This is a genomic window from Providencia sp. PROV003, assembly GCF_045040775.1.
Taxonomy (GTDB): Bacteria; Pseudomonadota; Gammaproteobacteria; order Enterobacterales; family Enterobacteriaceae; genus Providencia; species Providencia huashanensis.
Genome location: NZ_CP096369.1, coordinates 1,211,101 through 1,268,771, shown reverse-complemented (window position 1 = coordinate 1,268,771; position 57,671 = coordinate 1,211,101). Strand labels below are relative to the sequence as shown.

Annotated in this window: 56 protein-coding genes and 6 pseudogenes (2 of these 62 only partly in view); 38 read left to right on the top strand and 24 right to left on the bottom strand. The window is 38.6% G+C overall.

Annotation, left to right across the window (positions count from 1 at the left end):
• The 8 genes from M1F14_RS05830 to M1F14_RS05795 form a co-directional block, all read left to right on the top strand.
• On the top strand, positions 1-983 hold the 3' portion of the coding sequence (locus M1F14_RS05830; protein WP_042845625.1) for an MFS transporter. 298 nt of this gene lie to the left of the window's left edge; only the last 983 of its 1,281 coding nucleotides appear in the window; its start codon lies beyond the left edge, outside the window; the stop codon is at positions 981-983.
• A gap of 24 nt (positions 984-1,007) precedes the next feature.
• The gene (locus M1F14_RS05825) at positions 1,008-1,520 is read left to right on the top strand and encodes a cupin domain-containing protein (protein WP_042845626.1); all 513 of its coding nucleotides are present in this window, start codon (positions 1,008-1,010) and stop codon (positions 1,518-1,520) included.
• Between the two features lie 15 nt (positions 1,521-1,535).
• Positions 1,536-2,375: an alpha/beta fold hydrolase gene (locus M1F14_RS05820; protein WP_042845627.1), complete on the top strand. Its 840-nt coding sequence runs from the start codon at positions 1,536-1,538 to the stop codon at positions 2,373-2,375.
• A gap of 10 nt (positions 2,376-2,385) precedes the next feature.
• A complete protein-coding gene (locus tag M1F14_RS05815) occupies positions 2,386-3,180 on the top strand; it encodes an SDR family oxidoreductase (protein WP_042845628.1) in 795 nt (264 codons plus the stop codon).
• Between the two features lie 10 nt (positions 3,181-3,190).
• Positions 3,191-3,982 carry an aspartate dehydrogenase gene (locus M1F14_RS05810; protein ID WP_181468787.1) on the top strand — a complete coding sequence of 264 codons (792 nt, stop codon included), beginning with the start codon at positions 3,191-3,193 and terminating at the stop codon, positions 3,980-3,982.
• Between the two features lie 13 nt (positions 3,983-3,995).
• Positions 3,996-5,465, top strand: a complete 1,470-nt coding sequence (locus M1F14_RS05805) for an aldehyde dehydrogenase (protein WP_181468788.1) — start codon at positions 3,996-3,998, stop codon at positions 5,463-5,465.
• A 41-nt stretch (positions 5,466-5,506) separates the two neighbouring features.
• Positions 5,507-7,150 (top strand): thiamine pyrophosphate-binding protein, encoded by a 1,644-nt coding sequence (locus tag M1F14_RS05800; RefSeq protein ID WP_042845633.1) that lies wholly within the window; start codon positions 5,507-5,509, stop codon positions 7,148-7,150.
• Positions 7,151-7,548: 398 nt separating this feature from the next.
• On the top strand, positions 7,549-8,553 hold the full coding sequence (locus M1F14_RS05795; RefSeq protein WP_042845634.1) for a sugar-binding transcriptional regulator: 1,005 nt from the start codon (positions 7,549-7,551) through the stop codon (positions 8,551-8,553).
• Positions 8,554-8,634: 81 nt separating this feature from the next.
• Here M1F14_RS05795 and M1F14_RS05790 read toward each other — a convergent pair whose 3' ends face one another.
• The 15 genes from M1F14_RS05790 to M1F14_RS05720 form a co-directional block, all read right to left on the bottom strand.
• Entirely contained in the window at positions 8,635-9,639 is a 1,005-nt protein-coding gene (locus tag M1F14_RS05790; protein ID WP_042845635.1) for a multidrug DMT transporter permease, read from the bottom strand.
• 94 nt (positions 9,640-9,733) lie between these two features.
• Positions 9,734-10,381: an L-fuculose-phosphate aldolase gene (locus M1F14_RS05785; RefSeq protein ID WP_042845637.1), complete on the bottom strand. Its 648-nt coding sequence runs from the start codon at positions 10,379-10,381 to the stop codon at positions 9,734-9,736.
• A 43-nt stretch (positions 10,382-10,424) separates the two neighbouring features.
• A complete protein-coding gene (gene mtnA, locus M1F14_RS05780; RefSeq protein ID WP_048605932.1) occupies positions 10,425-11,525 on the bottom strand; it encodes an S-methyl-5-thioribose-1-phosphate isomerase in 1,101 nt (366 codons plus the stop codon).
• A gap of 9 nt (positions 11,526-11,534) precedes the next feature.
• Positions 11,535-12,800 (bottom strand): S-methyl-5-thioribose kinase, encoded by a 1,266-nt coding sequence (mtnK, locus tag M1F14_RS05775; RefSeq protein WP_071548658.1) that lies wholly within the window; start codon positions 12,798-12,800, stop codon positions 11,535-11,537.
• A gap of 636 nt (positions 12,801-13,436) precedes the next feature.
• A complete protein-coding gene (locus M1F14_RS05770) occupies positions 13,437-14,195 on the bottom strand; it encodes a hypothetical protein (protein WP_042845642.1) in 759 nt (252 codons plus the stop codon).
• Between the two features lie 39 nt (positions 14,196-14,234).
• On the bottom strand, positions 14,235-14,747 hold the full coding sequence (locus M1F14_RS05765; protein WP_081363975.1) for a fimbrial protein: 513 nt from the start codon (positions 14,745-14,747) through the stop codon (positions 14,235-14,237).
• Positions 14,748-14,810: 63 nt separating this feature from the next.
• A complete protein-coding gene (locus M1F14_RS05760) occupies positions 14,811-15,338 on the bottom strand; it encodes a fimbrial protein (RefSeq protein ID WP_181468789.1) in 528 nt (175 codons plus the stop codon).
• A gap of 10 nt (positions 15,339-15,348) precedes the next feature.
• The gene (locus tag M1F14_RS05755; protein ID WP_048605923.1) at positions 15,349-15,897 is read right to left on the bottom strand and encodes a fimbrial protein; all 549 of its coding nucleotides are present in this window, start codon (positions 15,895-15,897) and stop codon (positions 15,349-15,351) included.
• A gap of 41 nt (positions 15,898-15,938) precedes the next feature.
• Positions 15,939-16,457 carry a fimbrial protein gene (locus M1F14_RS05750; RefSeq protein ID WP_042845646.1) on the bottom strand — a complete coding sequence of 173 codons (519 nt, stop codon included), beginning with the start codon at positions 16,455-16,457 and terminating at the stop codon, positions 15,939-15,941.
• A 17-nt stretch (positions 16,458-16,474) separates the two neighbouring features.
• Entirely contained in the window at positions 16,475-17,074 is a 600-nt protein-coding gene (locus M1F14_RS05745) for a fimbrial protein (protein ID WP_181468790.1), read from the bottom strand.
• Positions 17,075-17,099: 25 nt separating this feature from the next.
• Positions 17,100-17,840, bottom strand: a complete 741-nt coding sequence (locus M1F14_RS05740; protein WP_042845648.1) for a fimbria/pilus periplasmic chaperone — start codon at positions 17,838-17,840, stop codon at positions 17,100-17,102.
• A gap of 40 nt (positions 17,841-17,880) precedes the next feature.
• A complete protein-coding gene (locus tag M1F14_RS05735; protein WP_071548660.1) occupies positions 17,881-20,388 on the bottom strand; it encodes a fimbria/pilus outer membrane usher protein in 2,508 nt (835 codons plus the stop codon).
• 40 nt (positions 20,389-20,428) lie between these two features.
• Positions 20,429-20,896, bottom strand: coding sequence for a fimbrial protein (locus tag M1F14_RS05730; RefSeq protein ID WP_181468791.1), 468 nt, complete (start codon positions 20,894-20,896; stop codon positions 20,429-20,431).
• Between the two features lie 132 nt (positions 20,897-21,028).
• A complete protein-coding gene (locus M1F14_RS05725; protein ID WP_048605920.1) occupies positions 21,029-21,598 on the bottom strand; it encodes a fimbrial protein in 570 nt (189 codons plus the stop codon).
• 136 nt (positions 21,599-21,734) lie between these two features.
• The gene (locus M1F14_RS05720; RefSeq protein WP_048605919.1) at positions 21,735-22,025 is read right to left on the bottom strand and encodes a helix-turn-helix domain-containing protein; all 291 of its coding nucleotides are present in this window, start codon (positions 22,023-22,025) and stop codon (positions 21,735-21,737) included.
• Positions 22,026-23,195: 1,170 nt separating this feature from the next.
• Between M1F14_RS05720 and M1F14_RS05715 the strand changes: the two genes are divergently transcribed.
• The 4 genes and pseudogenes from M1F14_RS05715 (at position 23,196) to M1F14_RS05700 (ending at position 26,210) form a co-directional block, all read left to right on the top strand.
• On the top strand, positions 23,196-24,005 hold the full coding sequence (locus tag M1F14_RS05715; protein ID WP_187549564.1) for a winged helix-turn-helix domain-containing protein: 810 nt from the start codon (positions 23,196-23,198) through the stop codon (positions 24,003-24,005).
• Positions 24,006-24,012: 7 nt separating this feature from the next.
• Entirely contained in the window at positions 24,013-24,507 is a 495-nt protein-coding gene (locus M1F14_RS05710) for a FidL-like protein (RefSeq protein ID WP_042845652.1), read from the top strand.
• Between the two features lie 232 nt (positions 24,508-24,739).
• Positions 24,740-24,894: pseudogene (locus tag M1F14_RS05705) on the top strand (IS3 family transposase); the annotation flags it as partial.
• A gap of 428 nt (positions 24,895-25,322) precedes the next feature.
• On the top strand, positions 25,323-26,210 hold the full coding sequence (locus M1F14_RS05700; protein WP_181468792.1) for a PAAR domain-containing protein: 888 nt from the start codon (positions 25,323-25,325) through the stop codon (positions 26,208-26,210).
• 60 nt (positions 26,211-26,270) lie between these two features.
• Here the strand turns inward: M1F14_RS05700 and M1F14_RS05695 are convergent.
• A pseudogene (locus M1F14_RS05695) lies at positions 26,271-26,678 on the bottom strand (DUF932 domain-containing protein); the annotation flags it as partial.
• Positions 26,679-26,846: 168 nt separating this feature from the next.
• Here M1F14_RS05695 and M1F14_RS05690 point away from each other — a divergent pair.
• From M1F14_RS05690 to M1F14_RS05680, 3 genes are read left to right on the top strand one after another with little or no spacing between them, the layout of a single operon-like run.
• Positions 26,847-28,124, top strand: a complete 1,278-nt coding sequence (locus M1F14_RS05690; protein ID WP_181468794.1) for a site-specific integrase — start codon at positions 26,847-26,849, stop codon at positions 28,122-28,124.
• Positions 28,121-29,089, top strand: a complete 969-nt coding sequence (locus M1F14_RS05685) for a tyrosine-type recombinase/integrase (RefSeq protein WP_166687546.1) — start codon at positions 28,121-28,123, stop codon at positions 29,087-29,089. The genes M1F14_RS05690 and M1F14_RS05685 overlap by 4 nt, the downstream gene beginning before the upstream one ends.
• Positions 29,079-30,092, top strand: coding sequence for a tyrosine-type recombinase/integrase (locus tag M1F14_RS05680; protein WP_181468795.1), 1,014 nt, complete (start codon positions 29,079-29,081; stop codon positions 30,090-30,092). Before M1F14_RS05685 ends, M1F14_RS05680 begins: the two co-directional genes overlap by 11 nt.
• A gap of 94 nt (positions 30,093-30,186) precedes the next feature.
• Here the strand turns inward: M1F14_RS05680 and M1F14_RS05675 are convergent.
• The 3 genes and pseudogenes from M1F14_RS05675 to M1F14_RS05665 all read right to left on the bottom strand — a co-directional run.
• Positions 30,187-30,609 (bottom strand): annotated as a pseudogene (locus M1F14_RS05675) (DUF932 domain-containing protein); the annotation flags it as partial.
• A 95-nt stretch (positions 30,610-30,704) separates the two neighbouring features.
• Entirely contained in the window at positions 30,705-31,139 is a 435-nt protein-coding gene (locus tag M1F14_RS05670; protein WP_181468796.1) for an antirestriction protein, read from the bottom strand.
• A gap of 138 nt (positions 31,140-31,277) precedes the next feature.
• Positions 31,278-32,333: a hypothetical protein gene (locus M1F14_RS05665; RefSeq protein ID WP_181468797.1), complete on the bottom strand. Its 1,056-nt coding sequence runs from the start codon at positions 32,331-32,333 to the stop codon at positions 31,278-31,280.
• Positions 32,334-33,260: 927 nt separating this feature from the next.
• Between M1F14_RS05665 and M1F14_RS05660 the strand changes: the two genes are divergently transcribed.
• Positions 33,261-33,650 (top strand): hypothetical protein, encoded by a 390-nt coding sequence (locus tag M1F14_RS05660; RefSeq protein WP_325984405.1) that lies wholly within the window; start codon positions 33,261-33,263, stop codon positions 33,648-33,650.
• 274 nt (positions 33,651-33,924) lie between these two features.
• Entirely contained in the window at positions 33,925-34,137 is a 213-nt protein-coding gene (locus M1F14_RS05655; protein WP_181468799.1) for an AlpA family transcriptional regulator, read from the top strand.
• A 132-nt stretch (positions 34,138-34,269) separates the two neighbouring features.
• Here M1F14_RS05655 and M1F14_RS05650 read toward each other — a convergent pair.
• Positions 34,270-34,413: pseudogene (locus tag M1F14_RS05650) on the bottom strand (transcriptional regulator); the annotation flags it as partial.
• An 81-nt stretch (positions 34,414-34,494) separates the two neighbouring features.
• Here M1F14_RS05650 and M1F14_RS05645 point away from each other — a divergent pair.
• Positions 34,495-34,632 (top strand): hypothetical protein, encoded by a 138-nt coding sequence (locus tag M1F14_RS05645; protein WP_181468800.1) that lies wholly within the window; start codon positions 34,495-34,497, stop codon positions 34,630-34,632.
• A gap of 147 nt (positions 34,633-34,779) precedes the next feature.
• Here M1F14_RS05645 and M1F14_RS05640 read toward each other — a convergent pair whose 3' ends face one another.
• Entirely contained in the window at positions 34,780-34,995 is a 216-nt protein-coding gene (locus tag M1F14_RS05640; protein ID WP_080025647.1) for a hypothetical protein, read from the bottom strand.
• Positions 34,996-35,016: 21 nt separating this feature from the next.
• On the opposite strand from M1F14_RS05640, the gene M1F14_RS05635 reads away from it, so the two are divergent.
• From M1F14_RS05635 to M1F14_RS05625, 3 genes are all read left to right on the top strand, one after another.
• Complete coding sequence (locus M1F14_RS05635) at positions 35,017-35,550, top strand: putative zinc ribbon protein (RefSeq protein ID WP_163885768.1); 534 nt, start codon at positions 35,017-35,019, stop codon at positions 35,548-35,550.
• A gap of 96 nt (positions 35,551-35,646) precedes the next feature.
• Positions 35,647-35,886, top strand: coding sequence for an AlpA family transcriptional regulator (locus tag M1F14_RS05630; RefSeq protein WP_181468801.1), 240 nt, complete (start codon positions 35,647-35,649; stop codon positions 35,884-35,886).
• Between the two features lie 251 nt (positions 35,887-36,137).
• On the top strand, positions 36,138-36,563 hold the full coding sequence (locus M1F14_RS05625) for a putative zinc ribbon protein (protein ID WP_181468802.1): 426 nt from the start codon (positions 36,138-36,140) through the stop codon (positions 36,561-36,563).
• A 264-nt stretch (positions 36,564-36,827) separates the two neighbouring features.
• Here M1F14_RS05625 and M1F14_RS05620 read toward each other — a convergent pair.
• Positions 36,828-37,129 (bottom strand): annotated as a pseudogene (locus tag M1F14_RS05620) (transposase); the annotation flags it as partial.
• 230 nt (positions 37,130-37,359) lie between these two features.
• Positions 37,360-38,121 carry an IS5 family transposase gene (locus M1F14_RS05615; protein ID WP_181468803.1) on the bottom strand — a complete coding sequence of 254 codons (762 nt, stop codon included), beginning with the start codon at positions 38,119-38,121 and terminating at the stop codon, positions 37,360-37,362.
• A gap of 411 nt (positions 38,122-38,532) precedes the next feature.
• On the opposite strand from M1F14_RS05615, the gene M1F14_RS05610 reads away from it, so the two are divergent.
• The 8 genes from M1F14_RS05610 (at position 38,533) to M1F14_RS05575 (ending at position 47,701) form a co-directional block, all read left to right on the top strand.
• Complete coding sequence (locus M1F14_RS05610) at positions 38,533-40,062, top strand: lipopolysaccharide biosynthesis protein (RefSeq protein WP_181468804.1); 1,530 nt, start codon at positions 38,533-38,535, stop codon at positions 40,060-40,062.
• A complete protein-coding gene (locus tag M1F14_RS05605; protein ID WP_104873141.1) occupies positions 40,059-41,141 on the top strand; it encodes an NAD-dependent epimerase/dehydratase family protein in 1,083 nt (360 codons plus the stop codon). The genes M1F14_RS05610 and M1F14_RS05605 overlap by 4 nt, the downstream gene beginning before the upstream one ends.
• Positions 41,138-42,886, top strand: a complete 1,749-nt coding sequence (locus M1F14_RS05600) for a thiamine pyrophosphate-binding protein (RefSeq protein WP_181468805.1) — start codon at positions 41,138-41,140, stop codon at positions 42,884-42,886. The genes M1F14_RS05605 and M1F14_RS05600 overlap by 4 nt, the downstream gene beginning before the upstream one ends.
• Before the next feature lie 3 nt (positions 42,887-42,889).
• Positions 42,890-44,002, top strand: coding sequence for a polysaccharide pyruvyl transferase family protein (locus M1F14_RS05595; protein ID WP_181468806.1), 1,113 nt, complete (start codon positions 42,890-42,892; stop codon positions 44,000-44,002).
• 2 nt (positions 44,003-44,004) lie between these two features.
• Positions 44,005-45,030, top strand: a complete 1,026-nt coding sequence (locus tag M1F14_RS05590) for a glycosyltransferase family 2 protein (RefSeq protein ID WP_181468807.1) — start codon at positions 44,005-44,007, stop codon at positions 45,028-45,030.
• Between the two features lie 174 nt (positions 45,031-45,204).
• On the top strand, positions 45,205-46,200 hold the full coding sequence (locus tag M1F14_RS05585) for a glycosyltransferase family 2 protein (protein ID WP_181468808.1): 996 nt from the start codon (positions 45,205-45,207) through the stop codon (positions 46,198-46,200).
• Between the two features lie 9 nt (positions 46,201-46,209).
• Entirely contained in the window at positions 46,210-47,313 is a 1,104-nt protein-coding gene (locus M1F14_RS05580; RefSeq protein WP_181468809.1) for a hypothetical protein, read from the top strand.
• Between the two features lie 13 nt (positions 47,314-47,326).
• Entirely contained in the window at positions 47,327-47,701 is a 375-nt protein-coding gene (locus tag M1F14_RS05575) for a hypothetical protein (protein WP_181468810.1), read from the top strand.
• A 122-nt stretch (positions 47,702-47,823) separates the two neighbouring features.
• On the opposite strand, the gene M1F14_RS05570 is transcribed toward M1F14_RS05575, so the two are convergent.
• Entirely contained in the window at positions 47,824-48,009 is a 186-nt protein-coding gene (locus tag M1F14_RS05570) for a hypothetical protein (protein WP_181468811.1), read from the bottom strand.
• A gap of 49 nt (positions 48,010-48,058) precedes the next feature.
• On the opposite strand from M1F14_RS05570, the gene M1F14_RS05565 reads away from it, so the two are divergent.
• From M1F14_RS05565 to galE, 9 genes and pseudogenes are all read left to right on the top strand, one after another.
• Positions 48,059-49,108 carry a glycosyltransferase family 4 protein gene (locus M1F14_RS05565; protein WP_181468812.1) on the top strand — a complete coding sequence of 350 codons (1,050 nt, stop codon included), beginning with the start codon at positions 48,059-48,061 and terminating at the stop codon, positions 49,106-49,108.
• A gap of 225 nt (positions 49,109-49,333) precedes the next feature.
• On the top strand, positions 49,334-50,152 hold the full coding sequence (locus M1F14_RS05560; protein WP_181468813.1) for a glycosyltransferase: 819 nt from the start codon (positions 49,334-49,336) through the stop codon (positions 50,150-50,152).
• 69 nt (positions 50,153-50,221) lie between these two features.
• Positions 50,222-51,027, top strand: a pseudogene (locus tag M1F14_RS05555) (IS5 family transposase).
• A gap of 33 nt (positions 51,028-51,060) precedes the next feature.
• Complete coding sequence (locus M1F14_RS05550) at positions 51,061-52,062, top strand: NAD-dependent epimerase (RefSeq protein ID WP_071547794.1); 1,002 nt, start codon at positions 51,061-51,063, stop codon at positions 52,060-52,062.
• Positions 52,063-52,113: 51 nt separating this feature from the next.
• Positions 52,114-53,280, top strand: a complete 1,167-nt coding sequence (locus M1F14_RS05545) for a nucleotide sugar dehydrogenase (protein ID WP_071547795.1) — start codon at positions 52,114-52,116, stop codon at positions 53,278-53,280.
• Positions 53,281-53,432: 152 nt separating this feature from the next.
• Positions 53,433-54,587: a polysaccharide export protein gene (locus M1F14_RS05540; RefSeq protein ID WP_181468814.1), complete on the top strand. Its 1,155-nt coding sequence runs from the start codon at positions 53,433-53,435 to the stop codon at positions 54,585-54,587.
• A gap of 5 nt (positions 54,588-54,592) precedes the next feature.
• Positions 54,593-55,021: a protein-tyrosine-phosphatase gene (locus M1F14_RS05535; RefSeq protein WP_014657219.1), complete on the top strand. Its 429-nt coding sequence runs from the start codon at positions 54,593-54,595 to the stop codon at positions 55,019-55,021.
• A gap of 33 nt (positions 55,022-55,054) precedes the next feature.
• Complete coding sequence (locus tag M1F14_RS05530) at positions 55,055-57,133, top strand: polysaccharide biosynthesis tyrosine autokinase (RefSeq protein ID WP_181468815.1); 2,079 nt, start codon at positions 55,055-55,057, stop codon at positions 57,131-57,133.
• Positions 57,134-57,150: 17 nt separating this feature from the next.
• Positions 57,151-57,671, top strand: the 5' portion of a protein-coding gene (galE, locus tag M1F14_RS05525; protein WP_181468816.1) for a UDP-glucose 4-epimerase GalE. It continues 502 nt past the right edge of the window; the window shows 521 of its 1,023 coding nt (coding positions 1-521); its start codon is at positions 57,151-57,153; its stop codon lies off the right edge, out of view.

Sequence of the window (57,671 nt, the reverse complement as noted above, 5' to 3'; positions counted from 1 at the left end):
TGTTTATGATTAGCAGTTGGTGCTTCTTAATGATTTTCATGGGGTTTACCCATCATTACGGCACGATGGTTTTTCTGAGGATCTTGCTCGGTATTGCTGAAGGCCCCCTACTAGCCATTGCTTACGCCATTGTACGCCGCACATTTCCACCTAAGATGCAGGCTCGCGCCACTATGATGTGGTTACTTGGAACTCCAATTGGAGCGGCTCTAGGCTTCCCTATCGCCCTATATCTTCTGAATAATTTTGGCTGGCAAAGTACCTTCTTTGTGATGGCGGCCTTTACCGTACCCGTTTGGTGGCTAGTCGTGATTGGTATCCGTCACCCTAACTTAGTAAATCGTCAGGCTCAAACCAAAAACTCAGCGGGTGAAAAACGATCAGTCGAACAGCTCGCGACCATACAAGCCCATAAAAAACGCTTATTCAAAAACAGCCATTTTTGGATTATCTGCCTGTTTAACATCGCTTTTCTTGTTTATCTTTGGGGGATGAATGGCTGGTTACCAAGCTATTTAATTAAAGGGAAATCAATCCACTTAGAGCATGCAGGGGTCTTATCCTCTCTCCCCTTTATCGCCATGTTGTTTGGCGAAGGAATAGGCGCATGGTTGTCTGACCGCTATGACCGTAGAGCTTTAGTGTGTTTTGTATCTCTCTTAGGTGCGGTATTGGGCTTAGCTGGAGTGCTATTCCTCACTGATACCTACAGCATCATCCTCATGATGGCATTTAGCATGTTTATGTGGGGAGCAGGAGCTCCCAATATCTTCGCTCTACTCGCTAAAGTCACACAAAAACAAGTCAGTGCATTGGCCGGTGGCATATTCAATGGCCTAGGAAACCTCGCTGGCGCGGCTGCACCTCTGCTGATGGGGGTGCTGATCACCGCCACTCACACTATGGATAGCGGGCTGTTATTTATCGTAATTATTGGTTTAGTCGGCAGCCTACTACTTCTGCCTCTACTGAAAAAATACTAATCACTCTGTGTAGGAGATAACGCTATGTCACAACCTCAAATCAAACCCCAAGATATCCCAATGGCACAATGGATAGAATCACGAATTGCTCGCCTTGAAGGCCGTAAATATGACTGGAACGCCTTGAAATTCCAAGCTGATTACGACCCTAAATATCGTCGTGCCCAAATGCGCTACATCGGTACTGGTGCAACAGGTGTTGCTAATGACGTGAATACCGTCCCCGCAGAGAACTTCACTTTCTCCACCATGGTATTACCCGCCAAATGTGAAGGCCCCTTACATTTACATCCTGATGTTGAAGAAGTGTTTTTCATGCTGAAGGGCACTATTACGCTATTTGTTCGTGATGGTGACGAAGAGTATGAAACGGTTCTCAAAGAACGTGACCTAATTTCTGTTCCAGCGGGGATTTACCGTGGTCTATTTAATCATGGAGAGGAAGAGGCATTAATGTGCGTGATGATTGGCACACAAAAGCCAGCAATCCCGACTTACCCAGAAGACCACCCGTTATCTAAAGTGAAACGTAACTAACCGGAGTTATCAGTGATGAATTTGCCAATCGAAAAACTTCCTGCACAACAACTGGCTGATTTTGGCCAATACCGCCTTAATTGGCGCTGTTCAGGTCATGGGCATGCCGTCGTTTTATTGCACGGGATCAGCTCTGGCTCGGCCTCATGGGTAAGCCAACTGGCTTCTTCATCACTGACCGACCACTATCGACTGTATAGCTGGGATGCTCCCGGCTATTCGGGCAGCTCAATGCTCAACACAGCGAAACCAACTGCTGTTGACTATGCTACAGCATTAAAAGCTTTTTTAGATAGCCTAAAAATACAACAGGTCGTTTTAGTCGGGCATTCACTCGGAGCCTTGATAGCTAGCGCTTTTGCCGCACAATATTCTCAGCAAGTAAAAGGGTTATTTTTAGCTAATCCAGCTCAAGGCTATGCCTCTAAAAGCCCTGAACAGCAAGCTTCCGTGTATCAACAACGGCAGATGATTGTAACTAATTCAGGGTTACAAGCCTATGCTGAAAACCGAGCCGCCGCCCTACTATCACCCAATGCAACCCCAGAAAAAATCGATTGGGTGAAACAAAATATGGAAAAACTTAATCCCCAAGGCTTTCTTGCGGCAGCATGGATGTTAGCCCATGACGATATTAGTTTGTATTTAAAGGGTTATAACGGGCCAATCGAAATACTGGCAGGCGCTGATGACACCATTACGCCACCACAACAAGTACAGCAGCTCGCGATACAACAAGAGTGCCCTTTTTGGTTGATTAAACAAGCGGGACATGCCAGTTACCTTGATACCCCCACACAGTTTAATCACCATTTGAAACAATTTTTAGAGACGGTATACAACCCAGTCGAATAAAGGAATCCTTATGAATTTACAGTTAAATAACCGTATTGCTGTCGTGACTGGAGGGAGCTCTGGTATTGGTTTTGCAACAGTCAAACTGTTACTCGACGAAGGTTGTAAAGTTGCTTTTTGTGGTCGAGATACTGAAAAACTACAACACGCTCTCAATACATTACGGTCTCTCTACCCTCAAGGGGAATTTATCGCACAGCGCTGTGATGTCCTCGATAAGGCACAAACAGAAAACTTCGCTCAACATGTTTATCAACACTATGGGCAAGTTGATCTTCTGATTAACAATGCGGGTCAAGGCTATGTTGCAAGCTATGCTGACACTCCTGAAGCCGCTTGGTTACATGAAGCACAATTAAAATTATTTGGTGTCATTAACCCAGTAAATGCTTTTTTACCTTTCTTAGAACAATCCAATATTGCGTCAATTACCTGTGTTAATTCGTTATTAGCGTTACAACCCGAGCCCCATATGGTCGCCACATCTGCTGCACGCGCTGCTCTGTTGAACATGACATTAAATTTATCGAAAACATTGCTACCCAAAGGGATACGCGTTAACTCAATTTTGCTCGGTATGGTCGAATCAGACCAATGGCGGCGTCGTTTCGAAAACCGGAGTGATAAAAGCTTGGATTGGCAGCAATGGATTGGCGATATCGCTAACAAGCGAGGGATCCCGATGCAACGTTTGGGGAAACCAGAAGAACCAGCCCGTGCCTTAGTTTTTTTAGCTTCACCGATGGCTTCGTTTACCTCCGGTGCCGCTTTAGATATTTCGGGTGGCTTTAGCCATCACATTTAAAGGGTTAATTATGAAAACATTAATGTTGATTGGTTATGGTGCAATGGCACAAGAAGTGATTGCTCGTTTACCTAGTGGAATAACCCTTCGCTGGGTTGTGGCTCGCCCTCATCACCATAACGCAATACAAGAACGCTTCAATGGCGCGGTGCTCCCTATTGATAGCCTTGATGACTTTAACGAACACCCCGATTTAGTGTTGGAGTGTGCTGGTCATCAAGCGGTACAGCAGTATGCGCCAACCATTTTACAAAGGGGCTGGACTCTTGCCATTATTTCCACTGGTGTACTGGCTGATGCCACTTTCGAAAACACACTAACCACATTAGCAAAGCGTCATCAAAGCCAACTAATTCCTCTCTCAGGCGCGGTTGCTGGGCTTGATGGTTTACGAGCAGCCAAAGAGGCGAACATTACCCACGTCATTTATCAGTCACGTAAAAGCCCTGCCAGTTGGCGCAATGGTGCTGCTGAGCGTTATATCGACTTATCGAGTGTCTCTGAAGCTACCGCCTTTTTTAGTGGTAGTGCGCGAGAAGCTGCCTTGAACTTCCCAGCCAATGCTAATGTTGCCGCTACCGTTGCACTGTATGGCATAGGTATGGATGCAACTCAGGTACAACTCATCGTTGATCCGGACACCACCAAAAATTCGCATCAAATTGATGTAAGAGGGGATTTCGGGCATTTTTCTATTGAGTTAAATGGCAACCCCCTACCTTCAAACCCAAAGACATCTATGCTTGCAGCCCTAAGTGCCGTTGAAATTTGCCGCCGTATTGCTGAGCAACAGGTAAGCTAATAGGAGCCTAATCATGAATAAAATGGATATTTTTGTGGGGGGAAAATGGCAACAAGGTCGTGGACCTGAAATGCAATCACGTTTTCCGGGTGATAACCATGTCGTTGCTACTCTCAACAGTGCCAGCCTTGAAGATGTCCAAGACGCCGTAAACGCGGCGGACAAAGCTTGGCGAGAACCTACCTGGCGCAATATGCCTGCGCATCAACGCGCGGCTATCTTATATAACGTCAGCGCATTGATTGATGAGCAGCGTGAAACCTTAACGCAATTACAAACTTTGGACAACGGGAAGCCGTGGGCTGAAGCGCGTGGTTTAGTCATGAGCGCAGCCGCCACCGCACGTTATTTTGCCGCCGTTTGTGAGGTTTCTGGAGGGGAGCTTCCACCTCGACGCCAACCAGACTTGATGACAATAAGCACTTACCAACCCATCGGAGTGATCGCCGCCATCACACCGTGGAACTCCCCCATTGCCAGCGATATGCAAAAAATTGCTCCGGCGCTTGCCGCAGGTAATGCGGTTATTTTAAAACCTGCGGAAGCCACGCCACTAATTTCATTAAAATTGGCAGAACTCTTTGAACAAGCAGGGTTACCAAGTGGCTTACTCAGCGTATTACCGGGAAAAGGCTCTATTGTGGGTGATGCATTGGTTCGCCACCCGTTAGTGCGAAAAATCTCTTTCACCGGGGGGACAAACACGGGTCGCCAACTGGCTCATATTGCGGCTGATAAACTGATCACGACCTCCCTCGAACTGGGTGGGAAATCCCCAACAATTGTGCTAGCAGATGCTGACCTAGACATTGCCGCTCATGGAGTCTGTTACGGTATTTTTAGTTCAATGGGACAAGCTTGTATCGCAGGTTCTCGCTTATTTGTTACCCGCGATATCTACCAACCTTTTATGGAAAAATTAACCCAATTAACCCAGAACTTGATTATTGGCGACCCAAGGCAAGAACGCATCCATGTGGGGCCTTTAATTTCAGCGGCTCACCGTGATAGCGTCAAAACCTACGTTGAACAAGCCGTCCAACAAGGCGGTCATATTCGCCTTGGCGGTACCGTTCCCACAGACCCCGCACTACAAAATGGCAATTATTTCTTACCGACCATTATTGAAGGCCTCAGTAATCAATCTAGTGTTTGCCAAGAAGAAATCTTCGGCCCCGTCTTAGTGGTGATCCCCTTTGATGATGAAGCCACATTGATCCAAGAAGCTAATGATTCCGTTTATGGGCTGGCTGCGGGGATTTGGACTCGCGACTATACTCGCGCCTTTAAACTGGCGGATGCCCTTGATGTAGGAACAGTTTGGGTCAATACCTACAAAGTTTTTTCCATCTCAACCCCATTTGGGGGCTTTAAAGAAAGTGGCATTGGCAGAGAAAAAGGCTTAGAAAGCCTAAAAGCCTATATGCAACAAAAAAGCCTTTTTTTGGCACTTAACCCACAACCAAACCGTTGGTGTGAATAGCTTATCCGTTAAAGGATTACGGCTGCATTTAGGAGAATACAATGTCTGAAATGATTACAGTTGGCGAAGCTATCGCCAGAACACTTGAACAATACCAAGTCACAACGGTTTACGGGGTTATTTCTATTCACAATTTACCTATTGCCGATGCGATTGGCCGTCGTGCTAAAATTGACTTTACCCCAAGCCGTGGAGAAGCCGGAGCAGTAACTATGGCCGATGCACACAGCCGTTTTAGTGGCTTAGGTGTCGCGCTAACGAGTACGGGGGCTGGAGCAGGAAATGCAGTGGGGTCAATGATTGAAGCTATGAATGCTTGTTCACCAATGCTCCACATTACTGGGCAGGTTGAAAAAGCCTATTTAGATATGGATGCAGGGTTTATTCATGAAACAGCGGATCAACTGGGTTTCTTGCGTTCAAGCTCTAAACAAGCATTCCGTGTACATACACCAGAACAAGCGGTGGCGACACTGCATAAAGCAATCCAAGTTGCGCAAACCGCCCCATGTGGCCCTGTTTCGATTGAAATCCCCATTGATATTCAAAGTGCTCAAGTGCCATTGTCCTTATTAAGTGCCCCGCTTTCTGTGCCAACTTTGCCCGCAATTTGCTCATCACAGATAGAAGCCATTTGGGACAAACTTCAGCATGCACAGCGCCCATTATTGTGGGTCGGTGGCGGTGCATTGCAGGCGGTAGAAGCCGTTAAACGCTTGGCTAATCAAGGTGTCGCCGTAATCAGCAGCACCCATGGAAGAGGTATTTTATCGGATGATCACCCGTTCAGCCTGCGTGCTTTTCATAATGCGGACTCAATTGATACATTAATGCGTGAATGTGATTTGACGCTGGTCGCGGGCTCCCGGTTACGCAGTAATGAGACTAAAACTTGGTCATTACCATTACCTCACCCCATCATCCAAATTGATATTAACCCGTTAGCGGCAAACCGCAATTACTTAGCCGACCTCAATATCACAGGGGATTGTAAAGGCCTGCTTAATGCGCTTGCCGATAAAATTGAGCAAGCTAACCGCCCAGTTTCTTCTGCATGGAAACAGCAAATACAACAAGCCGTTCAGTTGGCAGAACAGCAATTAAGGGCACAATGCGGGCCATACAGTGAACTCAGTGATGCTGTCGAGCAAGCCTTACCCGAACATGGTATTTTTGTGCGGGACATTACTGTATCAGGCAGCTTATGGGGCAGCCGTTTATTAAAAGCTACACAGCCGATGCACAATATTCATTCCTTAGCGGGTGCCATTGGCTTAGGCCTTGCGATGGCCATTGGTAGTGCGAAAGCCAACCCAAATACCGCAGTGATTGGCTTAGTTGGGGATGGCGGCTTGATGTTAGGGGTCGGTGAGCTTGCGACTATGGCTCAAGAACAACTACCGATTGTGTTGATAATCATGAATGACCAAGGTTATGGTGTCATGCGTGGTATTCAGGAAAAATATTTCTCAGGTCGCCAATATTATAATGAGTTATTAACACCATCATTTAGCCAACTAGCACAATCGATGGGGATCACCGCCCTAACGGTAGATAAACCCAGCGAATTCCAACCTATACTTCATCAAGCTGTTGCTTTAAAGCGGCCAGTTGTCGTTGAAGTATTAATGAATCATATCGGTAAAATGAATTTCTCGGGCCCCCCGCAGAAAAAACTATTTTAACCTCTAACTTCTTATCGAGCGCGGCACTCCGTCGCGCTTTACAAATCCATTAAACAAAAAACTCTCCTATGTCTGATACAAATTACTTTCCTAGCTGATTCACCACATTTTGCTCAATATGGCAAAAAATCCGCTCCTGACAACAGGTTAGTATTTGTTAGGTTATTATGTATTTTACATTGAGAGTGGATAGTGGAAATTATATTTAAATAGAAGTTAGGGCATCACCATTTTTTTCCTTATAATACAAAGCATCGTTTCTAAATTTTATTGTTCTATTCACGAATTAACCCAATAATGATTTGCCCGCTCAAAAAAGCAAACAACCTTGAGAAAGACTGGCTGTAATATTCTTATAGTTTAAACTAGGCTTTTCCAAATGATGCCAGGAGACAATAATGAGTAAAGAGCAAGTAAACAGCAGCTTGTTCAATGATGATCCTGTATTACACGCAACATGGCTATATTATCAGGAAGGCAAAAGCCAGACTGAAGTCGCTGCCCTAATGGGCCTTTCGCGTGTCACCGTCGTCAAATATCTACAAACTGCTAGAGAAAATGGTTTAGTTCAGATCAATTTAGATACCAATGTCTTTGGCTCAATTGATGCCGCTTTACGTATTCGTGATAAATTTGGTTTGTATCGAGTTATCATTGTGCCTGATGGCGAGCATGCCGGAAAACGAACAGACTCAAAATTGATGCGTTCCAGACTTTCCCGTGCTGGAGGGATGTATTTAAACCAAGTTATCGAGAACAATGACGTTCTTGGGGTTGCTTGGGGAAGAACCATCCATGAGATGAGCAAAACGATGACACCAAATTCATGTAAAAATGTCACCGTGATCCAGATGCTAGGTTCCATGCCTTCTCAGCCAGACCTGACAATCCTCGAATCGTCGTCACAAATAGCGTTTAAACTGTCAGGGAAAGTGGCTTCTCTTCATGTCCCAGCGGTTGTCTCCAGTGCAAGGTTAGCCATGGAATTACAAGCTGAACCCATCATTCGTGCTAATTTTGAAGTATTAACTCACTGCACAAAAGCCTTCTTTGTTGTAGGAAGCGCACTGGATGAAAACCCGTTAATTCAAGTCGGTGTCCTAAGCAAAAAAGAAATGCAAAACTACCGAGATGCAGGGGCCGTCGGCGTCATTTGTGGCCGGTTCTACGACAAAAATGGAGTACCTGTTATTGCTGAAGTTGACCAACGGATACTAGGAATAAGCCTTGCCCAATTAAGGCAAATTGAGCGTAAAATATTTCTGGCTGGGGGCGAGAACGGCTATGCTGCAACCTTAGGGGCATTACTCGGCGGCTATGTCACAGACCTTATTGTTGATGAAGGAACAGCTGAGTTTTTATTATCCTGCGAGCTGCCCAACGTTGATTCATCCCCATCCTAAAGAGCAAGGTGCCGCACTTTTTACGGCCCACCTAATAAAAAAGAATATTTACCCCACTATAGACATAATGGGGCAAAATATTTACTGATTTGCCGCTATGATAAGGACAATACCGGCGATATACAGCAAAAACATAGCTAAGAGTAACTTATTCGTGCCAGCTGGTGCGCTGGCGAATTCACGCCAAACAAATACCCCCCAAATCACGGCAATCATAGTAGCTCCTTGCCCTAATCCATAGGATATTGCATACCCTGCTTGCCCTGATGCGATTAGGCTCAGTCCTAAACCAATACACCAGATGATTCCGCCCAACCAACCACAGAGATGGTCCCTTAAGCTACCAGAGAAATACATTTTCCCTTTAACTGGTTCCCCTACGATTGGTTTTTTCATTACCAGTGTATTAAGGACAAAGTTAGATAAAAACAAACCTAAAGCAAATAATACAAGTGCAGAATAAGGTGTCATCAACCCCGCTTCTGGTTCACTTAAATTACCTGATATCGATTGAGCGAGGAAACGGAAAAATGACCCCATAATGATACCGGCAAAAATAGCAGTTATCAGGCCTTTATTACGGCGACTTTTATCCGATGATTGAGTAACACGGCTGTAAGTAATCGCAGTTAGGATGATTGCGGCGACTACACAAGCAACCCCTAAGAACAAAATAGTTGGGTCCCCCTGAGGGCTACCAATATAAGTTGTGATAACACCGAGAACTAATGCAAGCCCAACACCGACAGGGAATGCAACAGCCATACCAGCTAAACTAATTGAAGCAACAAGAAGAATATTTGAAACATTAAAAATCATACCTGCCAATATAGGAAGAAAGATAATATTGATATCCGCCTGCTGAATATCAGAAATAAAACTACGGCCTTCTTCACCAATTGACCCGAGAGTAAAAGCAAATAATAGAGAACAGAATAAAACACCGAGAGAATAGTCCCAATAAAAGAGAGGGAACTCCCATTTCTTATTACTGACTAGTTTTGTTGTGTTAGCCCATGACCCCCAACAAATCATCGTGATAAAACACATAATTATTGCTATAGGATATGATTCCACGATAAACATGAATAACTCCTTGGGATAATTATAATTAATCGTTATAGGTAGAGGTTGGCAGCCATTTTATAAAATGGCTGCTATCGATGAGAACAAGTTGAATTTAAGCGTCAGTTTTTAAACCGTACGTTTTAAATTTACCGATGACTATTGTCATTTCTTCTTTAGATAAAGTGGGAACTTTGCTGTGTAGTCCGCCTATTTTGATGTAGAGATCTGCTAGAGTTTCTGTTTCTCCAGCAAGCCACAACGCTTTTTCCAGTGTTGTTTCCATCGCTATCATGCCGTGGTGTTGCATCAAAAGTGATTTGCTAGATTTAATTCCCTCAAACACACTGTTTGCAAGCTCAGCACTACCAAATGTATGGTATGGAATACAAGGAATATGGTCCGTCCCTGTCACCGCTATCATATAATGAATTGCGGGGATCGCATGGTTCATTATGGATACCGCGGTACAGTTCACCGCATGTGTATGAATAACCGCATTTAATTCAGGTCTGGCTTGGTAGCAAGCCAGATGAAAGAGCCATTCACTTGATGGTGTTTTTCCAGACTCTGATACCCCCTGACCATCAACAAAAACAATCATATCGGGTGTCATTTTCGAATAAGGTATACCACTTGGTGTAATGAGCATTCCATCAAGATACCTCACGCTGACATTACCCGACGTCCCTTGATTCAACCCAGAAGCATTCATTTCCTGGCAAGTGACGATAATATCTGCCGCTAATTTGAGTCTTTCCATCTTAGTTCCTTAGAAAGCGTGCATATACCCCATGCACACTCAATTAAATAACCGAATTTTTTAGGTCGGCGAACATGTTGGTTAATGCAGGTTCATTCGCTGCACAAACACCACGCTCCGTGATCAATCCAGTAATATATTTAGCAGGCGTGACATCAAAGGCGTAATTACCACATGTGGTGCCTGCCGGCGCAGTATTAACCCAACTTAGTTCACCCTCGGGGTTGATCCCATATACATGTGACTGTTCAGCACCATTGCGTTGCTCTATGGGGATTGTTTTCCCATCCTTAAGCGTCCAGTCGATAGTTGGAGATGGGAGCGCAACATAAAATGGAATTTGATTATCATAAGCCGCCAGCGCTTTTAGATATGTTCCAATTTTATTACAGACATCCCCCTGCGTTGTGGTTCGGTCAGTACCAACAATGCATAGGTCCACTTCGCCATGCTGCATCAGGTGACCACCGGCATTATCAGCAATTAATGTGTGAGGAACTCCGTGTGAACCCAATTCAAATGCAGTAAGGCCACCTTGATTACGCGGGCGAGTTTCATCTACCCAAACGTGAATACGAATCCCTTCTTCATGAGCCTTATAAATTGGCGAAAGTGCGGTCCCCCAATCGACCGTGGCAAGCCAGCCTGCATTACAGTGAGTCAATATATTTACGACACTGCCTGCCGGTTTTTTACTCGCGATTTCCCGAATAATTTCTACGCCATGGAGCCCAATTTGCTCACACAACTCGACATCTTCATCGGCCAGTTTTCCGGCAAGCTCCCAAGCAATGTCCCTACGCGTCTGTTCAGGAGCATCCTTCAAGCTTTCCATCATTCTATCGAGTGCCCACTTTAAATTGATAGCAGTAGGTCGGGTCTTGATTAACAAGTCATAACTTGATTGTAGATTTTTATCACTCGGGTCCTGTTGCATACCTAGTGCCATTCCGTAAGCAGCAACAACCCCAATCAAAGGCGCCCCACGCACCCACATTTCTTGAATAGCAGTTGCTACTTTTTGTGCGGAATCGAGCGTGAGTACTTCAAATTTAAAAGGCAGTTTAGTTTGGTCGATAATTTCTACTGATTTTCCATCTTTAGAAACCCAAACTGTACGATAGTGTTTCCCTTCAATATTCATGAATTCCTCTTACTGTTTTTTAGCTAATTGAATAACTGAAGCCATCTCTTTATAAAGACTGGCATTGACAATAAGCTCGCGAGCCATGGTAAGTGCGCGTTTTTCGCATTCAGCACGAAGAGCAATGTCTTTAATTTGTTTAAACTCTGCCACCCCTGCGAACCCAATTATGCGGCGGTTCATTTCCATTCCCGCATTGACTAAGGAATCTTCAAGTAGTGTGGCAAAGAATTGGTTTTGGGCTTCCTGTAAAGCTTGGCGGCCGAGTTCATGTTGATAGAGTTCTGAAGGCCACGCGTCCCCTTGTGTTTTTGTATTCCATAATTGGCGGAATTCTCGAACAAAAACAGACCAAGTTGAATCGACTTGGTCAAGTAACCAGTTTTGATATTCAACACGACTTGATGGATTTTCATCCCATGCTGGTCTAGAAAAGAAAGCCATCAGTAAATTGCCAATATAGTTACCAATATCAAACGCCATTGGTCCCATAAATCCAAATTCAGGGTCGATAACTTTTGTATCACTCTCGGTGACCATTACTGAGCCTAAATGCAAGTCACCATGTAACAATGATTGTGCTTCAGTCATAAATTTATATTTATAACGCATGGCAACTTGGATCATTTCTTTATCTTGCCACATCTTTTCTACTGCTTGGTCTAGCTCAGGGGATAGCCAATTATTACGTTCGGCATTGAAATATGGCTCAGTGAAGATCAGATCTTCAGTAATTTTACAAAGCTCATGATTCAGAGAGAATTGAGCGGTCAGCGCTTTTTTCTGATCGGCTTTCATACCGATATCTGAGGTATAAAAAAGAGTTTTGGCAATAAATGTCCCAATATCTTCAGCAAGTTTTGGGAATTTTTTACCTGCCATCACTTCTTTACGCAGGATGATATGAGGTGAAAGGTACTCCATCGCAAACAGTGCCATTTCTTGGTCATAAAAATAGACTTCAGGAACTAATTCATGGCCTGCACAGCGAGCTTCTTGAGATAAAATATTGTATTCAAAACCTGCTCGAGTCAGGGACAATGGCCAGCTTTCCCCTCCAGCCCTGACCCATGGTAGTGCCTGTTTTACCACAATTGTTTTTTGTGTCCCTTCAACAAGAAACACCATATTCAAATTACCATCACCAACTTCATTTACTTTCCATTGATTAGGCTCTCCACCTAACTCGCATGACGAAGTCAGTTTGGAAGCTAAATAAATTGGTAGTGTTTCACACGTCAGCGGCTTGTAGCCTGCTGGAATTGAGTCCAACATAACAAATCCCCTTACTGTTGTTTAATCGCCTTATACTTTACATATGCAAAGTATACATTATCAATTGTAAAAGTTAATGTGATCTATGTTCACTTTCTGAAAGCCAATAAATTGAGAAACAGGTAAGATTTAGCCTAAAGACGATAAAAACCACCCTGAGCATGATTATCTTATGTTTTATATACAGTTCATTTGTATAGTTATATAGAGGATAATCCTCACTGCTACAGTGGTTAAATTTTCTCAGTATTGAGCGCTAAATATTTCTTATCTAATTTACGAACGCTTCATTTTTAAGGATAAAACTGAATGTGATTTTAAGGCGGGGTGGTCATGGCTAGGTATATATAGGTTATTAGAGTAAAAAGAGGGGCTTTTAGCTATATTCATTCAGAGTATTTGCTATTTAAATACTCTATTTTTAGTCATTATTTTTATACCCACAAATCTCCCCATATTGAAAATTCATTAGCTACATAAATACACACCAAAATAAATGATTAAGTACTGATATACATCATCCTCCCTAATGAGGGATTTCACATTCCCCCCTCATCAGGAGGGGATCGTAGGTATATTTAGGTAGGGCTGGTTTTGAATTGCATTCAATTTTCTAAATAGTGTTTTTTCTCTAAACTAAACAATATTGAATACAATTACTGTGCTACCTGAATGCTGTCCTGCTGTTGGAGCTGTGCCGCTTAATACCGATTTAATTTTTAAGGCCACTGAATTGGCAACCGAAATACGACTACCGTTTGTGACACTAACACGAGATTTTACACCGCCACCTAAATCAATATCTGGAGATGGGACTTCAATTGAAACTGTTGCGGCTCGATTACAGCTTAGTTGAATAGTTGCTTCTGCTGTATGCCCATTAACTTGCCCAGCATTTAAAGTACCGTGTGTAATATTAGCATCACCATTTACATTACATTGAACATTAACAGGCGGTACTGGTGTACAAGGGGAACTATAAATTGAAAAAGGCCTCCCTAGTCCTAATCCACCAGGCCTTGCAGGGATTGCGCCTATACAAACATCCCATTGGCTTGGTTGCCAATTCCATTGCCATGCTGCTATTCCTGTTGCACCAAATCGACGAATAAACGCATCATTCGCCATCTTCCAGGTCATTCCTGCTGTAACAGGTATACTTCGACCATTAAAATCCGTAACACTTCCATTTTCATAGTATAAAACCACACCATAGCTACATAGAGAACCTGCACAAGGTATTACTGTATTTTCAGCAGGATTATTGCTTCCAGTTGTAAACCACGAAGCGGTAACTAATAAAGCGGCTGATTGACTGACGTTTGAAAGCATCGTACGCTCAGCGTGAGCGATGCCCGAAAATAAAAAAATAAGAATAAAAATAACTTTTGGCATAATAAATATTACCTTCAATTTTCAATAACCATTTAATTATTATTGGTATTCAACCACCAAAGTGGCGCTTGCAGTAAACGAGCCGCCAGTCAATGTGCTATGGCTCATTGTAAAAGGCGCGGCTGTCAACTTGGGTCTTAAGCTGTAATTAAAATTAGCCCAGCCATTTAAATTTAATATATTATTTCCAAATCGGAATATAATTGATAAATTATCTCTACTTGTCCCTAACATTGTGGAATATATGCCATCACTCCCAACTATTCGTAGCTTTAATGCAGGGTTATTTGCACCATCAGAACAATTTAAATTAAAAGGAATTTCCCTTTGATATTCTAAACCATTAATTTTAGGTACAGAAATATCACCAAAATCAATAGTAATAGGTTGATTTGGATTTATCGATGATGTGATATCACAAGTCTGCTGTAAAACAATCACACTAACATTCGTATTAAATATTGCAGCATTAACGTTAAAATTAACAAGAAATATAAGTATGGATGTTATACCATTTACAAATCCCCTTTTACATTTTCTAGATTTATTCATTTAAATCACCTATTGGTCTTTCATTAGAATTAAAATACGACATTTTTAAAATTTACTTGTATATTAATTGAAATCCAAGGTGTAATAGAGCATAGCCGTAAACTCACCAGGTATTATTTTTGTTTCATTTTGACTTTCAATTTTAACAAAGGCATTTAATTGAATCGCCATTTTTCCATTTGAAATGGCAATAGGAGATAACACTGAATTCATAGGTATCTTTTTCCCAGAGCTATCCATTAAACCTATGACAACACCTTTCGCTGTACTACTAGGATTTAGCATTAAATAGCCATCCGAAGTTACATTACCAGCAGTACCCTGAACTGATAGTGAAATTGTATTGGCAATAGATACATCACAATCTTGTAAAATAATAGAAAATGGTTTTAGTGATGTTTTTTCATGTAAATAAAGCTGTTTATCAACAATAACACCAAACTCAACTACAGTTGGCGTACTCTCATCTATTGTACAAGGTAATGAAATTAACGTGCCTTCATACTGAACTGTATTATTATTATCTCCAAATGAGGCTGCGCATAGCATCATTAGAAAACCCAAAAATAGGCCAGAGTTTATTTTTTTCATATTAATTTCCTTATGGGTAATTAATGGAAATTGTTGCTGTTGCTGTAAATTTCCCTTCTATTATCGGTGTAATAGGCTTGGCTATTTTTACGGGTATAGAATATAGCGGAATCTGTAATCTACCATTATTTGTCATAGTAAGTTTTTTCTTATCATTCGGAGCAATAACGGTACTATCTGTTGCGTTATATAAACGAATCCCTATACCAGCTCGGGAAGTTTCTAATGCTTTTTCATCAAATAATACTGGGTTCCCCATATAATTTAGCTCTAAAGACACGTTACTGCCTAAATTAGCTCCACAGTCAATATTTAAAGACCAATTTTTTTGAAACCGTTTACCATCAATACGTTGAATCGCTATCTTACTAAATTGAATATTAACTGGTTTATTGATGCCTTCTGTTCCATAAATATCGCATGGAGGTGTATCAATAAGATTTCCTTTAAATGATAAGCTCGTAGAGTTATTAGAAAAAACATTAGGGCTATTTAATATTAAAAATATAAATAAGAAATAGTTTATCATCTTAGCGAAAATGTTAACTTTTTTTATCATAGGAAAACCTTTATAGATACACTGAATAATAAATTTTAACCTTATTCATACTCCGCTAAAAGCGTTGCAGTTGCAGTAAAACTACCCGCTGTAATATTAGCTGCTTTAGCATTAATTACTGGATTAGCATAGATAGGGTCTCGACGGCTATTTGGAAACTTTATAGGGTCAAGATTTACACGAATTGTAGATAAATTTGTAGATCCACTATAAAATGAAATACCTAAATTTGTATTGCTCGTTGTAAGTAAATTTGTATTAAAACTAGCAGCAGTCCCCTTTATACTTAATGAAAGCCCTGTATTATTTGGCGCATCACAAGTCAATTTATATTTAATCTCCTGTATATAATTCATTCCAGTTATATTTCTAATAACCATATCTTGAAAGTCAATAGTAATTTCATTACCATTTAACCCTGTAATTTCACAAGGTGGGTTTTGAATTAAGTTTCCTTTGAAATTAATCCTTACAGAATTCGCTGCTAATGCAGATGGAATTTGTATACTCAAAATAGATACTAGTGTCGAAATTATTAAAATACTTATACTCTCTTTCATATGAATTTTACTCAGAGTTAATCATAATTTAATTGGAAGTTAATAACCGATGAAAATTTACCTGGCGTCATATTCATCGAGGTTCTAACAGGAATCACACTGTAAGTTAAAATACTTTGCCCTTGTGGAACTAATTTAGGTTTTGTATATTCCCCTAGAGTAATAGTATTTCCTTGTTTATCTTTCAGTACTAAGCCTAAGCCTTCAATACCTCTAATTGAGATATACTTCGACATATTTTCACTTTTAGTTGTGACGAACCTTATTGAAAACCCAGGTTGGTCATTACTCCATGTCATATTACCAGAGTACGGATCTAGCATGTTAACGGGTGTTGCAAGGCAATCAAGTAGTTCAATATAAAACGGATACTCATTTCCCATAGAATGAATACTGGGAAAATCTCCTGTTTTTAAATCGCTAATTTCAATATCTTGATACATTGAATGCATTGCAATACGACACGGACTTTCTGTTAGTATTCCTTTCACATGCACTTGCCCATGCTGCCCATCAACATCCCAATGATTAATTGGAAATTGATTTTCTGCAAATGTCATTCCCGATATAGAAAATAGTAATAGAACAGGATTCCATTTTTTTTGAAAGACATTCATCTTATATTCCTTTTCTTAAAGAGTATCAGGATTTCTGTTCTTCTACTTGACAGTTCATTTCTTGGCAGCGGAAATGTAATTCAGGTCTACCACCGTAATCGTTGATATAAATCAGTACGGGGTTATTACCTAAAACACTTGTACTTACACCTAATTTTTCGCTACCAAATGGTGCGATCATTATTGGAGCAAAATCATTTGGATCGGTTTTTAATCTGTCTGAAAATGCATTTAAAATTGTGACGTAATATGCCGTTGGATTTTTGACAATGACCTCATGTCCTGATTTCTCTAATGTGATTTTTTCTTGCCATGGTTTTTCATCATCTTTTGGAACGATAGCTGCTGGGCGATAAAATAATTTTATTCGCGTTTGTAACGCAATTTGCAATACATTATCTTTATCACTTTTAGGTGGCACTTCGCGCAAGTTAAAATAGAATAGGCTTTCTCTATCTTGTGGTAACTCGTTTATCGTTGGCATTAAATCAATTTTAATTTGGCTAGATTTACTAGGCTCTAAACGTTGAATTGGTGGCAACGCAACTAATGGCTTAGTAATTTTCTCACCAGTTTGGTTTTCTAACCAACCTTGAGCTAAGTAAGGTAGCTCAGGATTATTATTGTTTATATTTAAAGTGACAGATTTTTGATTACCATCAAAAATAATGCGAGTGCGATCTAAAGAAACACCAGCGAAAGACATGTTTGCCAATAAAATGCTGGATAGCCCTATTAATAAACTGTGGGATAATTTATATTTCATAATTTATATACCTTTACTTTTTCTTTATTTAGACATTAGATTATTGGTGATTTTCTCGAACACAAAGTGCCAATAACCCTCCCGATAAGTCATCCAACTTTTTGGGAAAAACAATTTTACATTCTTGGTTAGAAGATAAATTTACTCGCATTACTTCATCGGCATTAATTCCACTCAAATAGGTATTCCCTTCGTCGCCGACAATACCGGTGTTTTGCCCTTTACTATTTTTAACTTGGGAACCAAAAGCGGGATATGTCCCATCTTCTAACCTGATAACGACCATACCTTTTAATCCTGATAACACATCAAAGTGTCTATAACCGACGGCTCCTTCCGTTAATGTTGCTTGTTGCACTGACTGCTGCGCATCTGCATTATCGGGTAAGTTATTTAAATCAATTTGTATATTATTTCGGTTGTAATTACTCATGTCGCTAATGACTGCTTTACCAAATAAATTCGTTTTAACTGCAATACCTGAGCCACGAATAGGAATATCAGGAACACCATCTGTATCAACCAAGAGCCGAGTTCCCCCTGCAAGGCTAGAACCATGGAATGCCCCACCTTCTGGTGTTATTGTTAATCCGCCATTTGCACTAAACCCAGCGGCACGATACTGATTCATCGCATAGCTAACGTTAGTAGAAAGCCAAGCATCATTTCCTTGATATGAAAAGTACCCACTTGTTGTCGCGCCTTTACGATTGTTTCCGATGTTAAATTGATAATTCATTCTTTCTGTTAATGTATCGAAATAGGATGCATTATTTGAAACATTGTCATGACTTATATCCATCGAATAACCGAGGCTTGCAGAGCTTCCCCAAGGTATAGAGACTGAAAAATAAATGCTATCGTCACTTTTTGAGTCTGTTTGCTGCCTATTTGCGGAAACAGTTGCACTAATATTTTTCCAACTGCCTATATCAAAATATTTTGATAGCATTAAGCTGTAATAATCATTGGCTGGTCGGTCCCAATAGGTTTGGTGGTTATAGTTAAAGTACAAAGAAAGACCACTTTCAATAAAGTTCTTATTAATTGATAACGTATATAATTCTTTGCTAGAGCCATAACGCATACCTGTTACTCGAAAATCTAAAAAATCACTCATATTCATAAAATCTCGTTCTGAAAAACGATAACCAGCAAAGTTAATTTGACTGTTATATTCCTCAAAACGCTTTGAATAATTCAGACGATAAGATTTACCTTTTAACGAACCATCGTTAGGAATATTTGCAATAGACTGCGTGATATCAAATGAAAGCGCGCCAAAAACCAACAGGTCACGACCAATACCAATAGATGTTGATTTATAGTCTTGACTACCTAATATTCCACCAAATAATGACCAGCCATTACTGACTCCCCATGAAAATTCTCCCATACCGAAGCTCACGCCTTGACGGTGGCCTTGGTTATCAATAGGTTTTCCCGTTGCAAATTTATATTGAACCTGACCTGGCCGTGTTAAAAAGGGCAGACTGGCGGTATCAACATCAAATGTTTGTGTGGTCCCATCTTGCTCAGCAACTGTAACATTCATTTTTCCTGTAATTGCATCACTGAGGTTTTGAATACGAAATGGGCCTTGAGCGACCTGTGTTTCATAAATCACTCTTCCTTGCTGACGTATAGTAATTGTGGCATTTGTCTTTGCTGTTCCAACTATTTCTGGTGCATAACCACGTAAGTTAGGCGGCAGCATGTTCAAATCAGATTGCAATCCAAGCCCAATAAACTTAAATGCATCAAATACACCTGAATTTAAAAAATCCTCACCTAGAGTTAATTTTGCTTGCAAAGCGGCTATCGCTCGATAAGCATAGATACGATTCCAATCAAAATTATGTTGAGTTGTTTTTTGTTCTCCAGTTGTACGATTGATTTGAGATTGCCATTCACCACGGAATCTCCATGCTCCTAAATTAACACCCGCTACACCATTTCCACTTAAAGATGATGATGTTTGATCTTGTTCAAGCGAATCGTTAATTGCTCCATTTATATTGTAGTCAAATAATAAAGCCGAAATACCATGATCCCAACGACTAGGAGGGTCCCAGTTTTCATAAATTTGTTCTAAATAGGCCTGAGGGACATTAATATTAAGTGAAGAGGTAGATAGATCCCCTTCAACAGACATACCATCTAAACTATTTAAATTTAAGCATTGGCCACCCTGTTCCCATAATGCTTTATTTAAGGCTTCTTTTGTTAACCCTAATCTTTCGACAATATCTGGGGAAAGGCAAGCCACACTACCTGAATCTGAAGTTTCACTTTCATTAAATATAACTGACATTTCAGATAATGAATGACCATTAATATTAATTTTCAAGTTATACGTACCAGGCATAATAAATCCAATACGATTAAATTGTTCTAAATCAATATTGTTTCTATCTTCTACATCTAATACATCAGTATTAAATTCAATTACCCTAGCAAATGTGGTAGTCAGCATACTGCTATAGAGCATTGATATGATCAAGCCTTTTAATATATATTGTCGTATTTTATTTTTCTTAATAGGCATATTAATTTCCTGACTACCCAAAAATAAATTTCAAATATCTTCAGTGATAATCAACTTTAAATTTTATTGTTGTTCTATATCCACCTGACTTTAGAGATAAACCATTTCTCATAAGCTTCACACCATATTTTAAGTTTGATTCCCCAGGTATTATTGAGTGTTCTTTAAGAGGAATACTGGGATATATTAAATTTCCTTTTTCATCTTCTAGAGACAATGATATTCCTTTTGCGTGACCAAATAATTCGAACAAATTCTTTTTGGCTGGTCCATCGAATGTTAATGTGAAATAATTCCAATGCTTTCCTGATAACGTTTCTAAATGGCAACCAATTAATTTAATTGAAAAATACTTTATTGGACTATTACCATATTGATTTATAAGACTCATTGGAATTACACCCATATCTATTGATTGGTCATAAGAGTCCATTGAAATAGCACATGCTGTTTCTAAAATGCTTCCTTGCATATTTACCTTACCAATAATAGTATTGTTATCAGCCAAAGAGTTATTGGCTCCTATAATTAATAAAATTAGGAAGCCCGTGATTTTCCTGATAACAATCATTGGTGGTATGTCCTTTATTTAGTATTTAGTGTTTTCCTGATAGGTCAGCACTTAATATTTTGCAGAAACTTAGTTATAAGAAAGAACAAAGTTTGTAGTTGCTTCAAATTTGCCTGGGTTAACTTGTGCACCTGAAACACCTTGCAAAGCAGCTTGGAATCTTAGTGAATTATCGCCTGCAACAAAGTTTTGGGTTGTAGAGCTATTCAGGTCAATTTTATTTCCTGAAACTGTCATTAATTTAACACCAGCACCTTGTCCATCACCAGTAATTTGAATTAAACCAGTATTATTACCAGAATTAACCCATTCAGTACCGGTGAATTTTACATTAACAGTATTATTGTAAGTTAATTCGACTTCTTCACCATCTTCATTTGTACCTTTATATTTTGCATTTAAAGTACAACCTTCCAGTTTAATTGCGAATGGTTGAGCTGAAGACATACCACCTGATTCAAGTGTTGTATTAGAAATTTGTCCTAATGGTACTTCTTGGTTTTCATCACCTGGTGCAATTGAACATGGCGCTGTAATAATTGAACCACTGAAATGAACTTTACCAGTACCTGCATCAACTGCTAATGCTGACGTACTCATTGCACCAAAAACCATTGTTGCGATAACTAACTTTTTCATATATTTACCTATATAAATTAAAATAAATTAATAACCGAATGATTATTAACATTGACACTAAGCTCATACCTATTTATAGGCATGAGTAAAACCCTTAATTACTCTAATTAAGGAAATAAATTTTAAAATTAGACAATTAAATTTTGTTCGAAAAATTATTTGCAATAACGTAGTAATAATAATCAGACCAATCCTTGCCAAGTGCATGCAAATAGTTATTTAGCATATCGATCGATATATTACACAACCCATTCTCATAACGAGAAACTTGCTGTTGACTCAGGTATAATAATTTTCCAACTTCAGTACCAGACAAACATTTTTCTATTCTAGCTGATTTTAAAAACTTACCTGTTTCTTTTGTAATATCTAATCCATTGATATATTTAACTTCACTTTTTATCTTATCTACATTTTCTACAAACATAGCCAAGTCTCCTAAAAATATATTTTAATCAATAATCGATTAGCTTAAAACCATAGCCAGATTCTAAATAATAAATTCTTATATAATAATAAGTCATTTAACGGAGGAGTATTTTTTAACTCAACTCATTTGATGTCGCTTACTATAGATTTATCCAATATTGGAGTAAAAGTGTTTTAAGCAATGAAAAGCGAGCTTTTAGATAGGTATGACCTATTAAAAAATATAAAAATATATATTATAACCTATTAAAATTAATTATAAGTTATTATAATCTTATATATCAATAGGTTGAAGAGCTTTAGTTAATCACGTTATAAATTATGTTTTCGTTAACATTGTCAGATTTAATATTTAGTACTCATATCTTCACCTATCATACTTGCAATTTGTTACAGTTATTCAATAAAAGATATATGATAACTTTATTAAAATAACTTATATAGATAGTCAAAATATGACAATTACACTATAGAATAAATATTACCTTTAGTTTTAGTTGATAAAATAGATATTTGTTTTAAGACTACCTACAAAGAAACTGAAGGGGTAAATAAGACTTTTGCTTTTCTGTCATATTAGTACCGTAGCTAAATTTTAAAGCCTAACAAAGCTCATCTATAAAGGTGATTTTACTTACTCGTTCTTTCTGTCTAAAGAAAACAAGGAAATGGAATAAATGAATCATTTCAACAGAAATGTTGGAATGTAGAGGGGATTATTTAGTGTAACTCAAAGTAGATACAAACACGGAAAACAGGTAACCCATTGTTTATTAAATTTTAATTATCCCCAGAGTAGGATCATATGACTATAGTATTCTAGGTGTAAAAAAGTACTTCTTATAAATCGAATTAAAAAACCAAACTTTATTAAAACTTAAAACTATAAGTCTAAAAAATTTATTTTTTTAGACTAAACAGCTAGCTCACCTCTTTGAAAACCTTCCTTTCTAACTGACATCACTCCATTTTCGTGTAATAATTTGGTTGTTATTCATATTAATTGTTAAATCAATCATTCATGCTTTAGATTAAGAAAACCACAAATCAATGTGTTGTAAAATCGTGAGGTAGTGCTTAATATAATTAACAGACTGACTGTAAGTGAAATTTATAAACTTAAAAATCATTTTTAACAGAGTAAAAATTATAAACAATGATATATATATTGAACAATTGTATAGAATATGATTCTGAAACTGGTGAGATAATTCAGCTAGGCTCAAACAGCGAAGTGGCCAAGCTTACACCTATTTTAAATCGTATTTTCAGAGTATTAGTCGAAAATAATAACATGATCATCCCAAGAGAAGAGCTTTTAAAAAAAGTTTGGGATGAGCATGGTTTGACTGCCTCAATTAATACATTAAACCAATATATCAGTGCTCTGCGAAAACTACTTTATCAGCACCTTGAGATAGATAATGCAATTTTAAATATTCCTAAAAAAGGTGTTATTTTATCTTCAGAACTCATTATTACACAACGTAACACCGAGCTTGTTCGCCATAGTGAAGAAAAAGGAGATACAGAAAAACTTGATGGAAGGGATAAACTACCTTTAATTGAGCTTAATACACATAATCAAGTCGCGGTATCTTCCGTTATAGCTAAACCCCGAGTATGTTATACGTTAAAGCGTAATTTCTCATTGAAAATTATACTTGGCTTAAGCGTCATTTTAACACTGGCTTCAATGTATAATTTATTTTTTGGTGCATTAAGCTTTGACAAAGTTAACACGTACCTTGTCAGTACAATAGGGTCATGCCCTGTTTATTCATTTAACAGTAATTTTGACGATAAAAATAATTCAAAAGATATTGATAAACATGTAAAAGAGTTTAATTTACAATGTAATAACAGTGCCATTTTTTATTACTACAGTAACCATAGTAATGCTCAAGTAGAAAAACAAACCCTACTGACTAAGTGCGAAGATAATAAAATATGTATTTCAACTCGAATAAATTGGTAGGTTAAGAATGAGAAAAATTACTATTTTATTGTGTGTCATTGCATTATTGTCAGTTGGCCTATTTTTTTATTCTGTGACTGTAGAGGACAACAAATACTGTAGTGCACAAATTAACTCAAATTTTGAGTCTCCCTTATACCCTAAAGCTGGATATGAAATTGACTTAAGGATCGTCCATCAAAAGGATAATAGCGGCTATATAAAGTTGGTTGGTTCAATTTCCACGGATAAAACCTATTCCGTGAATAGAGTCGTTCACTATACTAACTCGACTATTGATGAAATCGATAATATCAAAACGAAAATTACATTAGTGAGAAAGGCAAAAAATGATAATGTCAGTGATGAAGTATTCAATCACTATTTAAAAGCATTTTCTTTTGGTACAACCAGTTACTCGAAGATTAATCAAATCTCCCCTGGAAGGTATCTCTTTTCCAGTGCATTTGGCCCTTACTTTATTTGTGGGGAACAAAAAGAAAACGAGTTGCCTCCTATCTGATATCAATAAAGCATATTGAGAGAAGATATACGGACTGAAGTGTCATAGTCAATTGGCTACCTGAATAGAGGTGTTATTAGTTCAAGGTGACCTATATGACAATGCAAACTCGACGTAATTTCAGTGCAGAATTTAATTTGAGACTAGTTTTTCCCTTGACCAGAGCTATTCCGTACTCAAAGCTACTAACGCTATAAGTGCTAGTAAATTTACTATGGATAAATGAGTTAACCAGTTAAAGCAAAGTTTATTTCAACAAGGCAATTGCTGGGACAATGCGCCAATCAAACGCGTTTTAGGCACTTAAAAACGGAATGGGTATAATAAATAGGCTATCAAAGCTTTGTTGAAACTCAGCACCAAATCACCCGATACATGATTGGGTATGCAGATAATCGATCTGAGTTGATCTTAGCATCAAAAGTAAGGACAAGCCTTGCAAGCACTGGATTTCAGATACAAAAAAGACCTCGATTGATGCCTCTTGATGTTCTTATGGTGCGAAGGCCGGACTCGTACTTTACAGATAATGCATTGTTTTTATTCAGTATAAATTTACAGATAATTTTTTGTATACTTAAATGTATACTCAGTAGTTTGGGGTTTGAAAACTAAATTAATTAGCATCACTCCCTCTCTTATATAAGCTTCTGCCATAATACCATTTTATCCTTCTTGTTGGACATTATTAAAATACTAACACCCTATCTCTTATCTATTGTAATCCTTAGTAATTGTTAAAAATAACTTGTCAATGCCTTAACACTGCTCAACAATAACATTTAACTTAAGTGCAATTACGTTTAAGGACAGACATGGCTATAGGCTATTTTTTACGTGTTGGTGATAAAACAACTTGCGGTAGTCAGATTCTGACGGGTGATAATACTTTTATATTTCATGGAAGATCGGCTGCACGTCAGGGCGATCTAGTTACCTGTGGAAAGCATTCTGGGACATACAACATACTTGGTGGCGTTAGCAATGTATGGGGTAATGGCAGAATGATGGCGGGAACACTAGATAGCTTTAGCTCCTGTCCATGCAAAGCAAGACTGATAAACTCGATCACTGATTGCTACAGCAAAGAAGATGAACCGATGTCTCGCGCATATAACCCTGTAGCTACCCAGGCTCCTATTCAGCAAACAATTAGCCAACCAAGTAATCATTATGCTCCTCCTATTATTGCCAATAACAGCAACAAAATTAAAATTGATGCGCAACACCTAATTGATTGTGCTGATGAGCTTTGTGAAAAACACCTCTATTATCCAGACATAAAGAATGCATTCCAAAGTCAAGTAGAAGCTTTTGCTTATCTTATTGTTGATCAAGTTGAATCTGGCCAAAAAAGTTATGAACAAGGTTCTGCCGAGTTAAAGCAGGAAGAGAAAAGCTTACTGGAACAATCACTAAACTGGTTAACTAATGGTCTTTCAATTTTTGGTGGTGCAGGCATGGTGTGGGCTGGTGGTGCATTATGTGGAACAGGGCTTGGCTGTATTATCGGAGCTCCTTTAATTGCACATGGCGCTAATGGTATTTACGAGGGTATAGAAGGTTTAGTAGAAGGACGAGACGATATCGATGGCCCACTAAGAGATACATTATTCAATTGGAGTATACTCGTTTCAGCTGTGATCATTTTATTATTTTATTTAAAAATGATATGGGCATTAGAGTCTTTAGGACGGCGTTAATATAGGGTAGAGCCTTAGTCTCTACCCACATTATACCCACCCTAAGCACTCAATGGAGCTTCATTTGTTAATATACTCATACATCTTTTCAGTCATCACCCACAGCGCCTTATTCAATTTAATATCCCCATCAATACCGTTCACTGAACGCGTGCGAGCGCGTTTACCTTTCGCATTTCTGCCTGATAATCCCCCTTTAATTAAATTTTCTTGCAAACGTTGGTACACCGTCCAAAGATCGTCCTTCTTATCTTCTACACGGCGTGGCTGTAATACTTGCGCTTCGGTCACAGGTTGATGCGCTTCACCATAACGATATGTGAGAGCAGATTGAGCAAAGATGTGTTGGGCTGGTGGCGGTAATATCAAGCTTTGCATTTCTTCGCGTTTATCTGCGATGGCATCGAAGGTGCCTAATACTTCATAAGCCCCTTCAATGACTTTATTTACCACATCGCCCTTATGGGGCTATGAGCATCTATTCATAGCCGCACCTATGTTGATCTCTTAACTATGTGTAGTTTGTTGTTAATCCGTATCCATTTAACCTGTTATAGGTAGCTGGCTTAAAATTTCTCCTATACATAGTTTTCATTTTCGAACCAACCTGTTGTCTCCCATTTCAAGGAGATAATCATGAATACCGATCAACCTACTTTATGCAATCACGGTGACCCTACCGGTTGTGTTCCATTATTGATTGAATACAGAAAAACATTTCGAGAGTACTTAGCATGTCGTGGATATTCGAACAGTTATATTCAGCGTTGCGGGGAGGTCATGGCACAGTTTTCACGTTGGATGTCGGAAATGCGCCTGTCCTTGTGTGATGTAAATGAGACTCTGGTTGAAGAATTTTTGCACCAGCGCGTTCCCGATTATATTGAGCCTGTTTCGGGATATCGGCGCAACCATAGTCGCTCGCCCCTAGGGCACTTGTTAAACATGTTGCGGGCCATAGAGTTAATCCCACCTAAACCTATTGATATGCTCCCAGTGGCTGTAGAGTTACGCCGTTTTGACGACTATTTACTACAAGCCCGTGGATTCGCGCGAAGTACTCGGGAGACTTCCATACGAATTGTTGGCAGATTTCTTCGCGATAAATTCAACGATGGTGCCATCAATTTATCCACGCTCACCCCCGCACATGTTCGTGATTTTCTTGCCTCACAGGCTAATGTCTATAGAACACCGGTAAGCTTTAGTCTCGTTGTGTCCAGTCTGCGTGGCTATTTCCGGTGGCGTATAATGCAAAAGGATGATTTGTATGTTTTGATTGGCGCCCTTGCAAATCCGGCTAACTGGCAGCAGGCATCTTTACCTAAGTCACTCAGCACCGACGAAATTGAACAGCTGCTAAACTCACTTGGGCAAACAGATCCTATTGGATTGCGTGCTGATGCCATGGTGCGCTGTGCTCTGGATCTCGGCCTTCGTATTGGTGAAATCGCCCGCCTGAGCCTGGATGATATTGATTGGGTGAGCGGAACAATCACCCTGCGTCGGACAAAAGGCCGCCGGGACGATGTAATGCCTCTGCCCGTAACTACAGGCAATGCCATCGCTGCCTACCTACAGAACGGCAGACCGAAGACCCTGCATCGGGAGGTCTTTGCCAGCCATAAAACACCTCGTGAACGTCCCATTAGTAGATCGGTGGTCAGTATCGCTATACGCCAGGTATATACGCGTGCCGGGCTTCAGTACACCAGTGCCCATTTACTGCGTCACACGATGGCCAACAGGTTGCTTGCGACTGGTGCGTCGATTAAAGACATTGCTGATATTTTGCGTCACCGCTCGTTAAATGCCACACGCATTTATGCCAAACTCGACAGTCGTAATCTTGCACACGTAGCTCTGCCGTGGCCGGGCTTTTTTGACATGGATACTGCAGGGGGCCAGATATGATGGGCGATCTGACCACACAAGTTGAATGTTATCTTTCTGAAAAACGGTATCTCGGCTTCGAAATGAGTCATGCCAGTTATTGTTTACGTAGCTTTGCACGATACGTACAGCGAGCCAATCATCAAGGGCCATTAACTCTTGAATTGATGACAGAATGGGCATCAAAAGGCCGGTTTACCGAAGCTGTGCCCATTAGCATGGCCCACGGTCGCCTGAAATATTTGCGTACCTTCATGCGCTGGTTGCAATTCTCAGAACCGGAACACGAGGTGCCAGATGGCTCGGTCTGCGGACGAAAACCAGAGCGCGGAACGCCGCATATCTACAGTGAGCAAGAGATCGAGGATCTGTTGGCTGCGGCGAAGAGGTTGGGCCCGCACAACAGCATCCGAGGTCTGCTCTACGAGACACTCTTTGGCCTTCTCGCAAGCACTGGATTGCGTATTTCTGAGGCTCTGTCACTTCGCATTAGCGATGTAGACTTACGTAGGAGCATATTGATAATCCGGAGAACCAAGTTTGGAAAATCACGTTCAATCGTGTTGCACCCGAGTACGAGCAAGGCATTACATCAATACCTGAACCAACGTAAATTAACGAGGGCAGCATCAGATGAAGATGCTTATTTTTTCATCGGATTACGCGCCGATGTATTAGGAAAACGATTAGGCGGACAACAAGTTTGTCGGGTATTCCGGGCATTACGCCGGGAATTGGGCTGGGTTAATCGTGGTACTCATCATGCACCACGTATCCACGATCTACGGCATTCATTTGTGGTCAGGCGGATTATTTTGTGGCAACAACAAGGGATCGATGTTGCTCATGAGATGCTGTCACTATCGACTTATTTAGGGCATGCCAGCATAGCGGAGACTTACTGGTATCTACAGGCGGTTCCGGAGCTGATGGCGGCTTCGGCAAAGCAATTCGAAATGTGTATGCCGGAGGTGAATGATGCGTAAATCGATGTCTAAGCAATCAAGTTTCCCGGAAATTGTGCAGCAGTTTTTTACTGAATACCTGGTGGCGCAAAGGGCTCTCAGTCCGCAAACAATCGCCTGTTATCGGGATGCGCTCAAGCTATTTCTTGAGTTTGCAACTTCGCAGTTGCACAGACAACCAGTAGCCATGAAGTTGGAAGATATCACGCCAGATCTCATCTTGAAGTTTTTGGATAATCTGGAGTTAGAACGTCAGAATACTGTACGAAGCCGCAACCTTCGCCTGACTGCCCTACGAACGTTTCTCAGATTTGCTGGCCGACGAGACATTACCGCGTTACACACGGTAGAACGGGCACTCAATGTACCAATGAAACGCTTTGATCAGCCACTAATCGGCCACTTAACTCGCCCAGAAATCATCGCCATACTCGGTGCCCCTGGTGATGGCTGGACCTCACAGCGCGATCACTTGCTGTTTACGATTATCTATAACACGGGGGCTCGAGTGTCTGAGGTAATCAATATACGTGTTGTTGATGTCGTGCTTGATGGAAGCGCATGCGTTCATCTGAATGGAAAAGGGCGACGTAAGAGATCGATACCATTATGGAAATCCACGGTTGGAATTATACGGGCATGGTTGCGAACCAATCAGAACATGCACGGTGATGCGGCATTGCTTCCTGCCAGATCGGGGCAACCAATGACGCGAGCTAATGTGGCACAACGTTTAGCACTTGCAGTCAATCGTGCAGCAGCCACTCAACCCAGTCTGAAGACCAAGCGAGTGTCACCACATGTCCTCAGGCATACGACCGCCATGCACCTTCTGCAAAGTGGTGTCTCCTTCAATCTCATTGCTCTATGGCTTGGTCACGAAAGCGTGAATACGACGCATCGCTATGTCGAAGCCAACTTGCAGATGAAGGAAGAGGTGCTTTCTCGCCTTGATGCACCAGACACAACATTCAAGCGATTCCGGGCATCAGATGATCTACTCAACTTTCTGAAAACGCTGTAACTATGCAAATCAATTGTCGGCTCCAGGTCAATAAACTATAGGGGTCGACAATAGCTCCGCGAGCTAACTATACATAGTTGAGAAATTAACATAGGTGCGGTACACGCACCTCACCAAAGGTTTGTCCGCAAATTAAGCCATTCTGACAAACGAATCGGAACATCCCCGGTAACATCTGATAACTCGATGAGCCATCATGACTATTGAGTAAGATGATTTCAGGCACTAGGCTGCCCGTAATTTGGTCATGACGTCTGAGGCGTAACAGATGCTTAGTATGATCACGACGGCTGTCATCTCGTACACGAGTTTGACAGGCAAAGAACGGCTGAAAACCTTCTTTCTGTAAACTTTCTAATAACGTAATCGTAGGGATATAGGCATATCGTTCACTGCGGGATCCGTGTTTGTTTTCACCAAAAACACTGGGTACTGTGCGAAATAACTCTTCGGTAGTTAGCGGGCGGTCACGACGAATAGAGCAAGCATTGCCAAAACGGGAAGCTAAACGAGACATAGGGGTTCTCCTCAATAATTAAACTGATAAATAATTCGATAAATGGATTAAATGAAGATTGCTGGTGGGAGAAAGATAAAACCGTGACTGATAAATCAGTCTATAAGGCGAAAGATTTGTGCTTGCTCGGGATGTTGCATTGCATAGTCACGAAGTTGGTAAAAATACTCTACCAGCACAGAACTCTCGGTTTTAAACGACCAGATGCTATACACCATTAGACAAACTGCGATACCGGCTGCTTCAGGGCTTAACTCAGCTTCATTTCCGTTATGCGGGTTAAACATTTGCAGGGAGGTTTCGAGCATATCAGGCCAGATAAATGCGCCGCCATTAGACAGCATACTGAACTCCCAGAAAGCACCTTGATAGACCTCACACATCTTATCCATCAGATTAAAGATATCGCCTTCAATACGTTGCCAGTCTGGCACAGTGCCAAAGTAAAAACGCCAGAAGGTATCACGACCACGAGGGTGAACAAGGTTAGTTTTGATAACGGCAGATGCTTGCTGTTGTAAGGTAAACATAATAAAACTCCAATTCAGTGTATTTTGTCGCAATAAACAAAAAGCCCTGCACCGTAAGGCGCAGGGCTAGTTCACTCATTAATCGCCATTAAGGCTTAGGTTTCATTGAAGTAATATATACCTGAGAAAAATTACAGATTAAATTTGTAAATCATCTGGGTTTTCCTGATATTTTTTGTATTGTTTATTGATAAGAGCTTCTAAAAAATTGTTTTGATTCATACGGTAATGCTTTGCCATTTCTTTTAATCGCTCTTTTTCACTGTTCCCAATGACGCTATTTATTGCGACTCTTCCATCTAGATTTTTACGAGTATGCCATTGTTTATATGAGTTTTTTAATTTTGTGATAAAATGTTTTCTTTCATATACTTGATCACCTGCATCCCATAGTCGGAGAGCAGATGTAACAGCAATTAATTTATCCGATTGAGAGCTTTGTGGGTAAAGTGATAAATAGTATAATAAGTCAGGTTGATTCAATCGATTCCATAGATTCATTCTTCTAGGCGCTAGCCCTAAGCTATCCTCTATGTTACGTTCATTTTTATATTTTTTAAAATAATCTAATAACCAGTTGATAGACGGCTCATCCATATTTTTTATAAATGAGAATGAGTTAAAATCATTACTTGCTTTAAGCCATAGCTCTTTTAATAAATCCAAAGTGCGTTGTTTTTCACCACCCTGTTTAAAAAAAACACCATCAAATAAGTTTAAAATAACCTTGTATCGTTCTTCGTGACTCATTGCTTGCTTACTTAAATTTAAAAAGTCAAACCAAGATGTATTTTTGTTCCTGTGCCTATCCAAATAGAAAGTATCAAATGGTGCATCTCTAAATATATCACTTTCTCTTGTTGTAATCACTCCCCAGCAATATGCACACGCATATTCATCATCTTTTATCCAAGAAAATCCTTCTAAAGAGAGAATATTTAAATTCCCAAGAGTAATAGCATTTTCTAAATCCTCTAAGTGAGGATCTAATTCATAAAGGATATTTCTAAGAGTACTGTTAATAGACTTATAGTCATCATTATTTGAATGGAAGTTATATATATCACCATGACGGTGACGATCATTAAACCAATCGATATTGGATAGATAATTGACATAAAAATTAGCTAAACGATTATCATTTGTTTTTAGCTTATCTAACCCTTCTTTAACAATATCATCTGATCTGCTCATAAAACGACCTCTACTATGTACCATTATTGTATCTATATTGACAGTTTTGAGGCATTTTTAATGTGACCGATGTATAAATAACGTCAGAAACAGATATAAAGTAGATAAAAAGTAAATATGAAGATAATAAAAGATAGTCACTCTTTTTCTAGCATTATCTAGTATTTGATCCTCCCCTTATGAACCTCTTAATCGGTATTAGCATAAAAAAGTATAGAGGGTTATGATTAATATGAACTAGAATGACAGGTCAATAATTGGATAGTATCTATATTAGTGATTAGCCTTTATTATCACTCATCATATCCACGGCAAAAAATGAACAATGTTGATACTACCTTAAAAAGATAGTTTTGTCTCTATTATTAGCAGATAACATGAATGAGATATGTTAATCTAACAATGCCTAGTTAACTCTCACTATGATCTCGAGAATACATAAAACGAAACCTTTAGGTTATTAATGTTATTATCAAGATATCCATTATCAAGATATCCATTATCAAGATATCCATTCTCATATCACTCTTACCTAACCTTAATCTCTATGATTCATCATTACATCATTAATCAATAAACCACGCCGACTAAAAACAACATTAACCCTCCACCCCTCTGGGTTAAATAGAAAATATCCGAGTGGCGTGGTTATCCATTACCTAAAATAAAAACGACCATTTTCTTTTGTACGTTAGAAAATAATTTACAGTCTCCTGTTATCCGTTGAGTTAATTTCTACTTAACGGAGTTATTACCATGAGCTTTGCTATCCCTCAATTACAAAATTTACTCTATCAACAACAAACCAAACTCTTTGAACACTACTCGAAGATATTGATGATAAGAACGGATTTCCATTGGCGTGAAGACAGTGAGCGATACATTTATGGAGATGAACATCAATTCAGTCGGGATATGAGTATCCTGATGTTACGTCTCTCAAAATATCCCGGAGTAATAGGTTATGCTTGGGTATTGGAAGAAGCTCCTGATAGGGGCTTACATGCTCATGCTGTCATCTATGTGGATGGTCAACGCCATCGTAAGAAATGGGATTTCAATCAGCGAATGGATATGCTCTGGGAAACCATTACGGAAGGCGAAGGTTATCTTTATCATTGTACCGACAATAAACAATATCGTGCGGATATCAGTAAACCTATCCACTTTGATGATAAACGGGGTAAAAGAGCGATGCGGTATGTCGTCAATTACTTGGCTAAATACGAACAAAAAGGCGTTAAACCTATCTACCATCTCTCGACTCCGCCTACGGAAAAGCGAATCGGTCGTCCTCGTAAGTCCTCTTCGTCTTAAATACGTCTATTCGCTTCACCAGTGCGTTTTTTACACCGTAGTCATCCCATCATAGCACTTAGCTGATTAAATCGCTCAGAATGGATCTGAGCGTGTTTATCGTATTGTCTAGTGAAAGGGAGTAGTGGGTTCAGTTTATGTATTAGCTGTGAGAAGCATTAACCATCGAAGTGAATAAAAAAATACAGCATGGCGTTATTGTTTGAAGGATTCACACCGCATTTCATTAACCCTTTCGGATCCTTCTCCTTTTCACTCTTAGGAGAAACAAACGATGACCAATACAACCAATTACCCCTTACTGAATGACCAATTTATCGACATGAAATTTATCACTCATCTGACAGGATTAACGGATAAGTGGTTTTATAAACTCATTCAAGAGGGCGAATTCCCCAAACCAATAAAGTTAGGACGTAGCTCACGTTGGTTAAAGAGTGAGGTTGAACACTGGTTGAATGAACGTATCACCGCTTCTAGAGGCTAAGTATTATTAATTTAGTCAGTTACAGCGATTTTTTACAACTCACTAGTGAAATATTATATGAACGTCAAAAGAAGACGATCTTTAGGGTACTAAGGAAGGTGCCGATTGATAGTTTTTTGTACAGCAACCATGAAAAGCATAACGAGATCTGCTATCATTAATAATGCCATAGGCGCCAGTCAGTGCGGGAATATTAAAAGACTTTGATGCTGATGTGAACAGTGCATAGGACTCACGGGAAATACTTGACCAAGGAATATGCGGGTCATTACCCCAACAAGTAGACGAACAGCCTGACATGAAAATAAATTACAGGCCGCGATTATCGATACGCTATACGCCGTCCGGTACACTTTGATGATTATGCTGGTCGTAAGGCAGGTGAACTATTTAGCCAAAGCCGAGCAGAAACCCTTTGACCCGATTTACCATATCTCCCGCCTGCCTGATGTGAATGATAAGCCGATAGGTCGTCCTCGTTCCCGTCATCGTTAAGTCAGCCATAGGGAATGCTGTAGCAGCAAGGGGCTGTATGATGATCTCTATGGCCCTTATAGCCGTTTATTGTGGCGACACCGTGCAAGTTTATCCCCTGCCCGAATAAAACGCGCAGAATGGCGCTGAGCGCGTTATTCACACCCATTACTCCTCTTCAGCCGTCACTTTGCAGTTGCTGTAGACCGTAGCGTGGTCGGTGCCGACAACATAGGCAATGACAATTGGGCTGTTGTTACTGGGATCGACTTCCTGACGCAGATTAACCCGTCCATCCTCCGACGTATGGTAATACCCGATACCGTCATATTCCGCTTCGCCATAACGGGTTTCAGACCCATTATTACTGTCCTGCTCAAACACACAACACACCGGAGAAAAACAATGAACATTTACAATCTGAATGAACTGGAGCTCGGTATCGCTGAATTACCTGATGGCCGCCTGACAAATGCCTTTAAAGAGCAGGAGCGCTGGCAACCGGCACTACCCATTCCCTTTTACTGTCCACACTGTCACTTACCGGTGTATCTGGACCGCCGTAAACGGCATTTTTTCTTTGCACACCCCGTTGATAAGAAATACCTCGATTGTCCTGAGGTAAACGCGGCTATCAGTTATCTGACGCGACAATCTCAACAAGCTGAACAGTTCTCCGAGCTTCATCCCATAAAGCCCATCACGGAATGGTATTGCGTCTGGTGTCGACGGTTTTACACCAGCCAGCAGCGACCAGTCAGAAAGTGCTGCCCGAAGTGCAGAGAGGGGATTTACAGCATACCTGCTTCTCAGGTCACCGAAGACCACAGCTATTTTCATTACGCGCTGAATAATCAGGGTATTGAATCGTTGGTACGCACTCCATTGCTGCGGTTGACGGACCTCACTGAACCGAATGTTATCGATGAGGCGCAATAAAAAAATACAGCAGTCCGTTATTGTCTGAAGGACGACTGACACCACGCATTCCCCACCTCAGTCGCCTTCTCCTTTTCATACTTAGGAGACAAGACAATGACGATTCAAACAACCCCAACCACCAGCCTGCTAAACGACCAATTCGTTGATATGAAATTTCTAACTCAGTTTACCGGTCTTACTGACAAATGGTTCTACAAGCTCATACAGGACGGTGAGTTTCCGAAACCAATTAAGCTGGGTCGCAGCTCCCGCTGGTTACGAAGTGAAGTGGAGGCCTGGATGCAGGCGCGCATTGATGAATCGAGAGGGGGCAACTTCGCCCTTGGATCCTAAGGCACTAGCGCGAGTCGCCGTGCATTTTCCATAGCATACCCACCCATTACCCACCAACTCAATTTCAACCACACCTGGTGCGATTGAATGCGCTCTAGGCAAAGCGACGCCCTAAACATACGAACCTGGCTCGATACGCATGCAGGCACAGCTCAGTGGTCTTCTAAGTTTCAAGGTGGGTTGCCGAGTGTGGATCATGAATGTTGGGTACTCAGAACGTTTAGTTTAAATTTTACAGAAGGAGCACAACCATGCTTAAATTACATGAAGTCAAAATGTCGCTAGCCTTAACGCAGAACAATCGATTCGCTGGAGCCACCCAAGAACCGAGTTATTCACGAGAAAACTATTACTGTGCTCACTGCGGTGAGCCCGTCACACTGCACAAGACGCCAACGGAGTCATGGTTTACCCATTCTGATCCTCAGAACGCAGAGCACTGTCCGCGGGTCATCAGTAAGATCAAGAGCTTAGAAGACAAGGCACGACTGAGCACACAGATTCGATCAGTGTCCCCTATTTTAAAGGTCACGGATTGGTTTTGCGTGCAGTGTCGTGAGTATTTTACAAACAATCAAAAATGTTGCCCGAAGTGCCATGAGGGGATTTGGTGTATTCCTGCCCAGAATGTAACAGAGGAACATCAGCCTAAAACAGAAAAATCGTTTCCATTATGACCTTTTAATGCTCATGGTGTTAGGTTAATCAATCACGCTTTCGCTAAATGTGACCACGGCACTGCCACCAAAATTAAGCCTACCCTGATAAGCTCACCGAAGAAGAGGAGTTAAGGCTGAATTTTCATATCGAGGAACGGCTGTTACGCTATCACACACGGCCAATAATTATTTATCGCCAGTGGTGTATGAAAATTCCTTAAGAAAAGTGTCCTGATTTAGTTGCGCAGAACAGATGGGGGATATCGCGAAATGTAGGCAGTTTTTTAAGATCTCATTATGCTCTTCAAGTCGCGCAATTTTCTTTTTCAATTCACGGATTTCAACTTGCTCTGGCGTCATGGGTGACGCTTTCGGTGAGATCCCTTTGCGTTCTAGCTTGAGTTGCCGACCCCATTTGTCCATGGTTGATTTCCCGACGCCCATCGCGTTGGCGGCGTCGACCACGGAATAGTTTTGGTCAAGTACCAGTTGAGCCGCTTCAAGTTTGAATTCAGCACTGAAAAGCCGTCATATACGTTTTGCCATAATTGTCACCTATCTGTTTTATGAGGTGATGATATCACCTCTGAGTTGGTGACCAAATTAACTATGCCATTTCAATAATCACTAATTTAAGTGATATCAACTTCTTGGAGATCTAAGAGGCCAATCTATATCAGCTGTTAGCTGAAAATAATGAAATATCAAAAGGGTGCGGAACTAAAGTGGGGGGAAGGGATCACAGTAAGATTTATCTGTAAGTATATCTTATTTATAGATAGTTTAGAGCGTGTTTATCTTTGTAGTGCATATTTCAATCGACCCACATTGGGAGCCACATGATTGAAAATGCTAAAGCAACAACACTTTCATAATTTCGGGCTAATTTGTCATACCGAGTCGCCACTGCTCGGTATTTCTTTATTTTTAGGAAGGCATTTTCAACTAAATGACGATATCGATATAAGCACCAATCAATATCTTTATTCCCTTGTTTACTATTCCCTTTTTTTGGGATGACATGCTGACCCCGACGGCTTTTTATCAACTGTCGTAAGGCTTCACAGTCATAGCCTTTATCTGCAATAACAACTTCGGCTTCCGGTGAAGAGGTAACCAATGTTTCTGCATAACTCACATCATGGGCTTGCCCACCTGACAACTCAAAATGAACCGGAAGACCACTGCTATCTACCGCTAAATGTATTTTAGTTGAGTTGCCGCCTCGGCTTTTGCCTATAGCCTGCTTTGAAGCATCTTTAACGTTGGCTCCATCTTGATGCGTTTTCACGATACTGGCATCAATAAATAGCCACTGAGGATCATTGAAGCGAGATAGAAATTGGAAAATTTCCATCATCACGCCTTTCTTTGACCAAAGGTTAAAACGTCTAAATACCGTATTCCATTCACCAAATTGACGAGGTAAATCGCGCCATGGAATGCCTGTTCTTATTCGGAATAAAATACCTTCAAGGGTCATTCTATGTGCTGGTTTGTTATAAATACGTCCGGTTAGGTGCATGATTTTTGATAGTAACTTCCAGCTATCATCTGTTAACATAAGTCTCGGCATTTGGGGGTGTTTTTTTGATTTTTGGCGAAACCATTATAACAGCCCCATTTGCTGTCTGCTTTTTATACCGAAAAGATCAACACGCTCTAGTTAACAACTATCTCACTCGAGCTTATTTGTGTATAATAGCCAAAATTAGTTGAGTAAATTAAGAATTATCAGTGAACAGGTAGCTGTAAGCCCGGGGCGGTAGCGTGCCAAAATCATGAGATAACTACTTTTAGCACTCTGTTTTTCACAATCAAAATACGACTTATTATTCCAAGATGAAAATATTAGTTACTGGTGGTGCAGGCTTTATTGGTTCTGCGGTTATTCGCCATTCCTTTTCATGGTAATAGTTATTTAGTTTAGACATTTATCGGTGGAATGTTAAATTTACTTATTACCAATATTGAGTTTTGACTGTTGATGTCCAATAAAAAAATCCTTAAAAATACAATCTCTCTTTATATACGCCAAATCATCATTATTCTAATTACTTTGTATTCAATGCGGGTGATTTTGAATGCTTTAGGTATAGAAAATTATGGCATTTATAGCGTTGTTACAGGCTTCGTTACTTTGTTAACATTCTTACCGGGAAGCATGGCAAGTGCCACTCAGCGTTTTTTTTCTTTTGCTATGGGGCAGAAAGACCTATCAAAACTAAAGAAAACTTTCAGTGTAAATTTAATTATGTATGCAGGTATTGCCTTACTTGCTTATACACTGTTACAAACTATAGGTCTTTGGTACATTAAAGAGTTTTTAAAAATACCTGATACACGCTTTAGTGCTGCCTTAGAACTCTATCATTTCACTTCTCTCTCTTTTGTTTTTTCCATTTTCAGTGCACCTTTTATAGCAATTTTAATTGCTCACGAAGATATGTATATTTACGCACTTATTTCTGTGATTGATGTGGTTTTAAAATTAATAATCGCAATATCTTTAAATTACGTTAACTATGACTTACTTGCATACTACGGCATATCTCTTTTTGTGATATCGGCTTTAGTAGCATTGTCTTATATTTACATTTGCATAAGAAAATATACTGAGTGCCAACTAAGAAAATTTTATTGGAGCACCACCATATTTAAAGAGATTCTAGGTTTTACAACTTGGACTTTACTAGGGCAAATTAGTACTGTATTTCGAAATCAAGCTGTAACCATTTTAGTCAACCAGATGTTTAACCCTAGCGTTGTAGCCGCTAGAGCTATTGCATTGAACATAGCTAGTCAAGTAGCTGTATTTTCAAATAATCTAAATACAGGGTTATATCCCCCTATCATTAAGTCTTATGCTTCAAATCAAAAAAATGACATGATGAACTTAATTTTTAATGGCTCTAAACTCACTTTTTTCCTAATGTGGGTATTTGCACTGCCAATGCTGCTTGAGATGAAAACAATTTTAACTCTTTGGCTAAAAACTCCACCACAAGAAGCCATTCTATTTACTCAACTAGCAATTGTTGAATCATTGATATTAGCCATAAGCATGCCCCTAACAACAGCAGCAAGAGCCCCTGGTAAAATGGCTTTGTATGAAATAACTTTAGGCAGTATCCAAATTGCAATTTTTTTCGTTTCGTGGTGGGTTTTGAGTCTAGGGTATTCAGCTGAATGGGTTTTTTTCGTAGCAATAGCTGCTAACGTTTTTATGTTTCAAGTACGCCTAGTACTGGTTAAATATCTTATTGCTATGCCAATTTTACCCTATTATAAAAAGGTAGTTGGCCCTGTTCTAGTCATTCTAACCATTTCAGCCGCTCTTAGTATCCTATTATCAAATAGCCTTCCAAACAACTTATATACTTCCTTGGTCGTTATTGTGTTTTCTGTCGCGACTTCAACTCTTGCTATGTACTATTTAGGATTAGATCGCCACTGGCGTAAAAAAATAATTGATGTGTTATCTAATAAGTTTTTAAAATTTAGAGAGATAAAATGAAAATTTTAGTTTTAGGTGGTACGGGTGCTATGGGTATTCACCTTGTACGCTTCTTGGAAAAGCAAAATAACCAAGTTTATGTTACTTCGCGCAGTAGATCAGGCATAAATAATAATATTAACTATATTCAAGGAAATGCCCATAATCAAGAATTTCTAAATAGTTTGTTAAGCCAGAATTGGGACGTAATCGTCGATTTTATGGTGTACTCTACACCTGTTTTTCAACAACGTTATACTCAATTTTTAAAATCAACAAAACAATATATTTTTATCAGTTCCGCTCGTGTTTATGCAGATTCTATTCAACCAATAACAGAAAATTCACTACGATTACTCGACACAATAAAAGATAGTGATTATTTAAAAACTGATGAATATGCTTTAACAAAAGCAAGACAAGAAAATCTTTTATTTGATAGCAATAGTAAAAATTGGACAATCATTCGTCCTTATATTACATACGACGACGAACGATTACAGTTAGGTGTGCTTGAAAAGGAAGATTGGCTATATCGTGCATTACATGGGCGTAGCATAGTTACAGCAAAAGATATTCAAGCTAAAGTAACTACACTTACAGCAGGAAAAGATGTTGCTAGAGGTATTTGTGCATTAATAGGTAACGAACTTGCACTAGGTGAGGCTTTCCATATAACAACCGATCAAAGTATTAGCTGGAGACAAATCTCAGAAATTTATCTACATGCGTTAGCAAAGAATGGATTCAAAGTAAATCTAGTCGAACAAGATTTAGATAATTTCTTGACTTGGCGCAAAGGAAAATATCAGGTTATTTACGATAGGCTATTTAACCGAGTATTCAACAATGAAAAGATTAGTCAATTTATAGATACCTCAACCTTTATTTCACCACAAATAGGTTTAGAGGCATGTATTCAAAACTTTCTCAGTAGTAAGCCCTATGCCTTCAAGTCAATAAATTGGCAAGAAGAAGCTCTTAAAGATAAAGCATTAAAAGAGAGCACATGCTTAAGTGAAATATCTGGGTTCAAAACAAAAATTAAATATTGTTTATTCAAAAGCCTACCAAAGGTAGGAAGGTTACTAACGCGATGAAATTCTACTCAACATCAGAAAAAAATGCATTGATTGTTATCTCACTACTCAAAGCCCATAGCATTCGCTATGTAATTGCTTCTCCAGGCACTACAAATAATGCTCTCATTGGTAGTATTCAAAAAGATCCTTTTTTCAAAATTTATTCAGCCGTTGACGAACGCTCCGCTGCTTATATGGCCTGTGGTTTGGCAGCTGAAACTGGTGAGCCAGTCGTTATCAGTTGTACTGGAGCTACAGCTTCAAGAAATTATGCACCGGGTATGACAGAAGCTTATTATCGTAAACTACCTGTATTAGCGATTACTTCAACTCAACCAATTAGTCGTATTGGGCATCATGTTGCCCAAGTGATTGACCGCAGTGTTATTTCAAATGATGTAGCAAATTTCAGTGTTACTTTACCTGTAGTTAAGGATGAAGAAGATTTTTGGGATTGTGAGGTCAAAGTCAATCAAGCTATTTTGGAGTTAACCCGACGAGGAGGAGGACCGGTACATATTAATCTACCAACTACATATAGCCTTCCCTTTACAGAAAAAGAAAATATCAGCTGTAGAGTAATAAATCGCTTAACCTTAGCTGATAAGCTACCAATTCTTGATACAAATAAGCGCATATCAGTTATTATTGGCTCACACCACAGTTGGAGTGACGATGCTATAGAAGCGTTAGAAGGTTTTTGTAGTAAGTATAATACTGCTGTTTTTTGTGATCATACTAGTGGTTATAGAGGTAAAAACCGTGTATTACTTTCACTTGCAGCGGCACAAGAAATTCATTCAAAATCAGAACTAAAATCAGATATAACACTGCATATAGGTGAAATAACTGGAGATTACCCTTTAGCTGGAATGGCTGGAAATGAAGTATGGCGTATCAGCCCTGATGGGGAATTACGCGATACATTCCGTAGGCTGCGCTATGTGTTCGAGATGTCAGAAACATCATTTTTTCAACATTTTGTAGAACAGACAGACCAACCATCTACTAATGAATATTTTCAACAATGCACTGATTTTTTAAAAACAGTACAAAATAAAATACCAGAAATACCTTTTTCCAACATCTGGTTAGCCTCCAAGCTAGCATCGAAAATACCATCAGGTTCAACTATCCACTTTGGGATTTTGAATAGCTTAAGAACTTGGAACTTCTATGACCTTCCCAATACTGTAACTTCTTTCTCAAATGTCGGGGGATTTGGAATTGACGGTGGAGTCTCTACACTACTTGGTGCATCCTTAGCAAATCCGAATAAACTCTATTATGGTGTGATAGGTGATCTTGCCTTTTTCTATGATCTCAATGCCATAGGCAACCGCCATACAGCAAATAACTTACGTATCCTTCTTGTCAACAATGGGAAAGGAACAGAATTTCGAATGTATAACCATCACGCTGCTCATTTTGGTACAGATGGTGATGAATTCGTAGCTGCCGCTGGACATTATGGAAATAAATCAAGAACTCTTATTAAAGACTATGCCGAAAACTTAGGTTTCGAATATTTTTCTGCATGCAATAAAAAAGAGTTTGAAGACGTTTATCAACGGTTTCTTGAACCTGCAATTACAGATAAACCAATGTTATTTGAGGTATTTACTGATAGTGATCATGAAAGTAAAGCACTTCAAATAATGCATAGATTAGAAGTCAGTGCAAAAAGTAAAGCAAAGCAGACATTAAAAAAAGTACTTGGTCCTAAAGGTATTGATACAGTTAAAAAGATAATAAAAAGGTAAAACATGAAAATTGGAATTTTAACTCAACCATTGCATAATAATTATGGTGGTTTATTGCAAGCCTATGCATTGCAATTTTTCTTAGCTAGGCAAGGGCACGATGTTCTTACCGTTGATTTTTCAAAAACATATAAACCCAAATTTGGTGGCATAAAAGGAATTGCTAAGAATAGCATAAAAAAATATATATTAAGACATGATATAAAATCAGTATTTCCTTTAAAAGATACGGAAAGACATAAGATAAACCAGCATACTAATCGTTTTATATCTGAAAATATTCGTAGAACTCAACTAATAACTAATTTATGTGAATTCTCATTTCTTGATGCATATAATTTTGATGCTTTCATTGTAGGTAGTGATCAAGTCTGGCGTCCTAGCTATTCTCCAGGCATGCCTGTTTTTTTCCTTGATTTTTTGCGTGATGATAAAGAAATAAAACGTATTGCTTATGCTGCATCTTTTGGTGTTGATCATTGTGATGAGTATACTCAAGAAGAATTAGATAGTTATGCTTATCTCGCTAAATTATTTGATGCTATTGGTGTCAGAGAAGATTCAGCTGTTGATTTATGTGATAAATACTTTGACGTTAACGCTACCCATGTGTTAGACCCTACTTTTCTCCTAAAAAAAGATGATTATATCAATTTAATAAATAGTGATAAAACACAGCCAATTGATGGGAATTTAATGGTTTATGTTTTAGATCCACAAGAAGAAAAAAATAAAATTATTAGTGAAATTGAAAAGCGTCATAATCTAACATCATATAATTTTATGGGGAATAATACTTTAGGTATATATCAACCTGTTACACAATGGTTACGTGGATTTATGGAATCAGAATTTGTTGTAACCGATTCATTTCATGGTGTTGTTTTTTCAATTATATTTAATAAACCATTTATTGCTATTGGGAATAAAGATAGAGGACTAACTAGATTCACATCTTTGCTTAAGCTATTCAATTTAGAAGATCGTTTAATTTCATCTCTTGATGATATCAAAATTGCAGATCGCCCTATTAATTACTACGAAGTTAATAAAATACTAAAAGAAAAGAAACTAGAATCACTAATGTTTCTGAATGAAGCTCTAAACGAGAATTAATTATGCCTAATGTATCGGTAATTATGCCTGTTTATAATGCAGAGAGATATATAGAAAAGTCTTTATTAAGTCTGCTCAATCAAACCTTAAGCGATTTTGAAATTATTATTATAGATGATGGCTCTACAGATAAATCACTAGCTATAATTAATAATATATTAGAACAAAACTTAAAAAATAAAAATATAATTACTTTAATTTCTCGTGAGAATAAAGGGGTAGCAGCAACAAGGGCTGAAGGTATATCCTTAGCTAAAGGAGATTATATAATTCACATTGATAGTGATGACTGGGTAGAACATAATTGGCTTCAGCTTATGTATGAAACAGCCATTAAAAATGAATCTGATATTGTTATATGTGATTATACCGAAGTTTACAATAAGAAAAAACATCGAGTTTACCAAAGCTGCTCATCATCTAGACAAGAAAATATAGAGTTTTTATTGACGAATAAATTGAGTAACTCAAATTGGGACAAACTAATTAGAAGGTCAATCCTTACTAAAAACAATATTAATTTTATAAAAAACTTTAATATGGGTGAGGATTTTTTATTTACATTGAAAGCATTGTTTTACTCACAGAAAACAACCCATATATCTAAATCACTTTATTATTACAATAAATCAAATCAGAATTCGCTTACCTATAAATACTCAGAAAAAGCATTAAGTGATATTATCAAAGTTGTAGAAATAGCCGAGAACTTTTTAAAAAATGAAAACTACTTGAATAAAATAAAAAAAAGTCTTGATCACTTTAAATTTAATATCAGAGTGTTACATCTTATTAACTCAAAAAATAATGGAATTAAAGTATCAATGAATTTATATCCGGAAACAAATTATTTAATTAAAAGTAAAGAAACATCTAAAACATTCAAAATATTATTCAAGTTAAATAACCTTAAAATGAATTTTTTAGGCAAGATACTACTAAAAATTTACCTAGTCTACCTTGAAATAAAAAGAACAAAACTAATCTTAATTTATAATTCATTAATGAGCAATTTTAAAAAAAATTAATCATAGCTCAATCAAGATTTAATAAGTGCTAATAAAATGAAAAATAAACCTTTAAATATCTAGAATTTAGCATTTATAGCTCTAACAAAAAAAATAAAAAAAACTTATTAAAAATGTAATGGGTTTTTCATTTATTCAATATTTTCAATAGTAACTTATCTATCAGGAATAAATATGCCATTAGTAAGCGTCATTGTCCCAGTATATAACACTAGTAAATACTTAAAAAAGTGCATTGATAGTATCCTTGCTCAAACACTAAAAGATATTGAAGTAATTATTGTAAACGATGGTTCTACTGATGATAGCTTATCTATCATTAACCAATACTCTGATGATAGAATAGTTATAATAAATAAAGAGAATGGTGGATTATCATCCGCTAGAAATAGTGGGATAGAAGAAGCTAAGGGAGATTATATTCTTCATGTTGACAGTGATGATTGGATTGATACTGATTATTGCCTAGATACTTATTGTTACGCAAAAAAAAATGACCTTGATATGGTTATTACTAATTTAAATATGTTATGGAATGGTATTGAAAAAGAAAAAAAATCTATTGAAAATTTACCGACAAAAGAAATAATAACAAACTTAGAATACTTGGATTTTTGGAGTAAGAACAAAGTTATCTCTAATTGTGTTAATAGGCTAATACGAACATCTTTATATAAAGATAATGATATATTACACCCAGAACATATATCTTTAGGAGAAGATTTAGTAACTACACCAAGGTTATCTTTTTATTCTAAGAAAATTGGAATTATCGATAAGGCATATTATAATTACATTCAAAACTCCGAAAGCATAATGAATTCAGGAACAATACGCAAGATATATGATATCATATATGTATTTTCTATATTAGATAATTTTTTCGAACAAAAAAAAATAAATATGAACACTAGCTATCTTAAAGCTTATTATTATTCTACGTTAATATCTAGAAAATACGATGTTAATGATGTGTTTTATAATGAAGCCATAAGCGAGTATATATGTGTGATGAAGAAAAGTAAAATACCATATCAACTTAACTTACATAGTGTAAAATTCATTCTAATCAAGATCCTATTGAATATTAGAGGTACAAAAAACACGGTTAAGTTTATTAGAGATATAAATTGCTTTTTCATTTCAATAAAACATCATCTTAATAAATAAAGATATAATATGTCAAAGAATTTAAGTTATTATTTTTTATGCATACCTCCATTGTTCTATTTAAATATTTTTGGATATGATAATATTGGCTCTATATTATCATTGGTTGGTTTGACCATAGCAATTATTTTTTATTTTCCTTTTAATTTAAGCCTTAACCAAAAAAAAATAACATTATTATTTTTTATTTTTATTTTTATTTTTTATTTATTTTCTAATAATATACTACTTAACCCTCAATTAAATGCATTTTCTGGCACTTACTGGTGGGTTTATCTTTTTATATCAATATTGATATTCTCTCCTCCACCAAAAAGGCTACTAGAAAAATTATCACACTGTACGATTATTACTAGTATTTTTATTTTGCTTTTGGATTGTTATTATCGTTTCTTTATTAATACAATAGAAAAAAACGATATAGGAAGATATGCTTATAAATTCGGATTAATTGATATGGATTCAAACTTTTCTGGTATTTATGCATCCTTGATTTTTTTTTATTGCTTATTTTTGCGTAAAGTTTACTATAAATATACTCTAATTTATATGATAGTACTGTATATGCTCGTATTATCTTCTTTATCATTAGCAGCTATATCTATTACAACTATCTTATTTATCTATTTCCGTTTATCTAAAAAGATTAAAATATATTTATTACCTATCGGAATATTTTGCATGATATTATCATCATCATTCATTATTCACATGATAGAAATGGATGGTAGTGGTTCTACTAAAATCAATTTTATTAAACGTGGATTTGAAATGTTGATATCTCGTGATATTTTTACAACATTATTTGGAACAGGCCTTTTTAGTGTTAAGTTAAATGGATATGACCCGCATATTGTTATATTGCAATTGCTATTGCAGTTAGGATTAATTGGGTTTATATTATATTATCTGATTCAGTTCATTCTCATAATTAATTACAAACGTATTCTTATATATGTGGTACTTCCTTTTTTTCTTATTGGCCTTTCTGTTGCCTCAATTTCTAGTCCTATATTCACTACTATTATTATTTTGTTATACTATCAATCTTTTTATATTCAGAACGATGACTCTAAATTCCATGTTCCTTATAGAGAACTAATTAATAATTAATGGCTTATATTTTATGAAGATAATTGCTTTTTTAGGTGAGAAGTATTTTCACTATAATAACGAATATTTTGCAAATCCAACATCAGCAGCTTTCTTACAAAAAATGCTAGGTGATGAAAATATATATGTAATTTCACCGTCTATTGGTGTCTCTGAAAAACCTATAACTTTCAGTTCTAAAGTCAGAGAGGATAAATTTACGACATCTCCTTATTATACTTCGACTCTATTTCATTATGGCATAGCTATTCTTGCACTACTTTTTATTTTCTCAAGGAAATTAAACTATCACTATTTAATTATTAATAAAGCAAAAGGATTCTTATTATTAATATCATCGATTATGCTAATAAATTTAGTAGTATTAAATATAGAAAGTATAATTTAATTTACCCGATTTAAATATTATATTGGCTCAGACTCCTATCTTGGAAATAAATCATGGTCTTCAATTCTATTTACATTCGTCTTTTTGGCATTATTACTTTATGGAATAAAAGTAAATGTTAGTTATAGAATACCTATAGTCAAATTATCTATTATCATTCTTGTTTTTTGTTTATCTACACCTTCAATTGCAGTCTTATCTGGACGAGCTTTACTTGTCTTCTTAGCTATTTCTCCCATATTGATATATGAATTATTTAGAATATCAAAATTGAATTTATATACTGCTCTACTGCTAATCGTATACATTATAACGAACATATCCTTTTATATTAAAAATGACTATTACTTTTATTAAATGAAACTATTACACTTATACCATAAAACATATAATGCCGGTGATGGTATTACTAATGTTGTATCTAATTTATCTAAATATCAGAATAAAATACCACATATAGAAAGTCTCCACCTTGCTTTTTCCTCTGATGATAAGTTAAAGCAAAAAGCTGAATTTAAAACAATTTCTTTTTTTAAATTACTCTTTCAGATAAAGTCTTACTCTCCAGATTTTATCTATGTGCATGGTATTTTTAAAATAAAATCACCTATTTTAATTACATCACTGAAACTGATGGGGTTCAAAATAATACTTGTTCCTCATTGTTCTTTAATGAAAAGAACTATACTTCATAAAAAAATAAAGAAGTCAATTTACCTTTCTATATTTAAAAAAATATCATTTCAACATGTTAACTTCATACAATACTTAAATGAAGAAGAAAAGAATGATTCTATTTTTATTTCTAATAAAATAAAAACATATATTTTACCTAATGGAGTGGGTGTGAATACTCCCATAAAGCAAAAAAACTTTAAAAAAATAAAACCTTTCTATTTAGGTAGGTGTGATATTTACCATAAAGGATTGGATCTATTAATAAACAGTCTTAATATTTTTTATAAAAAAACACAAAGTAATATTTTATTTAATATCTACGGTGCTAATAAAAAACAAACTATTGAATTAATAAATCTAAAACCCAATAAAAATATTATAATTAGGCCACCTATATTTGGACTTGAAAAAGAAGAAGTTTTAGAAAGTAATAATATATTTATTATGACCTCTCGTTACGAAGGCCTACCAGTAGCAGTATTAGAAGCACTAGCGTATGGAAACATTTGCTTACTAACTGAAGGGACTAACATGGCGAAAATTGTAAAAAAACATAATTGTGGCTTTGTTATAAACAATATAAATGACATTTATTATACTTTAAACAAAATAAAAAATATGCCTGATAACGAATTAATAGAAATGTCAACTAATGCAAAAAAATTAGCAAATGAAAGTTATAATTGGCAGTCAATTGCTAATTTATCTATAAGAAAAATAATTAGTTAATTTATATTCAATACTATTGAGGTAACTACTTTCAACGAAATTAAAACAACTATAGCATAATGCGACCCTAATCCTAAAATTTTCCAGGTAACTGCTTAGAAAAATTCGTTCCCATAAGCTTCGATTTTAAAATGGGAAAAAATCTATCTATTAATACCTAGCATGCTGCAATAATTTTGTTAATAGTATTTATGTATTTATTAAAATATCGTTAAGTTAAATAATATGATAAAAATAGCTGTTATAATGTCAGTTTATAAGAATGACGATCCAATTTTTTTGGATGCCGCGATAAATAGCGTTCTAAACCAAACATTTAAAAGTTTTGATATTTACCTACAAGTGGATGGCCAGGTTCCTATTCAGCTATCCAATAAGCTCAATAATTATCAAAATAATTATCAAAATATATATATTGAATTTATTAATGAAAATAAAGGTCTTGCTTGGCAATTAAATAGGGCTATAAGCCGTTTATCAACGTCAAATATATATTCATTCATAGCAAGAATGGATGCAGATGATATATGTGAACCAGAGCGTTTTCAAAAGCAAATTGAGTATTTTCATAACCATCCTGATGTAGCTATTTGTGGAACTCAAGTTATCGAATTTCACGAGGATGGTTATACTCAGTTGAAAAAAATTCCATGTAGTCATGCTATTTTAAGTCGCTATATAATTAAGCGTTGTCCTTTTAATCACCCCACGGTTATGTTTAACTTATCAAATATTAATATTAATCATATTCATTATAATCCAGCATTAATGAATACCCAAGATTATTATTTATGGGTTGACTTATTAGAGAAAAAGTACATTTTCGGAAACTTAGATGAGCCATTATTACGATTTAGAGTTGATAAAAATTTTTATAATCGAAGAGGTTTTAAAAAAGCCAAAAATGACTTTAACGCTCGTTTATATGCAATGAAAAAACTAGGTCTTTTTAGTCCATTAAATTTCATCTTTCTGCTTTTAATTGTATCCTTACGATTAAGCCCACCATTTTTAAAAAAATTTGCATATAAGTATTTAAGATAATTATTACTTAGAATCTATCCCAAAAGGAATTGTCAGATAATACATAATGATAATTTATGACGGCAAAGCATGGTGGGCAACAAGTGGCAAATCAGTGATGAACTCTGGGAGAAAATGGCTCCTCTCATCCCGGAGCATAGAACTCAACACCCGCTGGGTACGCACCGCAAGCGGGTTGATAATCGCGCTGCAATGAACGCCATTTTCTTCGTACTCAGGACGGGTTGCCAGTGGAATGCGCTAAATGCCACCGGTATATGCTCGTCAAGCTCTGCTCATCGCCGATTTCAGGAGTGGCGGGATGCTGGCGTATTTGAACGCTTCTGGCAAAACGGGTTGCTTGCTTGCGAACAGTTGGACGCTATTGACTGGTCGTGGCTGTCGATGGATGGTTGTATGACCAAATCACCGCTGGCAGGCTCAAAAAAACAGGCAAGAACCCAACAGACCGAGGGAAACGGGGCGTAAAGCGCAGTCTGATGACTGACGGGAACGGGCTTCCGCTTGCACTGGTTGTCGCTGGAGCAAATACGCACGACATAAAGCTGGTTGCGGATACGCTCGATGCCCTCCAGACGGGCAGACCGGGCAAGAGGCTCCGGTTGTGCATGGACAAAGGGTATGAAGCGGAATGGTTGGGATCGTATCTGAGAAGTCGTCGCTATGAACCTCATATCCAGTCACGGAAGGATGAATCAGAAGCCATCAAAAACACGGATTTTAAGGCCCACCGCTGGGTTGTAGAGAGAACACACAGTTGGATGAATCGCTACCGTCGTGTCCTGACTCGTTGGGAGAAGAAAGTCGAGAATTATGAGGCGATGCTGCATTTTGCCTGTGGTATCATTGCCTGTAACAAAACCCTATTGAGATAGGTTCTTAAAGTTTCTAAATAAAAGGATATATAAATGAAATTTTTAATAACTGGCACTGCTGGTTTCATTGGCTATGCTGTAGCAAAAGAGTTATTAAATCAAGGGCATATCGTAGTTGGAATCGATAATGTAAATAACTATTATGATCAGGGGCTTAAACAATCTCGTTTACATCTCCTTGCGCAATACCCGCATTTTCGCTTTATTCCTCTCGATATTACTGAGCGTGAAAAAGTGGTAGACCTGTGTACTCAAGAAGGGTTTGATAGAGTGATCCACCTTGCTGCTCAGGCTGGTGTTCGTTACTCACTGCAAAACCCGTTTGCTTATGCAGACAGTAATCTTAATGGCCATCTTGCTATCTTAGAAGGCTGCCGACAAGCGAAAATCAAGCACTTAGTTTATGCGTCTTCCAGCTCAGTCTATGGGATCACTGACCAAACGCCATTTAGTACGGATATGCCTACTGACCATCCCGTTTCATTGTATGCGGCAACGAAGAAAGCCAATGAATTGATGGCGCATTCCTATTCACATTTGTATCAGCTCCCGACGACCGGTTTGCGCTTCTTCACGGTGTATGGCCCGTGGGGCCGTCCAGATATGGCACTATTCAAATTTACCAAAGCTATTTTAGCCGGTGAGCCAATCGATGTTTATAATAACGGCAATCTCAGCCGTGATTTCACTTTTATTGATGATATCGTGGAAGGGATCATCCGTATTTCCGATATAATCCCACAGGCAGACCCAGAAAACTGTTCGCTTTCACCTGCACAAAGCAGTGCGCCATACCGTTTATATAATATTGGGAATGGGCAGCCCGTCAAATTGACGGACTTTATTGCTGCACTTGAAAAATCATTAGGGAAAAAAGCGATTAAAAACTTTTTACCGATGCAGGCTGGGGATGTGTATACCACTTGGGCGGACACTGAAGACCTATTTAAGGTCACCGGTTATCGCCCACAAGTTTCTATTGAGCAGGGCGTACAGGCATTTGTCGATTGGTATCAATCCTACTACCGCCTGTAAAATATCATCAATTTCCCTGTAATGTCCTAAGATGGATTTGAGAGGTCAGTTTTGAAAATAGCAATTGCCGGTACAGGCTATGTGGGTCTGTCTAACGCCATGTTACTGTCACAAAACCATGAAGTGGTGGCCGTCGACATCGTGCCTGAAAAAGTGGCGATGCTGAACAATAAGCAATCGCCGATTATCGATACCGAAATTGAACAGTTTTTACGTGAAAAAACACTCAATTTCCGTGCAACCCAAGATATTGTTGAAGCCTATACGGGCGCACAGTATGTGATTGTAGCCACACCGACTGACTATGACCCGAAAAGCAACTATTTCAATACCAAGTCAGTTGAATCGGTCATTCATGATGTGCAGAAAATCAACCCTACAGCCACCATTATTGTTAAATCCACCATCCCTGTTGGCTTTACTGAGCGCCTGCGTGAAGAGTTTGGCTACACCAATGTGATTTTCTCCCCTGAATTTTTACGTGAAGGCCGCGCGCTGTGGGATAACTTGTACCCATCACGCATTGTGGTGGGTGAACGCTCTGAGCGAGCGGAAATCTTTGCGGATTTGCTGCTCGAAGGCGCTATCAAAAAAGATGTCCCTGTGCTGTTTACCGATGGCACTGAAGCGGAAGCGATTAAATTATTCGCCAATACTTACTTAGCGATGCGTGTGGCCTATTTCAATGAATTAGATACCTATGCAGAGAGTCGTGGCTTGAACGCACGTCAAATCATCGAAGGGGTGTCTTTAGACCCACGTATTGGCAGCCATTATAACAACCCTTCATTTGGTTACGGCGGTTATTGCTTGCCGAAAGACACCAAGCAGCTACTGGCTAACTATGACGATGTACCGAATAACCTCATTAATGCGATTGTGGAATCTAACCGTACCCGTAAAGACTTTATCTCAGATGCGATTATTGCCAAAGCGCCACGTAAAGTCGGGGTATATCGTTTAGTGATGAAAGCGGGTTCGGACAACTTCCGCGCCTCGGCGGTACAAGGTGTGATGAAACGCATCAAAGCCAAAGGCATTGAAGTGATTGTGTATGAGCCAGTGCTTAAAGAGGACGAATTTTTCCGCTCCAAAGTGTATCATGATCTTGAAGCATTCAAAGCCGATAGCGATATTATTTTAGCCAACCGGATGGTGCCTGAACTCGAAGATGTCGCAGAGAAAGTGTATACACGTGATCTGTTTGGCAATGATTAACCGATAGGCTAAATTTATCGTTCTGCTTTTGCCAAAAATTTACCTTCGCTATAAACTATTTAAAAAATTATATTAAACACGTATAAGTGGGATGATGATAACAACCCATCACTTATACCTTATCTAAACATTTTTTATCATAGGATGGTCTTGTGCTTAGTAAGCGTCTCCCACTGACACTACTCGCAGCCAGCATTTTGCTCACCGGCTGTACCGTTACCCCTGGTGTCTATATGTCCACATCAGGCAAAAATGTCGTCGACACTGGCGATCGTGATATTTCTAAATTTGTCGATATCTACCCGATCTCGCCAAAACTATTAGATGAGATGTATACCCCACAAGTTATTGCAAAACCCAACCCAACCCTAGAGAAGCAACTGGCAACCTATGAGTACCGTGTTGGTGTGGGTGATGTATTAACCATTACGGTATGGGATCACCCTGAGTTAACCATTCCTGCCGGCTCTTACCGTAGCGCCGCGGACTCCGGTAACTGGGTGCATTCCGATGGTACTATCTACTATCCGTATATCGGTAAAGTGAAAGTCATAGGCAAAACGGTCACTGAAATCCGTAATCTAGTGAGTAACCGTCTATCGACTTATATCGAATCACCACAAGTGGATGTCAGTATTGCCGCCTTCCGCTCACAGAAAATGTATGTTTCAGGTGAAGTGGCTAAACCCGGTACATTACCGATTACTAACGTGCCGCTAACAGTTTTAGAGGCTTTTAATAATGCAGGCGGCCTGACTGAAAAAGCCGATTGGGACAATGTCGTACTCACCCGAAATGGCAAAGAGATAAAAATCTCACTGCAAGCATTAGTTCAGTATGGCGACCTAACCCAAAACCATCTGATGCTACCGGGTGATGTACTATATGTACCACGTAACGACGGGCAAAAAGTGTTTGTGATGGGAGAAGTAGGTCAGCCAAACACCCTAACCATTGACCGTGCTGGCATGAGTATTACTGAGGCACTGAGTAAAGCAGGCGGTACAGATCAAAATACCGCTAATGCAACCGGCGTATTTGTCATCCGTCCAATTAAAAACCAAACCTCGGGCGATAAAGAGCTGGATGCCCTACTGCCGAAAAAAATGGCGGCGGTCTATCAGTTAGATTTATCCGATGCCACTGCCATGGTGATGGGAACGGAATTTAAACTGCAACCTTATGACTTAGTTTATGTTACCGCAGCACCCGTTGTACGTTGGAACCGCCTAATCACCCAATTGCTACCAACCATCGCAACTTATAATCAGTTAACCGAAGGTACTAAACGTATTCATGACTGGTAATCCATATGTTTAATAATATTCTCGTTGTCTGTATGGGGAATATTTGCCGCTCCCCCACGGGGGAGCGCCTATTACAAACCCATTTCCCCGATAAAAAGGTGCACTCCGCGGGCATTATCGCCAAAGAGGATCGTCCCGCTTATGATAGCGCCATCCGTATTGCACAAAACCACAATCTCTCTTTAGATGGCCACCAATCACGTCGTTTAACCAGTGAATTATGTAAAGAAGCAGACTTAATCCTAGTGATGGAAAACGACCATATTGATAGAATCCATCAACAGTTCCCTGAAACGCGTGGCAAAGTCATGCTGTTCGGCCAGTGGCTAAATAAAACCGAGATCCCAGATCCGCATAAACGCAGTGATGAAATGTTCGAGCATGTTTATCAACTGATGGAAAAAGCCGTTATACAGTGGCAAGGGAAAATTTAATTTTACTATTTGAAGGCTTAACGTTAATTGATTATGAACACGACAAAAACCAGCTCCGCTGCCTCGGACGAAATCGATCTGCTGGCGCTCTTTAAGATACTCAAATCCAGCTACCTTAAAATCGGCTTTTTTACCCTCTTTTTTATTGTAATTGGTGCCGCTTATAGCTTTCTAGCGACACCAATCTATCAAGCCAATGCGACACTGCAATACGATAAAATGAGCCAAGTTTCATTGTTAGATCAAATGAGCGATGTGATGCCATTTGCTAATAGTAATAGCCAAGCCGATTCCGAAATCGAGGTCATTAAGTCTCGGATGGTGCTCGGTAAAACGGTTGCAGACCTTAATTTAGATACCCAAGTCGCACCGGCTGGTTTTTTCGATAGGCTTTGGGGAGACAAAGCTTCTGTCGCTATTTCCCTCTATTCTTTACCTGAACATCTTATTGGTGAACCCGCTATTGTGACCTATTTAGGCGAAAACCGTTATGCTCTTCATATTGATAACCAAACCGTTGAAGGCAAAGTGGGCGAACTCCTAAAACAAGATGAAATCAGCTTGCTGGTATCCTCAATCAATGCTGAAGTCGGACAAGAATTTACCTTATCTAAAGATGCCCGTTATTCGACCATTGAAAACCTACGTAATACCTTAACGATTGCAGAAGTCGGTAAAGGCACGGGGATTATTAATCTTGCTATTAAAGGTGCTGACAAAGCGGAAAATGTACAGATTTTAAATAGCATTATCCAAAACTATGTGGATCAAAATACTGAGCGTAAAAAAGAGGTCACCAACAATACGCTATTATTCTTAGATGAATATTTACCGAAAGTAAAAACTAAATTGGACAACTATGAAAACCAATTAAATGCTTTCCGTAAAAAGAATGAATCTATCGACCTGTCCTTAGAGGCTAAATCGGCTCTTGATAGCGCCTTGCAAGTCGAAGAGAAACTCAATGAGTTAACCTTTAAAGAGGTAGAGATCCAGCAGCTCTATACCCGTAACCACCCTGCTTACCAATCATTGCTGGATAAGCGTCAGCAACTGTTACGTGAAAAAGAGAAAATCAGTAAAAATATCCAAAAACTTCCCAATACCCAGCAACAGATTGTGCGTTTAACACGTGATGTAGAGTCCGAGCAAGCTATCTATAATCAGCTAGTGGCCAAACAGCAAGAGCTGAGCGTATTAAACTCCGGGATCACCGCCGATGTACGCATTATTGACTCGGCAGAATCCCAACCTAATGCCGTGGCACCGAAAAAAGCGCTCATAATGGTTCTGGCGACGATCCTCGGTTTTATTGTGGGTTGCGCTTATGTGATCGCCCGTGAGTTCTTTAATAATAAGATTAAAGGTACTGAAGATATCGATGCATTGGGTGTTAACGTCTATGCCACTATTCCATTCTCTACTCATGAGAAAAAATTAATTGCAGCGGGGAATAAGCGCCCACTTGCATTGGAAAACCCAGCCGATACGGCAGTAGAAGCCATCCGTTCCCTGCGTACCAGCGTTTACTTCTCGGTGATGAACCAAGGGAATAACTTGGTGATGATCAGTAGTGCGTCACCGGGCGTAGGTAAAAGCTTTGTTACCTCTAATATGGCGGTTGTATTAGCTAATGCGGGTAAAAAAGTCCTCCTAATTGATACCGACTTACGTAAAGGCCGTATTCATAAAGCCTTTGGTTTAAGCAATAAAGCGGGGTTATCCGAATATTTGGCTCAGCAGGACATTACGCAACCGACCATCCACCGTGGTGTGATTGAAAACCTAGATGTGATCTGCCGTGGTAAAAATGTCACTCACTCTTCTGAGTTACTGATGGGAGAACGTTTTAAACACCTGCTCGACACGATGAAAGGGCAATATGATATCGTGGTTATCGATACCACCCCAATCTTAGCAATCACTGACTCCGCGATTATCGGTAAGTACGTCGGCACCTCACTGCTTATTGCCTACTATGGTGTCAATACGGTGAAAGATATTGAGCTATCGCTAAAACGCTTTAAACAAAACGATATCGAAATCACAGGCGTGATCCTCAATGGTATCGATGCGAAATCAGACGACTATAACTATGTCTATGAGTACTAGTCGTACAGGAATTTAAAATGAATCATACAAAGGTCTTAGTCACAGGCGGTCTTGGCTACATTGGTAGCCATACCTGTGTGCAGATGATTGAACAAGGCATGCAGCCAATTATTTTAGATAATTTATGTAATGCCAACCCAGAAGTACTCAACCGCATTGAAACCATCACAGGTAAAAAACCTGTCTTCTATGCCGGTGATGTACGTGATAACGCTATTCTGGATACGATTTTTGCTGAGCACCAAATCACATCGGTGATCCACTTTGCTGGGTTAAAAGCGGTTGGTGAATCCGTTCAAAAACCGATTGAGTATTATGATAATAACGTCAATGGCACGTTAGTATTACTTGCCAGTATGCAAAAAGCGGGCGTCAAAAGCTTAATTTTTAGCTCATCGGCTACTGTGTATGGTGATCCAGAAGAAGTACCATTAACCGAAGACTCTAAAGTCGGTGGTACTACCAACCCATATGGCACCAGTAAATATATGGTTGAGCGTATTCTTGCTGATCTATATATTGCACATAACGATTGGTC

Excerpts from the sequence above, each read along its gene's own strand:
- M1F14_RS05790 (WP_042845635.1), bottom strand. The coding sequence starts at position 9,639 with ATGTTTATCGTGGAATCATATCCTATAGCAATAATTATGTGTTTTATC.
- M1F14_RS05585 (WP_181468808.1), top strand. The coding sequence starts at position 45,205 with ATGCCATTAGTAAGCGTCATTGTCCCAGTATATAACACTAGTAAATAC.
- M1F14_RS05590 (WP_181468807.1), top strand. The coding sequence starts at position 44,005 with ATGCCTAATGTATCGGTAATTATGCCTGTTTATAATGCAGAGAGATAT.
- M1F14_RS05535 (WP_014657219.1), top strand. The coding sequence starts at position 54,593 with ATGTTTAATAATATTCTCGTTGTCTGTATGGGGAATATTTGCCGCTCC.
- M1F14_RS05795 (WP_042845634.1), top strand. The coding sequence starts at position 7,549 with ATGAGTAAAGAGCAAGTAAACAGCAGCTTGTTCAATGATGATCCTGTA.
- M1F14_RS05595 (WP_181468806.1), top strand. The coding sequence starts at position 42,890 with ATGAAAATTGGAATTTTAACTCAACCATTGCATAATAATTATGGTGGT.
- M1F14_RS05565 (WP_181468812.1), top strand. The coding sequence starts at position 48,059 with ATGAAACTATTACACTTATACCATAAAACATATAATGCCGGTGATGGT.
- M1F14_RS05700 (WP_181468792.1), top strand. The coding sequence starts at position 25,323 with ATGGCTATAGGCTATTTTTTACGTGTTGGTGATAAAACAACTTGCGGT.
- M1F14_RS05825 (WP_042845626.1), top strand. The coding sequence starts at position 1,008 with ATGTCACAACCTCAAATCAAACCCCAAGATATCCCAATGGCACAATGG.
- M1F14_RS05735 (WP_071548660.1), bottom strand. The coding sequence starts at position 20,388 with ATGCCTATTAAGAAAAATAAAATACGACAATATATATTAAAAGGCTTG.
- M1F14_RS05615 (WP_181468803.1), bottom strand. The coding sequence starts at position 38,121 with ATGCCGAGACTTATGTTAACAGATGATAGCTGGAAGTTACTATCAAAA.
- M1F14_RS05820 (WP_042845627.1), top strand. The coding sequence starts at position 1,536 with ATGAATTTGCCAATCGAAAAACTTCCTGCACAACAACTGGCTGATTTT.
- M1F14_RS05810 (WP_181468787.1), top strand. The coding sequence starts at position 3,191 with ATGAAAACATTAATGTTGATTGGTTATGGTGCAATGGCACAAGAAGTG.
- M1F14_RS05580 (WP_181468809.1), top strand. The coding sequence starts at position 46,210 with ATGTCAAAGAATTTAAGTTATTATTTTTTATGCATACCTCCATTGTTC.
- M1F14_RS05750 (WP_042845646.1), bottom strand. The coding sequence starts at position 16,457 with ATGAAAGAGAGTATAAGTATTTTAATAATTTCGACACTAGTATCTATT.
- M1F14_RS05635 (WP_163885768.1), top strand. The coding sequence starts at position 35,017 with ATGAACATTTACAATCTGAATGAACTGGAGCTCGGTATCGCTGAATTA.
- M1F14_RS05530 (WP_181468815.1), top strand. The coding sequence starts at position 55,055 with ATGAACACGACAAAAACCAGCTCCGCTGCCTCGGACGAAATCGATCTG.
- M1F14_RS05725 (WP_048605920.1), bottom strand. The coding sequence starts at position 21,598 with ATGAAAAAGTTAGTTATCGCAACAATGGTTTTTGGTGCAATGAGTACG.
- M1F14_RS05800 (WP_042845633.1), top strand. The coding sequence starts at position 5,507 with ATGTCTGAAATGATTACAGTTGGCGAAGCTATCGCCAGAACACTTGAA.
- M1F14_RS05805 (WP_181468788.1), top strand. The coding sequence starts at position 3,996 with ATGAATAAAATGGATATTTTTGTGGGGGGAAAATGGCAACAAGGTCGT.
- M1F14_RS05710 (WP_042845652.1), top strand. The coding sequence starts at position 24,013 with ATGAGAAAAATTACTATTTTATTGTGTGTCATTGCATTATTGTCAGTT.
- M1F14_RS05660 (WP_325984405.1), top strand. The coding sequence starts at position 33,261 with ATGTTACGTCTCTCAAAATATCCCGGAGTAATAGGTTATGCTTGGGTA.
- M1F14_RS05575 (WP_181468810.1), top strand. The coding sequence starts at position 47,327 with ATGAAGATAATTGCTTTTTTAGGTGAGAAGTATTTTCACTATAATAAC.
- M1F14_RS05670 (WP_181468796.1), bottom strand. The coding sequence starts at position 31,139 with ATGTTTACCTTACAACAGCAAGCATCTGCCGTTATCAAAACTAACCTT.
- M1F14_RS05550 (WP_071547794.1), top strand. The coding sequence starts at position 51,061 with ATGAAATTTTTAATAACTGGCACTGCTGGTTTCATTGGCTATGCTGTA.
- M1F14_RS05570 (WP_181468811.1), bottom strand. The coding sequence starts at position 48,009 with ATGTATACGATTAGCAGTAGAGCAGTATATAAATTCAATTTTGATATT.
- M1F14_RS05720 (WP_048605919.1), bottom strand. The coding sequence starts at position 22,025 with ATGTTTGTAGAAAATGTAGATAAGATAAAAAGTGAAGTTAAATATATC.
- M1F14_RS05560 (WP_181468813.1), top strand. The coding sequence starts at position 49,334 with ATGATAAAAATAGCTGTTATAATGTCAGTTTATAAGAATGACGATCCA.
- M1F14_RS05605 (WP_104873141.1), top strand. The coding sequence starts at position 40,059 with ATGAAAATTTTAGTTTTAGGTGGTACGGGTGCTATGGGTATTCACCTT.
- M1F14_RS05625 (WP_181468802.1), top strand. The coding sequence starts at position 36,138 with ATGCTTAAATTACATGAAGTCAAAATGTCGCTAGCCTTAACGCAGAAC.
- M1F14_RS05755 (WP_048605923.1), bottom strand. The coding sequence starts at position 15,897 with ATGATAAAAAAAGTTAACATTTTCGCTAAGATGATAAACTATTTCTTA.
- M1F14_RS05770 (WP_042845642.1), bottom strand. The coding sequence starts at position 14,195 with ATGCCAAAAGTTATTTTTATTCTTATTTTTTTATTTTCGGGCATCGCT.
- M1F14_RS05655 (WP_181468799.1), top strand. The coding sequence starts at position 33,925 with ATGACCAATACAACCAATTACCCCTTACTGAATGACCAATTTATCGAC.
- M1F14_RS05630 (WP_181468801.1), top strand. The coding sequence starts at position 35,647 with ATGACGATTCAAACAACCCCAACCACCAGCCTGCTAAACGACCAATTC.
- M1F14_RS05765 (WP_081363975.1), bottom strand. The coding sequence starts at position 14,747 with ATGAATAAATCTAGAAAATGTAAAAGGGGATTTGTAAATGGTATAACA.
- M1F14_RS05745 (WP_181468790.1), bottom strand. The coding sequence starts at position 17,074 with ATGAATGTCTTTCAAAAAAAATGGAATCCTGTTCTATTACTATTTTCT.
- M1F14_RS05760 (WP_181468789.1), bottom strand. The coding sequence starts at position 15,338 with ATGAAAAAAATAAACTCTGGCCTATTTTTGGGTTTTCTAATGATGCTA.
- M1F14_RS05645 (WP_181468800.1), top strand. The coding sequence starts at position 34,495 with ATGATTATGCTGGTCGTAAGGCAGGTGAACTATTTAGCCAAAGCCGAG.
- M1F14_RS05785 (WP_042845637.1), bottom strand. The coding sequence starts at position 10,381 with ATGGAAAGACTCAAATTAGCGGCAGATATTATCGTCACTTGCCAGGAA.
- M1F14_RS05600 (WP_181468805.1), top strand. The coding sequence starts at position 41,138 with ATGAAATTCTACTCAACATCAGAAAAAAATGCATTGATTGTTATCTCA.
- M1F14_RS05740 (WP_042845648.1), bottom strand. The coding sequence starts at position 17,840 with ATGAAATATAAATTATCCCACAGTTTATTAATAGGGCTATCCAGCATT.
- M1F14_RS05680 (WP_181468795.1), top strand. The coding sequence starts at position 29,079 with ATGATGCGTAAATCGATGTCTAAGCAATCAAGTTTCCCGGAAATTGTG.
- M1F14_RS05815 (WP_042845628.1), top strand. The coding sequence starts at position 2,386 with ATGAATTTACAGTTAAATAACCGTATTGCTGTCGTGACTGGAGGGAGC.
- M1F14_RS05665 (WP_181468797.1), bottom strand. The coding sequence starts at position 32,333 with ATGAGCAGATCAGATGATATTGTTAAAGAAGGGTTAGATAAGCTAAAA.
- M1F14_RS05610 (WP_181468804.1), top strand. The coding sequence starts at position 38,533 with ATGTCCAATAAAAAAATCCTTAAAAATACAATCTCTCTTTATATACGC.
- M1F14_RS05690 (WP_181468794.1), top strand. The coding sequence starts at position 26,847 with ATGAATACCGATCAACCTACTTTATGCAATCACGGTGACCCTACCGGT.
- mtnK (WP_071548658.1), bottom strand. The coding sequence starts at position 12,800 with ATGTTGGACTCAATTCCAGCAGGCTACAAGCCGCTGACGTGTGAAACA.
- M1F14_RS05685 (WP_166687546.1), top strand. The coding sequence starts at position 28,121 with ATGATGGGCGATCTGACCACACAAGTTGAATGTTATCTTTCTGAAAAA.
- mtnA (WP_048605932.1), bottom strand. The coding sequence starts at position 11,525 with ATGAATATTGAAGGGAAACACTATCGTACAGTTTGGGTTTCTAAAGAT.